This window comes from Methylobacterium sp. Leaf106 (genome assembly GCF_001422895.1).
GTDB classification, from domain to species: Bacteria; Pseudomonadota; Alphaproteobacteria; order Rhizobiales; family Beijerinckiaceae; genus Methylobacterium; species Methylobacterium bullatum.
In genome coordinates, this window is record NZ_LMNB01000001.1 from 610407 (window position 1) to 665852 (window position 55446).

At 67.2% G+C, this 55446-nt stretch carries 55 protein-coding genes and 1 pseudogene; 34 read left to right on the plus strand and 22 right to left on the minus strand.

The annotated features are described in order from the left end of the window. Positions 1 to 41: 41 nt before the first annotated feature. On the minus strand, positions 42 to 497 hold the full coding sequence (locus ASF34_RS03050; RefSeq protein WP_018042501.1) for a (2Fe-2S)-binding protein: 456 nt from the start codon (positions 495 to 497) through the stop codon (positions 42 to 44). A 260-nt stretch (positions 498 to 757) separates the two neighbouring features. Between ASF34_RS03050 and ASF34_RS03055 the strand changes: the two genes are divergently transcribed. After that, positions 758 to 2305, plus strand: coding sequence for a sensor histidine kinase (locus ASF34_RS03055; RefSeq protein ID WP_018042500.1), 1548 nt, complete (start codon positions 758 to 760; stop codon positions 2303 to 2305). Positions 2306 to 2385: 80 nt separating this feature from the next. Here ASF34_RS03055 and cobT read toward each other — a convergent pair whose 3' ends face one another. Continuing rightward, entirely contained in the window at positions 2386 to 3435 is a 1050-nt protein-coding gene (gene cobT, locus ASF34_RS03060; protein ID WP_056158471.1) for a nicotinate-nucleotide--dimethylbenzimidazole phosphoribosyltransferase, read from the minus strand. A 101-nt stretch (positions 3436 to 3536) separates the two neighbouring features. Here cobT and cobS point away from each other — a divergent pair, with 101 nt between their 5' ends. The 4 genes and pseudogenes from cobS to ASF34_RS23295 form a co-directional block, all read left to right on the plus strand. Then, positions 3537 to 4367 (plus strand): adenosylcobinamide-GDP ribazoletransferase, encoded by an 831-nt coding sequence (cobS, locus tag ASF34_RS03065; protein ID WP_056158473.1) that lies wholly within the window; start codon positions 3537 to 3539, stop codon positions 4365 to 4367. A 53-nt stretch (positions 4368 to 4420) separates the two neighbouring features. After that, positions 4421 to 4639, plus strand: coding sequence for a DUF1289 domain-containing protein (locus ASF34_RS03070; RefSeq protein ID WP_056158475.1), 219 nt, complete (start codon positions 4421 to 4423; stop codon positions 4637 to 4639). Then, complete coding sequence (locus tag ASF34_RS03075) at positions 4636 to 5328, plus strand: retropepsin-like aspartic protease family protein (protein WP_018042496.1); 693 nt, start codon at positions 4636 to 4638, stop codon at positions 5326 to 5328. The genes ASF34_RS03070 and ASF34_RS03075 overlap by 4 nt, the downstream gene beginning before the upstream one ends. A 373-nt stretch (positions 5329 to 5701) precedes the next feature. Next, positions 5702 to 6235 (plus strand): annotated as a pseudogene (locus ASF34_RS23295) (alpha/beta fold hydrolase); the annotation flags it as partial. 52 nt (positions 6236 to 6287) lie between these two features. Here the strand turns inward: ASF34_RS23295 and ASF34_RS03080 are convergent. The 3 genes from ASF34_RS03080 to pdxY are packed head-to-tail and all read right to left on the minus strand — an operon-like array spanning position 6288 to position 8825. Then, positions 6288 to 7064, minus strand: coding sequence for a hypothetical protein (locus tag ASF34_RS03080; RefSeq protein WP_056158477.1), 777 nt, complete (start codon positions 7062 to 7064; stop codon positions 6288 to 6290). Continuing rightward, positions 7057 to 7953 (minus strand): PhzF family phenazine biosynthesis protein, encoded by an 897-nt coding sequence (locus tag ASF34_RS03085; RefSeq protein WP_056158946.1) that lies wholly within the window; start codon positions 7951 to 7953, stop codon positions 7057 to 7059. The genes ASF34_RS03080 and ASF34_RS03085 overlap by 8 nt, the downstream gene beginning before the upstream one ends. A gap of 23 nt (positions 7954 to 7976) precedes the next feature. After that, positions 7977 to 8825 carry a pyridoxal kinase PdxY gene (gene pdxY, locus ASF34_RS03090; RefSeq protein ID WP_056158480.1) on the minus strand — a complete coding sequence of 283 codons (849 nt, stop codon included), beginning with the start codon at positions 8823 to 8825 and terminating at the stop codon, positions 7977 to 7979. A 167-nt stretch (positions 8826 to 8992) separates the two neighbouring features. On the opposite strand from pdxY, the gene ASF34_RS03095 reads away from it, so the two are divergent. From ASF34_RS03095 to ASF34_RS03110, 4 genes are all read left to right on the plus strand, one after another. After that, positions 8993 to 9514 carry a DedA family protein gene (locus tag ASF34_RS03095; RefSeq protein ID WP_018042492.1) on the plus strand — a complete coding sequence of 174 codons (522 nt, stop codon included), beginning with the start codon at positions 8993 to 8995 and terminating at the stop codon, positions 9512 to 9514. Between the two features lie 6 nt (positions 9515 to 9520). Then, positions 9521 to 10336 carry a cobalamin-binding protein gene (locus tag ASF34_RS03100; RefSeq protein WP_056158483.1) on the plus strand — a complete coding sequence of 272 codons (816 nt, stop codon included), beginning with the start codon at positions 9521 to 9523 and terminating at the stop codon, positions 10334 to 10336. 66 nt (positions 10337 to 10402) lie between these two features. Continuing rightward, the gene (locus tag ASF34_RS03105) at positions 10403 to 10888 is read left to right on the plus strand and encodes an MmcB family DNA repair protein (RefSeq protein WP_018042490.1); all 486 of its coding nucleotides are present in this window, start codon (positions 10403 to 10405) and stop codon (positions 10886 to 10888) included. 121 nt (positions 10889 to 11009) lie between these two features. Continuing rightward, positions 11010 to 13298, plus strand: a complete 2289-nt coding sequence (locus ASF34_RS03110) for a calcium-binding protein (protein WP_056158486.1) — start codon at positions 11010 to 11012, stop codon at positions 13296 to 13298. A gap of 24 nt (positions 13299 to 13322) precedes the next feature. On the opposite strand, the gene ASF34_RS03115 is transcribed toward ASF34_RS03110, so the two are convergent. Then, entirely contained in the window at positions 13323 to 14189 is an 867-nt protein-coding gene (locus ASF34_RS03115) for an NAD(P)-dependent oxidoreductase (protein ID WP_056158489.1), read from the minus strand. Positions 14190 to 14216: 27 nt separating this feature from the next. After that, positions 14217 to 15218: an alpha/beta fold hydrolase gene (locus ASF34_RS03120; RefSeq protein ID WP_056158491.1), complete on the minus strand. Its 1002-nt coding sequence runs from the start codon at positions 15216 to 15218 to the stop codon at positions 14217 to 14219. A gap of 158 nt (positions 15219 to 15376) precedes the next feature. Between ASF34_RS03120 and ASF34_RS03125 the strand changes: the two genes are divergently transcribed. Both ASF34_RS03125 and ASF34_RS03130 read left to right on the plus strand, forming a co-directional pair. Further along, the gene (locus ASF34_RS03125; protein WP_056158494.1) at positions 15377 to 16732 is read left to right on the plus strand and encodes an MFS transporter; all 1356 of its coding nucleotides are present in this window, start codon (positions 15377 to 15379) and stop codon (positions 16730 to 16732) included. Positions 16733 to 16798: 66 nt separating this feature from the next. Beyond that, positions 16799 to 17596 (plus strand): SDR family NAD(P)-dependent oxidoreductase, encoded by a 798-nt coding sequence (locus ASF34_RS03130; RefSeq protein WP_018042486.1) that lies wholly within the window; start codon positions 16799 to 16801, stop codon positions 17594 to 17596. 85 nt (positions 17597 to 17681) lie between these two features. Here the strand turns inward: ASF34_RS03130 and ASF34_RS03135 are convergent, their stop codons facing one another. Beyond that, on the minus strand, positions 17682 to 18014 hold the full coding sequence (locus tag ASF34_RS03135) for an SWIB/MDM2 domain-containing protein (protein WP_018042485.1): 333 nt from the start codon (positions 18012 to 18014) through the stop codon (positions 17682 to 17684). Positions 18015 to 18556: 542 nt separating this feature from the next. On the opposite strand from ASF34_RS03135, the gene ASF34_RS23585 reads away from it, so the two are divergent. Further along, positions 18557 to 18679 (plus strand): hypothetical protein, encoded by a 123-nt coding sequence (locus ASF34_RS23585; protein WP_018042484.1) that lies wholly within the window; start codon positions 18557 to 18559, stop codon positions 18677 to 18679. Positions 18680 to 18816: 137 nt separating this feature from the next. On the opposite strand, the gene ASF34_RS03140 is transcribed toward ASF34_RS23585, so the two are convergent. After that, complete coding sequence (locus ASF34_RS03140) at positions 18817 to 19194, minus strand: hypothetical protein (protein ID WP_018042483.1); 378 nt, start codon at positions 19192 to 19194, stop codon at positions 18817 to 18819. Positions 19195 to 19579: 385 nt separating this feature from the next. Between ASF34_RS03140 and ASF34_RS03145 the strand changes: the two genes are divergently transcribed. From ASF34_RS03145 to ASF34_RS03155, 3 genes are all read left to right on the plus strand, one after another. Continuing rightward, on the plus strand, positions 19580 to 20272 hold the full coding sequence (locus ASF34_RS03145) for a PRC-barrel domain-containing protein (protein ID WP_443136515.1): 693 nt from the start codon (positions 19580 to 19582) through the stop codon (positions 20270 to 20272). Continuing rightward, a complete protein-coding gene (locus ASF34_RS03150) occupies positions 20269 to 21600 on the plus strand; it encodes an MFS transporter (RefSeq protein WP_018042481.1) in 1332 nt (443 codons plus the stop codon). The genes ASF34_RS03145 and ASF34_RS03150 overlap by 4 nt, the downstream gene beginning before the upstream one ends. Before the next feature lie 200 nt (positions 21601 to 21800). Beyond that, the gene (locus ASF34_RS03155; protein WP_056158949.1) at positions 21801 to 23567 is read left to right on the plus strand and encodes an ABC transporter ATP-binding protein; all 1767 of its coding nucleotides are present in this window, start codon (positions 21801 to 21803) and stop codon (positions 23565 to 23567) included. A 178-nt stretch (positions 23568 to 23745) separates the two neighbouring features. Here ASF34_RS03155 and ASF34_RS03160 read toward each other — a convergent pair whose 3' ends face one another. Then, positions 23746 to 25221: a M48 family metalloprotease gene (locus ASF34_RS03160; RefSeq protein WP_026175699.1), complete on the minus strand. Its 1476-nt coding sequence runs from the start codon at positions 25219 to 25221 to the stop codon at positions 23746 to 23748. Positions 25222 to 25226: 5 nt separating this feature from the next. Continuing rightward, positions 25227 to 26036 (minus strand): hypothetical protein, encoded by an 810-nt coding sequence (locus ASF34_RS03165; protein ID WP_056158499.1) that lies wholly within the window; start codon positions 26034 to 26036, stop codon positions 25227 to 25229. Positions 26037 to 26363: 327 nt separating this feature from the next. Here ASF34_RS03165 and ASF34_RS03170 point away from each other — a divergent pair, with 327 nt between their 5' ends. Next, positions 26364 to 27377, plus strand: coding sequence for a TerC family protein (locus ASF34_RS03170; protein WP_056158501.1), 1014 nt, complete (start codon positions 26364 to 26366; stop codon positions 27375 to 27377). Between the two features lie 184 nt (positions 27378 to 27561). Here the strand turns inward: ASF34_RS03170 and ASF34_RS03175 are convergent, their stop codons facing one another. The 3 genes from ASF34_RS03175 to ASF34_RS03185 form a co-directional block, all read right to left on the minus strand. Beyond that, positions 27562 to 28332: an N-acetylmuramoyl-L-alanine amidase gene (locus ASF34_RS03175; protein WP_056143928.1), complete on the minus strand. Its 771-nt coding sequence runs from the start codon at positions 28330 to 28332 to the stop codon at positions 27562 to 27564. Between the two features lie 22 nt (positions 28333 to 28354). Next, positions 28355 to 29080: a TerB family tellurite resistance protein gene (locus tag ASF34_RS03180; protein WP_056158504.1), complete on the minus strand. Its 726-nt coding sequence runs from the start codon at positions 29078 to 29080 to the stop codon at positions 28355 to 28357. Between the two features lie 214 nt (positions 29081 to 29294). Continuing rightward, complete coding sequence (locus tag ASF34_RS03185) at positions 29295 to 29564, minus strand: hypothetical protein (RefSeq protein ID WP_018042474.1); 270 nt, start codon at positions 29562 to 29564, stop codon at positions 29295 to 29297. 220 nt (positions 29565 to 29784) lie between these two features. Between ASF34_RS03185 and ASF34_RS21985 the strand changes: the two genes are divergently transcribed. After that, entirely contained in the window at positions 29785 to 30381 is a 597-nt protein-coding gene (locus ASF34_RS21985; protein WP_082494055.1) for an urease accessory protein UreE, read from the plus strand. Positions 30382 to 30678: 297 nt separating this feature from the next. Here ASF34_RS21985 and ASF34_RS23300 read toward each other — a convergent pair whose 3' ends face one another. The 3 genes from ASF34_RS23300 to ASF34_RS03210 form a co-directional block, all read right to left on the minus strand. Next, positions 30679 to 31290: a phosphatase PAP2 family protein gene (locus ASF34_RS23300; RefSeq protein WP_056158513.1), complete on the minus strand. Its 612-nt coding sequence runs from the start codon at positions 31288 to 31290 to the stop codon at positions 30679 to 30681. A 246-nt stretch (positions 31291 to 31536) separates the two neighbouring features. Continuing rightward, on the minus strand, positions 31537 to 31755 hold the full coding sequence (locus ASF34_RS03205) for a hypothetical protein (protein ID WP_018042472.1): 219 nt from the start codon (positions 31753 to 31755) through the stop codon (positions 31537 to 31539). Between the two features lie 442 nt (positions 31756 to 32197). Then, the gene (locus tag ASF34_RS03210) at positions 32198 to 32719 is read right to left on the minus strand and encodes a MarR family winged helix-turn-helix transcriptional regulator (RefSeq protein WP_018042471.1); all 522 of its coding nucleotides are present in this window, start codon (positions 32717 to 32719) and stop codon (positions 32198 to 32200) included. Between the two features lie 151 nt (positions 32720 to 32870). Here ASF34_RS03210 and ASF34_RS03215 point away from each other — a divergent pair, with 151 nt between their 5' ends. The 13 genes from ASF34_RS03215 (at position 32871) to ASF34_RS03275 (ending at position 46283) form a co-directional block, all read left to right on the plus strand. Then, complete coding sequence (locus ASF34_RS03215; RefSeq protein ID WP_056158516.1) at positions 32871 to 34145, plus strand: amidohydrolase/deacetylase family metallohydrolase; 1275 nt, start codon at positions 32871 to 32873, stop codon at positions 34143 to 34145. A gap of 26 nt (positions 34146 to 34171) precedes the next feature. Next, positions 34172 to 35038 carry an alpha/beta hydrolase gene (locus ASF34_RS03220; protein WP_056158518.1) on the plus strand — a complete coding sequence of 289 codons (867 nt, stop codon included), beginning with the start codon at positions 34172 to 34174 and terminating at the stop codon, positions 35036 to 35038. Then, entirely contained in the window at positions 35035 to 37407 is a 2373-nt protein-coding gene (locus ASF34_RS03225) for a xanthine dehydrogenase family protein molybdopterin-binding subunit (protein WP_056158522.1), read from the plus strand. The genes ASF34_RS03220 and ASF34_RS03225 overlap by 4 nt, the downstream gene beginning before the upstream one ends. After that, complete coding sequence (locus tag ASF34_RS03230) at positions 37404 to 38279, plus strand: FAD binding domain-containing protein (RefSeq protein ID WP_056158524.1); 876 nt, start codon at positions 37404 to 37406, stop codon at positions 38277 to 38279. The genes ASF34_RS03225 and ASF34_RS03230 overlap by 4 nt, the downstream gene beginning before the upstream one ends. After that, positions 38276 to 39499: a xanthine dehydrogenase family Fe-S subunit gene (locus ASF34_RS03235; RefSeq protein ID WP_056158527.1), complete on the plus strand. Its 1224-nt coding sequence runs from the start codon at positions 38276 to 38278 to the stop codon at positions 39497 to 39499. The genes ASF34_RS03230 and ASF34_RS03235 overlap by 4 nt, the downstream gene beginning before the upstream one ends. Positions 39500 to 39555: 56 nt before the next feature. Continuing rightward, entirely contained in the window at positions 39556 to 40707 is a 1152-nt protein-coding gene (locus tag ASF34_RS03240) for an ABC transporter substrate-binding protein (RefSeq protein WP_056158530.1), read from the plus strand. 179 nt (positions 40708 to 40886) lie between these two features. Then, a complete protein-coding gene (locus tag ASF34_RS03245; RefSeq protein WP_018042464.1) occupies positions 40887 to 41759 on the plus strand; it encodes a branched-chain amino acid ABC transporter permease in 873 nt (290 codons plus the stop codon). Further along, entirely contained in the window at positions 41756 to 42793 is a 1038-nt protein-coding gene (locus tag ASF34_RS03250; protein ID WP_056158532.1) for a branched-chain amino acid ABC transporter permease, read from the plus strand. The genes ASF34_RS03245 and ASF34_RS03250 overlap by 4 nt, the downstream gene beginning before the upstream one ends. Next, the gene (locus ASF34_RS03255) at positions 42790 to 43605 is read left to right on the plus strand and encodes an ABC transporter ATP-binding protein (protein ID WP_200913191.1); all 816 of its coding nucleotides are present in this window, start codon (positions 42790 to 42792) and stop codon (positions 43603 to 43605) included. The genes ASF34_RS03250 and ASF34_RS03255 overlap by 4 nt, the downstream gene beginning before the upstream one ends. Next, positions 43598 to 44302, plus strand: coding sequence for an ABC transporter ATP-binding protein (locus ASF34_RS03260; RefSeq protein WP_018042461.1), 705 nt, complete (start codon positions 43598 to 43600; stop codon positions 44300 to 44302). The genes ASF34_RS03255 and ASF34_RS03260 overlap by 8 nt, the downstream gene beginning before the upstream one ends. Next, positions 44274 to 44624, plus strand: coding sequence for a Rieske (2Fe-2S) protein (locus ASF34_RS03265; protein WP_056158534.1), 351 nt, complete (start codon positions 44274 to 44276; stop codon positions 44622 to 44624). Before ASF34_RS03260 ends, ASF34_RS03265 begins: the two co-directional genes overlap by 29 nt. A 381-nt stretch (positions 44625 to 45005) precedes the next feature. Beyond that, on the plus strand, positions 45006 to 46001 hold the full coding sequence (locus tag ASF34_RS03270; RefSeq protein ID WP_244478872.1) for an alpha/beta hydrolase: 996 nt from the start codon (positions 45006 to 45008) through the stop codon (positions 45999 to 46001). Positions 46002 to 46085: 84 nt separating this feature from the next. Further along, positions 46086 to 46283: a hypothetical protein gene (locus ASF34_RS03275; protein WP_018042458.1), complete on the plus strand. Its 198-nt coding sequence runs from the start codon at positions 46086 to 46088 to the stop codon at positions 46281 to 46283. Between the two features lie 29 nt (positions 46284 to 46312). Here ASF34_RS03275 and ASF34_RS03280 read toward each other — a convergent pair whose 3' ends face one another. After that, complete coding sequence (locus ASF34_RS03280) at positions 46313 to 47104, minus strand: bestrophin-like domain (RefSeq protein WP_056158540.1); 792 nt, start codon at positions 47102 to 47104, stop codon at positions 46313 to 46315. 317 nt (positions 47105 to 47421) lie between these two features. On the opposite strand from ASF34_RS03280, the gene ASF34_RS03285 reads away from it, so the two are divergent. Both ASF34_RS03285 and ASF34_RS03290 read left to right on the plus strand, forming a co-directional pair. Continuing rightward, positions 47422 to 47841 carry a hypothetical protein gene (locus ASF34_RS03285; protein ID WP_056158542.1) on the plus strand — a complete coding sequence of 140 codons (420 nt, stop codon included), beginning with the start codon at positions 47422 to 47424 and terminating at the stop codon, positions 47839 to 47841. Positions 47842 to 47904: 63 nt separating this feature from the next. Next, positions 47905 to 49116 carry an extracellular catalytic domain type 1 short-chain-length polyhydroxyalkanoate depolymerase gene (locus tag ASF34_RS03290; protein ID WP_056158547.1) on the plus strand — a complete coding sequence of 404 codons (1212 nt, stop codon included), beginning with the start codon at positions 47905 to 47907 and terminating at the stop codon, positions 49114 to 49116. A gap of 124 nt (positions 49117 to 49240) precedes the next feature. On the opposite strand, the gene ASF34_RS21990 is transcribed toward ASF34_RS03290, so the two are convergent. The 4 genes from ASF34_RS21990 to ASF34_RS03305 all read right to left on the minus strand — a co-directional run bounded on the left by ASF34_RS21990 (position 49241) and on the right by ASF34_RS03305 (position 52324). Further along, complete coding sequence (locus ASF34_RS21990) at positions 49241 to 49378, minus strand: DUF2474 domain-containing protein (protein WP_082494056.1); 138 nt, start codon at positions 49376 to 49378, stop codon at positions 49241 to 49243. Then, positions 49378 to 50385, minus strand: coding sequence for a cytochrome d ubiquinol oxidase subunit II (gene cydB / locus ASF34_RS03295; RefSeq protein WP_056158550.1), 1008 nt, complete (start codon positions 50383 to 50385; stop codon positions 49378 to 49380). Before cydB ends, ASF34_RS21990 begins: the two co-directional genes overlap by 1 nt. Positions 50386 to 50395: 10 nt before the next feature. Continuing rightward, on the minus strand, positions 50396 to 51814 hold the full coding sequence (locus ASF34_RS03300; protein WP_056158955.1) for a cytochrome ubiquinol oxidase subunit I: 1419 nt from the start codon (positions 51812 to 51814) through the stop codon (positions 50396 to 50398). Between the two features lie 93 nt (positions 51815 to 51907). Further along, positions 51908 to 52324 carry a DUF983 domain-containing protein gene (locus ASF34_RS03305; RefSeq protein WP_056158553.1) on the minus strand — a complete coding sequence of 139 codons (417 nt, stop codon included), beginning with the start codon at positions 52322 to 52324 and terminating at the stop codon, positions 51908 to 51910. 191 nt (positions 52325 to 52515) lie between these two features. On the opposite strand from ASF34_RS03305, the gene ASF34_RS03310 reads away from it, so the two are divergent. Further along, positions 52516 to 53907 carry an aminotransferase-like domain-containing protein gene (locus ASF34_RS03310; RefSeq protein ID WP_056158556.1) on the plus strand — a complete coding sequence of 464 codons (1392 nt, stop codon included), beginning with the start codon at positions 52516 to 52518 and terminating at the stop codon, positions 53905 to 53907. A 344-nt stretch (positions 53908 to 54251) separates the two neighbouring features. Continuing rightward, entirely contained in the window at positions 54252 to 54938 is a 687-nt protein-coding gene (locus ASF34_RS03315) for a sigma-70 family RNA polymerase sigma factor (RefSeq protein ID WP_018042449.1), read from the plus strand. Positions 54939 to 55446 lie beyond the last annotated feature (508 nt).

Consider the following 55446-nt stretch of genomic DNA (forward strand, 5'->3'; position numbering starts at 1 on the left):
GGCAGGACGATGCCGGCCCCGGGGCCGACGTCGCGTTTGGATCAGGCGAGGGAGCGGGCGGCTTCGTGAATGGCGGCGCGAACGCGCTGGTAGGTACCGCAGCGGCAGATGTTACCGTCCATCGCGCCGTCGATCTCGGCGTCGCTGGGCTTCGGGGTAGTCGAGAGCAGGCCGATGGCCGACATGATCTGGCCGGACTGGCAGTAACCGCACTGGACAACGTCGAGGCCGCGCCACGCGGTCTGAACCGCCTCCGCCACCCGTCCGGACACGCCCTGGATCGTGGTGACCTTCGCCTCCCCCACATCGCCGATGCGAGTCTGGCAGGAGCGGACGGGCTGGCCGTCGAGATGGACGGTACAGGCGCCGCACTGGGCGATGCCGCAGCCGTATTTCGTCCCGGTCTTGTCGAGATGATCGCGCAGCGCCCACAGGAGCGGCATGTCGGGATCGGCATCGACATCATGCGACACGCCGTCGACATTCAGTTTCAGCATGACGTCTCTCCGACTTCAGTATCGACTTGTTCTAAATATTACACACTTCCGAAAAATGTGCGCCTGCACACATCGATTTGAGATCGGTGTCGATGCAGCGTCGGGTCGCGCGCCGTGGATGGGCGCGATTTGGAGACAAGTGTCATGACCGGGTCAGGTCGTTCTTAACCTATCGGGCGCAGATTCGCCGGGTCGCAGCGTCGACGGGTCACGGTCCTTCCGACCGCAGGTTTTCCTCTCAAAAGATCCTCAAAACGGTGATGTCCGACCTGACAGCGGAGATGGTTCAGCGCGGACGCGGTCCTTCGGCACCGGAATCCGCTCGCCGCCGCAAGGTGGCCCGAGACATCCGATCGGCGCGCGAGCGGTTGACCTCGGCGAACGGTCTGGAACGCGCGTTCGATTACGAATTGATCCGGATCTATGCCGAGTACCGCTCCGGTGCCGGTCTGACCCATGCCATGCTCGGGCTTCTCATCGCAGGGGCGTCGTCGCTCTGGGTGCCCGTTCCCATCGCCCTGTCCTGGGTCGTCTGCCTGCTCTGCGGCGTCGGCCTGTCGATGGGGCTGACCAAGCATTTCCTTCGTCAGTCAGCGGATTCCGTGTCGGTCAGGCGCTGGCGCAGCGCCTTCATGCTGAGCGAGATCGTGCAGAGCGCGTCCTGGGCGCTGATGGTTCTCGTGGCCGCGCCCAGTGCCCGCATCTTCGTCCTGTTCGGCCTCGTCATCGTCGCTGCGGTCGCCGCGATGCTGGCAGCGACCCTGCCCGCCGCCGCCGCCGCCGCGCTCCTTCCGTTGATCCTCGCGGCGCTCTCTCTCCTGGCGTTCTCGCAGGACATGGACACAATCATGCTGGTGACCATGGTGGTCGGCTCGCAGATCTTCTTCATGGGCCTCGCCCGCCGCGTCTACGCCTCGGCGGTGGGCGCGCTGAAATCCCAGGCGGAGAAGGACGCCATCTTCATCGAGCTCGAACAGGCCAAGGCCAATTCCGATGAGGCGCGGCGGCGGGCAGAAGAGGCCAATCTCGCCAAGTCACGTTTCCTCGCGACCATGAGCCACGAGTTGCGCACGCCGCTGAACGCCATCCTCGGCTTCTCGGAGGTGATGAAGAACGAGGTCTTCGGCGCTCACATCGCTCCGTCGTACAAGGAATACGCGGGCGATATCCACGATAGCGGGATGCACCTCCTCAACCTCATCAACGAGATCCTCGACCTGTCGCGCATCGAGGCCGGGCGCTACGAATTGAACGAGGAGGCGATCCAGCTCGCCCATGCGGTGGACGAGTGCCGGCACATGGTCGCCCTGCGCGCGCGCGGCAAAGGCCAGGCCTTCCACGAGTTCATCGATCCCGACATGCCCCGTATCTGGGCGGACGAGCGGGCTTTGCGCCAGATCGTACTCAATCTCCTCTCGAACGCCGTGAAATTCACGCCGCCGGGCGGCGACATCACGATCAAGGTCGGCTGGACGGCCTCGGGCGGCCAGTATGTCAGTGTCAAGGATAGCGGGCCGGGTATTCCCGAGGACGAGCTCGGCACGGTCATGTCGTCGTTCGGCCGGGGCTCGCTGGCGATCAAGACCGCCGAACAGGGCTCGGGCCTCGGCCTGCCCATCGTCAAGGGGCTGGTGGACCTGCACAACGGCAACTTCCACCTGAAGTCGAAGCCTCGCGAGGGAACGGAAGTCGTCGTGATCTTCCCCGCGAGCCGTGTCATGGACACGCTACCCGCCCTGAACCTGTCCACCGAAGCGACGTCGAGTGCAGACATGGACGGCAGGCGGAGCGCGGCGCGCGCGGCCTGATCGGCGCATTCGCATGCCCCGCTTTCGTCATCATCGGGACGCCGGGCCGTCACGGGCCCGGTGTCCCCGATGGGATGCCTTCAGCTTTCGCTGCGTCCGGACACCCCCGCCTGAGCGAACGTCGCCATGTCGCGATGGCAGGCGAGCGCGCCTTTGAGCAGGCCGATGGCGAGGGCGGCGCCGGACGCTTCGCCGAGACGCATGCCGAGAGCCAGCAGCGGCACCAATCCGAGGCGTTCCAGCACCTCCGCATGGGCCCCTTCGGCCGAGACGTGGCCGGCGAGGCAATGGTCGAGCATCGACGGATCGATGGCATGGAGGATCGCCGCGGCCGACGTCGCCACGTAGCCGTCGATGACCACGGGGATGCGCTGCATCCGCGCCGCCAGGACGGCGCCGGCCATGGCGGCGATCTCGCGGCCTCCGAGGCGCGACAGGACATGGAGCGGGTCGTCGAGGTGGCCGGAATGGAAGGCCAAGGCGGCCTCCACGGCCGCGACCTTGCGCTCGATCCCGGCCGCATCGACGCCGGTGCCACGCCCGACCCAATGCGCCGCCCCACCGCCATAGAGCGCCGCGTAGATCGCCGCCGCGATGGTGGTGTTACCGATCCCCATCTCGCCGAGGCCGAGACAATCGGTTCCGGCGGCGATGGCTTCCATGCCGAAGGCCATGGTGGCCACGCATTCCTTCTCCGTGAAGGCCGGGCCTTCGCAGATGTCGCCGGTGGGAAGATCGATGGCCAGGTCGAAGACCTTGAAGCCGAGGCCGTAGGCGGCGCAAAGTTGGTTGATCGCGCCGCCGCCGGCGGCGAAATTGTCGAGCATCTGGCGATTCACCTCCGCCGGAAATGCCGACACACCGCGCTTGGTGACGCCGTGGCTGGCCGCGAAGACGCAGACGAGGGGCCGGTCGAGGCTCGGTTGACCCTTGCCCTGCCAGGCTGCGAGCCACTCCACGAGGTTCTCGAGGCGGCCCAGCGCGCCGGCTGGCTTCGTCAGCATCGCGTCCCGCTCGCGCACCATGGCGACGGCGTCACGGTCCGCGCCCGGCACGGAGGCGATCAGTCGGCGGATATCCGAGAACGGCGTCTGATCGGGATTGTCCTGGTTCGGGATCGTCTGAGTCATCGCGCGAAACTCGGCCTTCCGTCTCGGCGCGTCCGGTATGGCGGCCTGCCTGTGGGGCGAGCTATAACCAACCGGGCGCGAGCGGTGAAGGCAGGTCCTCGATGACGCAAGGCCGGGATCTGGAACCGGACGATGCCTTTCCCGGCGCGTCCATGGCTTACGATCTCGCGGCGTGCCTGAGATTCTATTCGCGGCTGCCGGTGCCGCGCCTGCCCGACGAGGGTGATCCGCATCGTCTGCCGGACTTCCGCACCCTGCCGCGCATGCTGCCACTGGCCGGCCTCATCCTCGCCCTGCCCTCCGCCCTCATCCTGCTCGTCGCCTGGGCCCTGGATCTCGGACCGTTCCTGGCAGCCACCCTCGCCCTGGCGGTCGGGACGCTGGTGACGGGGGCGCTGCACGAGGACGGTCTCGCGGATGTGGCGGACGGGTTCGGTGGCGGCACGACGCGCGAGCGCCGCATCGAGATCATGCGCGACAGCCGCATCGGCGCCTATGGGGGCGTCGCCCTCGTGTTGACGCTGGCCCTGAGGATCGGAGCCCTCGCGACGCTGCTCGATCGCACCGGGTCGCTGGCCGCCTTGGCCCTGGTACTGGCCGCCTCTCTCTCGCGCTGCGCAGCCCTGGCGCCGATGGTGCTGCTCGGCCCCGCGCGGCCCGGCGGGGCGGGGGCATCGGTGGGAACACCCGATCGCCGGACCATCGGAATCGTAGCCCTCTTCGCCCTCGCCTTCGTCGTCATTGGCTGGATCGCCGGCTTGCCCTTTCTCGGCATGGTGCTGATGCCCGCCCTGGCGCTGGGAGCCTCCCTCTGCCTCACCGCCCTGGCCCGAGCCAAGATCGGCGGCCAGACCGGCGACGTGATCGGAGCCTGCCAGCAGGTGGCCGAGATCGCGGCGCTTCTCGCCCTCGTGGCGACGGTCCCGCGCTGACCATGGCACTTTGGCGCTTGATCGCGACCCGCCCCTGAGGGCATGGAACGGCCATGATCCAGCCTGTCGCCCCGAGGGCTTCGAGCCCCTGCACGAAGCTCTGCATTCTCGACGCCATGACCGGGCTTTGCGAAGGCTGCGGACGCACGCGCGAAGAGATCGGGCTGTGGGGATCGCTGTCGGAGGCGAAGCGGCAGGCCATCATGGCGACCCTCGGACATCGCCTCCGCGCCGCCTATCCCCTGCGGGACAAGGCCCTGGCCGAGCCATGATCTACGCCGCCCTTGCCGTTCTCCTCGGCATCGTCGCCTTCCTCGCCCTCTCGGACGAATCGAGCACCGTCGCGGGGCTGGAGAAGGACCAACTCGCGCGGCTCGCCTTCAGCGGAACCCTGCTGACGATCTTCCTCGCCGGGTTCTGGCATCGGTTCCGCGAACAGATCGGCACCAACCTGAAGGCGCTGCTGTTCTGGGCCGCCCTCACCGTCGCCCTGGTGGCGGGCTATGCCTACAAGGAGGAAGCCGGGGATGTCGGCAACCGCCTCGTGGGGACGCTGCGGCCCGGCAGTGCCGTCACGGCGGGCGACGGAAGCGTGACGATCAACCGCCGCGCGGACGGGGACTTCTCCGTGCGCGCGGAGGTGAACGGCCGCGCCCAGGTCTTCCAGTTCGACACGGGCGCGAGTTCCGTGGTTCTCACGGCGGAGAACGCAGCCGCCATCGGGATTTCCCCCGCGGAATCCGACTTCTCGATCAGGGTCTCCACCGCCAACGGCGTCGCCATGGCCGCCCCGGTCTATCTCGACAGCCTCAGCATCGGCACAATCACCGAACGGCGTGTCTCGGCCCTGGTGAGCCGGCGCGGTGCCTTGTCGGGAAACCTGCTCGGCATGACGTTCCTCGACAGGCTCGGCTCCTACGAAGTGCGCGGCGACCGGCTGGTGTTGCGCCCTGTGCGCTGATGATCGAAGTCTGCCTCCTCGAACCGTCCGCTTGGACACAAACCAGGCGCACGAGATGATGTCTCTGCCGCTGGAGAGCGGACGTCGGCATCCCTTGCCGCGAAGGGCGGAAGCGACCTGAAACGGGAAGGCGCCTGTGTCCCTGCGGTGGATTCTTTGGCCGGCAAGCGGAATTCTGGCCGGCTTGGCGCTCGTCAAATCCTTGTCTCGGCGGCACGCCAGCCGGTATCGGCGCGCGTATTCGGGCCGGCTCGAAACGAGGTGGATCCAAGTCGACGGCAAGACGATGCATGCCCGCGTCTCGCTCGATGCTGTGCCGGATGACCGCATACCCGTCATCCTCGTCCATGGGCTCGGGATGTCGAGCCGGTACATGATCCCGCTGGCAAATCATCTCGCCCCTCATGTCGAGGTCTATGCTCCCGACCTGCCCGGCTTCGGATTGAGCGAAAAGCCTCGCCGCGCGCTCACGGTTCGCGAGCTCGCGGATGCATTGGCGGCCTTCATGACAGCGATCGGGGTGAGGCGCGCAGCCTTTGTCGGGAATTCGCTCGGCTGCGAAGTGCTGGTCGAACTGGCGCTGGTTAACCCTCACCTCGTGGACCGCCTCGTGTTGCAGGGGCCCACGCCGGACCCGGAGGCGCGCAACCTGGTCCGGCAGGTGGTCGGCTTCCTCGCCATCGCGCCGTTCGAGCGCTGGTCGCTCGCCTGGGTGGCGCTCATGGATTATGCCCGTGCGGGCATCGGACGCTACATCCTGACCTTGCGAAGCATGGTCGACAACCGCATCGGAGAGAAGGCGCTGCGGGTCGAGCAGCCGACGCTCGTGGTTTGGGGCACGCGTGACTACATCGTCCCCCATGCCTTCGTCGTGAGCCTCGCAGACTCCCTGCCCCGGGGCCGCCTTGCCGTCATTCCGGGAGCGGCCCATGGGATCAACTACTCGCATCCCGAGGCGTTCACCGCCGTCCTTCTGCCGTTCCTCCTCGATGAGGGGGAGATGCCTGTCGCATGGAGCCGGACCCCGGAGACTCCGCGAATGCGTGGCGCAGGTATGCCTGGACGAAGTCGGGCATCGAACGGGGGCCGATCTCGCCGCTGGAACCGACCGTGACGAAACCGGCGAGTTCCGGCTCACTCTCTGCCCGGCGATGGCGCTCCATCCTCTCGCGCAGTGCGTCCGCCCGTTCGGGGAACATCACGGGCCGCAGAAATGCCGCCTGGGTCCTTCCGCGCAGCAGAAGCCAGTTTTCCGGAGCGTCGGCGGGGAGCGCCATGCCGGTCTCCTCCACGAACTCGCGCCCGGCGCTGCCGGCGAGATCGACCGTATCGCCATCCCGCACGTCGTCGAGGTCCGGCGTGCCGCAGGGGAAGTAGGCCTGTCCGGCATTGGCGGTGTGAGCGCCCATGACACCGAGCAGCACGGCGCCGTCCGACCCGTGCGGGACGATGGCGGCGAAGGCGTTGAGGACAACTCGGTCGGGCGAGCCGAGATCCTTGTGGGTGATGAAGCTCGCGTAGGACGTCTCGAACAGCTCGACGGCACAGGATGTCCCCTCGATACGGCACGACTTGGCGAGCAGCACGCGTCCGTCGAACAGCCCCGACCGCTCGGCGCAGCGGCGCGCCCAGTTCTCGGCGATGGAGGCCGCATTGGCCTTCGCCCATTCCCATTCGAACGGCACCAGCCGGGCCGTCACCCTCTCGATCCGCGTGAGGGTGAAACCGTCAGGCAAGCAGCGTCCCCTCGCTCATCACCACGGCCGAACCGCCGATCTCGACGGATTGGAGGGCTCCGGATTCGATGACGAGTTGAAGCGCGATCTCGCTCGGACGACCCATGGCGATTCCCTGGCGGATCAGCACATCGTGCTCGCCGTCGCCGAGGGGCTCGAACTCCATCATCACGCCGGCGAAGGCCGCGGCGGCCGACCCCGTCGCCGGGTCTTCCACCACGCCGAGATGCGGCGCGAACATCCGGGTCTGGAAGCGGAGGCCGAGGCCTTCCGGGTCCACGGCGTAGAGATAGAGCGCCGTCCGAGGCTCCAGGGTGGAGAAGGCGGCGAGCTCCACGCGGGCCGCGTCGAGCTTCGCCCGCGTGTTGACCGGCACGAACAGGAAAGCCGGCCCGGCCGTGTGCCGGCTCGGCACGTGACGCCCGAAGCCGATATCCTGCGTCTCCAACCCGACCATCTGGGCGAGGAGCGTCGCGTCCGGTCCCTCGCCATCGTAGTGCGGCAGGATCGGAAGCTTGAAGCGCCCACGGCCGCGCCCCTCGCCCGCTTCGACGACGCAGGCCACGGTGCCAATCGTCTCTTCGAGGCCGAAGGCGATTGCGTCGGTGAGACCGGATTTCACATCGTGCAACGCCAGCAGGATCGCCGCCCCGAGCGTCGGGTGGCCGGCGAAAGGCAGCTCACGGGCGGGCGTGAAGATGCGCAGGCGGGCCTTGTGGCGCGTCTCCGTCGGCGGCAGCACGAACACCGTCTCGGATAGGTTGAACTCGCCCGCGATCCGCTGCATCGCCGCGTCGTCGAGCCCCTCCGAATCCAGCACCACGGCCAGCGGATTCCCGGCGAAGGGCGTGTCGGTGAAGACGTCGAGGGTGACGAAGCGGCGGCTCATCGGCTTTTCCTTCTCGCTGACCATCAGACCGGTTCTACCGGGAACGTCTCGCTGGGTGCCACGAACTCGTCCTGCGCATCGACGGTGAGGATCTCGCGCGAACCCGCCTCCGCCGTTCGGCGCAGGAGGCCGTAGACCGAAGCACCGGCCATGCCCAAAGCCAAAGCCGCCGAGCCGGTGCGGGCGTAATGGACCAGGAACAGCGCCGCGATGGCGTCGCCCGCGCCGTTCACGTCGAGAGCGAGGCGTGGCGTGCGCAGGCGCCAGAACAGGCCACCCTCCCCCGCCATCAAGTCGATGGAATCGGACGGGGTGTCCTCGGTGACCAGGGACGTCACCAACACGACGCGCGGCCCTAGGGCCTGGATCGCCGTCAGGGCGGCTTTGGCCTCGCCGAGTATGCCGGTGGGCAGGCCCGACAGGAAGTTCAATTCGAACTGGTTCGGGGTGACGATGTCGGCGGCGGGCAAGGCCTGATCGCGCAGGAATTCAGGGATGCCGGGGCGGACATAGATGCCCCGGTCGGTATCGCCCATGACCGGGTCGCAACAATACAGCGCCTTGGGGTTGGCGCTCCGCACCGCCGCCACGGCCCGCACGATGGCGGTGCCGATATCGGCCGAGCCCATATAGCCGGACAGGACGCCGTCGCATTGCCCCAGCACGCCGCGCTCCGCGATGCCGAGCACGAGGTCCTCGATCATCGGCCCGTCGAACACCCGGCCGCGCCAGGCGCCGTAGCCGGTATGGTTGGAGAACTGCACGGTATGGATCGGCCAGACCTCGACGCCGAGCCGCTGCATGGGAAACACCGCCGAGGCGTTGCCCACATGGCCGAAGGCGACGTGCGATTGGATCGAAAGAATTCTCATCGGCGTATCAGGCTTTGCTTCGACGGGTGCGAGCGCGACGATCAGCGTCGTAGCCGGTTTCGCCCTGCGGTGCATTCACAACCGACGCGAGGCTCGTCCGTGACGAGATCGACGCTTGCCGGAAGGGCGACCTTCCCGCACATCGGGCGCGACAGGCAGGGGCATCCATGGATTTCGAAGCGCTGAAGACCACGACCCTGACCTTCGTGGAGACGCACAAGGAATGGGCACCCCTCATCATCGCCGTGCTCGCCTTCTGCGAATCCCTGGCCTTCCTGTCGATCCTGGTCCCCGCCACGGTGCTGCTGGTGGCCATCGGCGCGTTGATCGGTGCGAGCGGCATCCCGTTCTGGCCGATGGTGATCGCCGGGGGGATCGGCGCCGGGCTCGGGGATTGGGTGTCCTACGAGATCGGCCGCTACTTCCAGCACGGCGCCAAGTCGATCTGGCCGATGAGCCGCTATCCGCAGATGGTCGCCAAGGGCGAGGATTTCTGCCGGCGCTACGGCGCCTGGGGCATCGTCATCGGCCGGTTCATCGGCCCGGCCCGCGCGGTGGTGCCGCTCATCGCCGGGATGTTCGAGGTGGCGCGCCTGCCGTTTCAGCTGGCCAATTGGAGTTCGGCCTTCGTCTGGGCCTTCGTCTGGCTCGCGCCGGGCGCGGGCGTCATCAGCTTCTTCAAGTCCTGACGCCGCATGCGCCGGTTCCCGCCCGAACGCATCGTCTGCCTCACCGAGGAAACCGTCGAGACCCTCTATCTGCTGGGTGAGGAGGACAGGATCGTCGGTGTGTCCGGCTACGCCGTGCGCCCCGCTCGCGTGCGCAAGGAGAAGCCGCGCGTCTCGGCCTTCACGAGCGCCGACCTGCCAAAAATCCTCGCCCTGCAGCCGGACCTCGTCCTCGCCTTTTCCGACATGCAGGCCGAGATCGTCGCCGACCTCGCCCGCGCCGGAATCTCGGTCCATCTCTTCAACCAGCGCGACGTCGCCGGCTGCCTTGCCATGATCCGTACCGTGGGCGCCCTGGTCGGGGCCAGCGAGAAGGCCGACGCGCTGGCCCAGGGTTACGCCCACCGCCTCGGCGCCGCCGCCCTCGACAATGCCGGCCCGCCCCGGCTGACCGTCTATTTCGAGGAATGGGACGAGCCGATGATCTCCGGCATCGGCTGGGTCTCCGAACTCATCGGCTATGCCGGCGGCGACGACGTCTTTCCCGACCTCGCCCGCCAGCCGGCGGCCAAGGACAGGATCGTCACGTCGGATCAGGTGATCGCCGCGCGGCCGGACGTCATCCTCGCCTCGTGGTGCGGCAAGCGGGTGAACGTGGCGCGGATCCGCGAGCGGCCGGGCTGGGATTCGATCCCCGCCGTGGCGGCGGGGCGTATCCACGAAATCAAGTCGCCCTTGATCCTGCAGCCGGGACCGGCGGCGCTGACAGATGGGTTCGACGCGATCCGCGCCGCACTGGCGGGCGGGCAGGCTGCCGCAGGTGACAAGGGCGGGCCGACCTGATTCCCTGGCGGGACAGTCGATTCGAGACCGCACTCTTCCCAAGTGAAGCCATCCCCAAGCGAAGCCATGTCAGCAGCCCTCGCCCATCTCGTCCTGCCGCCGGACCGCCGGCAATCGGCGACCGCGCTCCAGGTCCAGCGCGGGGTCCGCCGGCTGTTCGCCGACCTCGGCCATGTGACGATTCCGGAATTCTCCCTCGCCAATGGCAGGCGGGCGGACATCATCGCCCTGTGCCCGGCGGGCCGGCTGACCATCGTGGAGATCAAGTCCAGCGTCGCCGACTTCCGCGCCGACAAGAAGTGGCCGGATTATCGGGACTATTGCGACCGCTTCTATTTCGCCGTACCCGATTCCCTCCCCGAAGGACTGACGCCCGACGAGGCCGGGCTGATCATCGCCGATGGCTACAGCGCAGCGATTCTGCGCGACCCGGTCGACCATGTGCTGAGCGGCGCCCGCCGCAAGGCGGTGACGCTCCGCTTCGCCCATTCCGCCGCGCGGCTGCTGCACGTGCTCGCCGATCCTGGCGCGGTGCGGGAGGGAGCGCTCTAGGCGAAGCGACAGGTTGCAGAAACAGCACGCCTCCGCGCTGACGGAATCGAGGTTCAATTCGCGATTGAGATTGTATGAGCCCCGCCCTACCACCTGTCGCATTCTTCTTTGAGGAGCAGACATGTCGGCGGTGCTGGTAGCGAATGGTGAGCCGATCGACCTTGGGCCGGTCGTCGGCACCGACAGTCTCGACCTCATCGTGCCGAAGGCAAAATCCGGGTTCGCCCTGCTCACCAGCGGTTATGTTCCGGGCCCGAGCGGCGAACCTGGCACGCACCCCGTCACCCTGACCAGCTTCGGGGCGACCGGCGTTCCTTCGAAAGGACCGCTTTCCCTTGGCGACCTCCAAGTAGAGGCCTTGTCCGTCCGAGACGACGGATCTGTCGTCATCGGCGTCTATGACAGCACTTACGTCGACGGCACGTTCGGCGGCTTTTCGACGCAATATCAGAAGGCAAAGTACAGCCTCGGTACCGTGGACGCGAAAGGGACCTTCACGCCCTTCTACACCACGAAGATCACCTCCCTGTCCGATACGGGCGTGCCATTCCTGAGCGCTTACGACAACAGCGTCGCCTTCGCTCAGAACGGTGCGATGGCCCTCGCCCATATCGCCCAGGGATCGACCAGCAAGATCCGGACTGTCGATATCATCGACGAGAACCACCGCTTCGTCGCGACCGCCGTCGTCGACCGCTCGGTGAACGACGACCAGACCCACTCGACCAAAGTCACTGCCCTGTCGGACGGTCGCTATCTCGCGACCTGGGTCGACATGGGCCGTGTCAGCTCGACCCTCATGGCTCGGGTGGTGACCGCAGACGGCAAGGTGCCGGGCGAAGCGTTCAAACTCGGCCAGGTGGCCGAGTTTGCGGGCGGATACGAAACGAAGGTGATTTACTCGGTCACCGCCGATCATATTGGCGGATTTGCCGTCGCCTATGAGGGGCGGGACATCAAGAAGGCCGCTAATGGCGTCCAGACAGATGTCCTCACCGATATCGCAGCATCGACTTACAAGGCTGGTCTCGACGGAAGCATCACCAAAGCCGTCACGCTCGCCCAGACCTACACGTTCGACAACGCTTACATCGTATCCGTGACGACTCTCTCGAACGGGCAATTGCTCGAACTGGTCCTCGGATCTTCCGATGTGGCGGATGGAAAGATCCTGACGACCGCGCGTGGGTTGCTTTACAACGCGGACGGGTCTGCCACGGGGCAGGTTTTCGACTTCTATTCGGAAGCGATCGGAAGCGGGCATCGGTCCGAACTGCCTCAGATCGTGGCCTTGCAGAACGGCACGTTCGGTCTCCTCAAGTCGGGTCACGAGACGGGACTCGAACGGACGGACAGCGACACCGATTTCCAGATCTATTCCGTTTCGACGGCCGACCCGTTCCAGGTGAAGGGCGCGACGTCGGGCGCGGACCTGCTCAAAGGGGCCATGGCCTCCGCCAGGAACGACCGGATCGACGGTCTCGGCGGCAACGACACGCTCTTTGGCTATACCGGAAGCGACCATCTCATCGGCGGAGCGGGCAACGACACCCTCGATGGCGGCAAAGGTATCGACCGGATGGAGGGTGGGATCGGCAACGACACGTTCGTCATCGACCATTTCGGCGACGTGGTGATCGAGAAGCGCGGCGCGGGCACGGACCTCGTTCTGTCATCGATCAATCATACGCTCTCGGCCAATGTCGAAAACCTGACGCTGACGGGCAAGGGCGATATCGGCGGCGTCGGCAATGCGCTCGCGAACACGGTCACGGGCAATGCGGGCAACAACCGTCTCGATGGTGGAGCCGGTATCGATGTCCTGAAGGGCCTTGCCGGCAACGACGATTACTATGTCAGCAGTAAGCGGGATCAGGTCATTGAGGCAAAGGACCGGGGCACCGATACGGTCTATGCCAGTTCGGATTTCACGCTCGCGAAGGACCAGTCCATCGAGTTCCTGATCGGCAACCAGGAAGACCCCTATCTCGCCATCGATCTCACCGGCAACAATCTCGCGAACGCGATCGCCGGCACGTACGGCGACAACGTCATCAATGGCGGGTTGGGGACGGACGTGCTGGCCGGTTCCGGCGGGAAGGACGCGTTCGTCTTCGATACGAAGCTCGGGAAAGACAACATCGACAGCATCACCGATTTCTTTCACGGCACCGATACGATCAGGCTGGAGAACGCGATCTTCAAAGGCTTGGTGGAGGGCGATCTGTCCGGCGCTGCGTTCAAGAACATTCGCACGGGTACGGTCGATGCGAGCGACCGTATCCTCTACGATTACTACACGGGCGCCCTCTCCTACGATGCCGACGGCAGCGGCGCCGAGCAGGCCGTCCAATTCGCGACGGTCAGGAGTGTCGGATTTCTGACGGCCTCCGACTTCCTCGTCTCATAGCACCGCACCGGAGCGGGTCTGCCTTCAACGCCCGCTTCGCCGCGCCGAGACCAGCGCCAGGGCGGCGAGATCCTTGTCGCCGTCGCCGTGGCTGACGGCGTCGATGAGGGTGTCGCGCAGCACGCTGGCGAAAGGCATCGGTACGCCGGCCTGGCCCGATGCCGCGAGGGCGAGGCCGATATCCTTCAGGCCAAGCCGCAGACCGAAGCCCGGTGGCTCGTAGCGCCCGGCGGCGATTGAGGCGCCGTAGCCCTTGTAGACCGGCGAGGCGAAGAGCGTGTTGGTGAGAAGGTCGAGGAGATCGGCACCGGCGACGCCATGCCCCTCGGCGAAAGCGGCGGCTTCGCCCATGGCCTCGATGGCCGCGATCAGCATGAAGTTGCCCGCGAGCTTCACCGCATTGGCCCGGTACGGCTCGGTTCCGAAGGGCCATGTCTTCGTGCCGAGGGCGTCGAGCAGCGGTTGCGCCGTCGCGATGATGGAAGGGTCTCCCGCGACGACGATGTTCAGGGCACCGTTCTGCGCCACGTCCGGCCTGCCGAAGACGGGGGCGGCGATATAGGGCACGCCCGCCCGCTCGTGGATCGCGGTGAGTTCCTGCGCGAGCCCCACCGAGATCGTGCTCATGCTGAGATGCAGGCCGGGCCGGGTGCCGGAATCGAGAAGCCCGCCCTCCACGATCACCGAACGCAGGGCCGCGTCGTCGGCGAGCATGGTGATCGCAGCATCCCCGGTGAAGGCGTCCGCCGCGCTATGCACGACCGTCACCCCGTCGAGACCGTCGGCGGCCGATGCGGTCCGGTTCCAGACCCTCACCCGATGACCGCCCCGGATGAGGCTCTGAACCATGCCCCGGCCCATCCGGCCCAACCCGATCACGCCGACATCCATCTGAGTGTTCCCTTAGTTTGTCTCGGCTCAATGGCCGTTGAGGAATTCGAGCATCGTGGCGTTGAAGCGATCGGTCGCTTCAATATGGACGAGGTGGCCGATGCCGTCGAAGACGACGGCGCGCCCATCGGGCATCCGTGCCGCCAGGGCTCTGGCATGGCCGGCATTGTCGCCCATGGCGGCGCGCAGGTTCTCGGGGGCGAAGGGCTTGCCAGGCGCGTTGCGGTCGTTCGCGCCCATGATGAACAGGGTCGGCGCGGCGATCAGCGGGATCTCGTGCACCACCGGCTGTCCCCAGATGATCTGGTAGGAATTGACGAAGGATTGGAGCCAGCGCGGATACTCGCCTGAGCCTTTGACGCGCTCGCGGATCGACACGAAGGGCTCGATCGCCGAGGAGGGAAGCGACAGCGCGTAGTTCGTCGTCAGCTGGCGCCGGTAGACGTCCCCGGTGACACCGCCCTCGATCCGCAGAAGCGTGTCGTTGGAAACCGGCGGGACGGTGAAGCGATAATCCTCGAGACCGATCGGCGCTTCGAGGACGAGGCTGTTCACCCGGCTCGGCGCGTTTCGGGCGAGGCGGGCGGCCAGCATACCGCCCATGGAATGGGCGACCACGTCGACACGTGGAAGGTTCAAGGAATCGAGGAGTGCCAGCGTTTCCGCCGCCATCACGTCGAAGCTGAACGGTCCCACCGGCTTCGATGATTTGCCGAAGCCGAGTTGGTCGGGAACGACCACGCGGTAGCCCGCACCGGCCAGCGCGCCGATCACCGGCTCCCAGTAACTCGACGGGAAATTGCGGCCGTGCAGCAACAGCACTGTGCGTCCATTTGGCGTCCCGGTCGGCGTGACATCCATATAGGCGAGACGCTGGCGCTCGTTGTCCCGTGTCAGGTCGAGGAGCCAGACCGGATAGGGATAGGCGAACCCTTCGAGCCCGATCCCGAGAGGGCCTGTATCCTCGGCTCGCACGGCGGCGGGCGACAGCGCGAGCAGGCAGCCGAGCAGGAGTGTCGCCAGACGCATGTCAATTCTCCGAAGGGGGTAACGATGCCGCCCCCCTTGCCGAGGGGTGACATAGGGCACTTGCCGAAGCGAGCAGGGATCGTCCACGGCTTTGTGCGATGACGCACGAGGCAATTCCCCCTGGCGGCGGCACGACCGGGCCGGTCCCCGATAAACCGATGGACGGCCTGCCGGTGCGCGAACGCATGCTGGCGCTCCTCGCCATCGGACTCGCCATGACCATGGCGGTGCTGGACGGGGCCATCGTCAACGTGGCCCTTCCGGCCATGGCGAAGGATCTCGGGGTCAGCCCGGCCTCGGCGATCTTCGTGGTCAACGGCTTCCAGATCGCGGTGACAGCATCGCTGCTGCCGCTGGCCTCCCTCGGCGACATCCTCGGCTATCGGAAGGTCTATCTCGGCGGCCTCGTCCTGTTCGTCGCGGCATCCCTCGCCTGCGCTCTTTCCACATCCCTGCCCGGGCTCATCGTCGCGCGCATCACCCAGGGGTTCGGCGCCGCCGGGATCATGAGCGTGAACATCGCCCTGGTGCGGTTCATCTACCCGCACCGCATGATCGGCCGGGGCGTCGGCAACGTCGCTCTCATCGTCGCCATGGCTTCCGCTACCGGCCCCACCGTGGCCGCCGCGATCCTGTCCGTGGCGACTTGGCCCTGGCTGTTCCTGGTCAACCTGCCCGTCGGCCTCGTGGCCCTGGCGGTGGCGGCGCGGACCCTGCCGGTGACGCCGGTGAGCGGGGCGCGGTTCGACGTCCCGAGCGCGATCCTCAACGCCCTCACCTTCGGCCTTCTCATCATCGGGCTCGATGGAATCGGCGAGGCGAACGGGCGCTGGCTCGCCCTGGCGGAGATCGCAGCCGGGCTCGCGGTCGGCACCGTGTTCGTGCGGTATCAGGCGCGGCTCACGACGCCCCTGCTACCGGTGGATCTGCTGCGCATTCCCGCCTTCGCCCTGTCGATGGTGACCTCCATCGCCTCGTTCGGGGCGCAGATGATGGCCTATGTCGCCCTGCCCTTCTATTTCCAGGATGCGCTGCACCTCTCGGCTACCGAGACCGGCTTCCTGATGACGCCCTGGCCCATCGCCATCGCCATCACGGCGCCGATATCCGGCCGCCTCGCCGACCGGTACGCGCCGGGTGTTCTCGGCGGAATCGGGCTGGCGCTCATGTCCGGTGGCATCGCGGCGCTGGCGCTGCTCCCCGCCGCCCCGTCCCTCCTAGATATCGCCTGGCGGCTGACCGTCTGCGGCGTCGGCTTCGGGCTGTTCCAATCGCCCAACAACAAGGTGATCGTCACCAGCGCACCACGCTCGCGCAGCGGCGGAGCCAGCGGCATGCAATCGACGGCGCGGCTGACCGGGCAGTCGCTGGGCGCGGCCCTCGTCGCCGTCATTTTCGGGCTCACCCACGCCAGCGGCACGGCGGTCTCCATCGGAACCGCTCTGTGGTGCGCTTGCGCCATGGCAGCGGCGGGTGCCGTCTCCAGCATCATGCGGCGCCAGCCGACGGGCTGATCCACCGAACGCAGCCACCCATCGCCTCGGGCGTTGATCCACGAGGCTGCCAACGGAGGAACATTCATGGACATGAATCTGAAGGGGCGACGTGCGCTGGTGACCGGCTCGACCGGCGGCATCGGCTACGGCATCGCCAAGGCCCTTGCCGGAATGGGTGCAACCGTCGCCGTCAACGGGCGCACACCGGACCGGGTCCGGGCGGCGATCGCGCGCTTGACCGAGGAAACCGGCACGACCTGCTTCATCGCGGCGCCCGGCGACATCGCCACGGCGAGCGGTGCGGAGGCGGTGGTGAAGGGTTTGCCGGCCGTCGATATCCTGGTGAACAACACCGGCATCTTCGAGCCGAAGCCGTTCTTCGAGATACCCGACGAGGATTGGCTTCGCTTCTACGAGACCAACGTCATGAGCGGCATCCGCCTCTCCCGCGCCTACACGCCGGGCATGGTCGCGGCGGGATGGGGGCGGGTCGTCTTCATCTCCAGCGAGTCCGGCCTGAACATTCCGGTGGAGATGGTGCATTACGGCATGACGAAGACGGCGCAGCTCGCCGTATCACGCGGCCTCGCCGAGACCGTGGCCGGAAGCGGGGTAACGGTCAACAGCGTGCTTCCCGGTCCGACCCTCTCGGAGGGTGTCGCGGACTTCATGGCGAAAATGGCGAAGGATACCGGCGAGGTCGACCTCGACAAGCTGGGACGGGACTTCGTCGCCGAGCACCGCTCCACCTCGCTGATCGGTCGCCTCGCGACGGTGGAGGAGGTCGCCAGCATGGTGGCCTATATTTGCAGCCCGGCCGCGAGCGCCACCAGCGGCGCCGCCCTGCGTGTGGATGGCGGGGTCATCCGGCACATCGCCTGAGGCCGACCCACCCGAACCGGGAACGGCCGTATCGCCGTCTCGAAGAGCCTGCCCGGCGCTGTCGAAGCGCCGGGCCGCATCGGCGTCAGGCCGACTTGAGATGGGCCGCGAGGTGCTTGTTCATCTCGAACATGGTGCACTTGTCCTTGCCGAAGACCTTCTTCAGCTTGTCGTCGGCCAGGATCTCGCGCTTGTTCTCCGGGTTCTGGAGATTGTGCTTCTTGATGTATTCCCAGACCTTGCTGACGACCTCGCCACGCGGAAGCGCTGCGGCGCCGACCACGGCTGCGAGTTCCTCGGAGGGCTTCAGCGGCTGCTGCAGCGCGTTCGGCTTGGCGGCGCCTTCGGCCTTCGGAGCAGCGGCCTTCTTGGCGGCGGCCGGCTTTTCGGCTGCCTTGGTGGTGGTTTTGGTTGCCATGAGTTCCTCCGGAATTTGGCTTCGAGCGCCGTCACGCCCACGGCCAGGGGCCTCGGAGCGCATAGCTGCAACAACTAAGCGGTGCTGAGAGCGTTCCAAGAGGGAATCACGTAGACCCACCGCCCATCCACAGAAGGGACGGGGATAACGGGGACCCTGCAGCCCTTTCGATCATCGATCACACACAATCTCCGTGGCATGGGCGGTCGCCAGTGCAGCCACGCTTCGGAGCAAGCCGACGAGACGTCATTGCGGCCGTGGACCGGAGATTTTTCCGAAAAGCTTCACGCTAACAACGGCTTGTGTGGCTGCCGGCACGGCCGAGGGGGATTCGCGCCACCGACGCGTCATCCGGCTCAAAGCAATGCGGCCGGTGCGAAGCGCGTGGGCTGACGACGGCGTCCCGAAGCATCGAGGGCCTGTTCTGACCGCCAGGCGCGAGGATGGAATTTTTTTCGACCGACCGTCATCGAGGACGCAGGCGCATCGCCCGACCGGGACAATGCAACGATCCCTTAAACTCGATGAGGAACACTCCGCGCATGATCATCGCAGTCGTTGCCCTCACCATCGTCGCTTCCGGCGCGTTCCTCGCTGGTCTTGCCGGACTCGTCGCCGCCGAGAGTCGGGGCGAAGCCGACACACGTGGCGCCGACCTGATCTGACCGTCAAGATCACGCTTTCCTCATGCAGCGTTTCCGCCGTGCGGAAGAAGCCGTTGCAGTGCCTTTCACGAAACTCCCGCATCGCCGCCCGGCCGGAAACGGAAGGCGGCGATGACCGGGAGTTTCGCGAGCGTTCCTCAGAACTTGCCGCCGAGGCCGACGCTGCCGCCCGAGCCCATCTGCGGAGCGAGACCACCGGAGCTCGACCGGCTGGTCGTATCGCCTTCGATATCCTCGCGGCGGATACGCCGCTCCGACTCCGCCTGCGAGCGGGCTTGGCCACCGGCCGATTTCGGCAGGTCGAGCCGCCGCGTCGGCGCCGTCTGCAGAGGCACGCCATCGGGGTCCACTTCGGCCGCCCGCGGGCGCTGGGCTCCGGGAACCGAGCCACGCATGGACGGCGGAGGCCCCACTTCGCTCTCGGGCATGACGCCTGAATTGCCGGACAGCGCCTGACATCCGCCCAGGGCCGCCGCGATGAGCGCCACGGCGCAGACGTTCGACGGGATACGCATCGACTTGATCCTCAAAAGTATTCCACCCTGGTTCGCGCGGGTGGTCCGGCACGCTTGCGCGCATCTCTACGATGCACAAAAGGCGAAAACCAGACGATCGCAGGGCGTTTGTCACACCTCCCCCCTCGACCTGAGGGAAAATTCGGGGTGATCGTCCACCGGTTCGTCTGGACACCCCCCATACTCCACGCCACCATGGCCGCGACGGTCCGGTTCTTGCCAACTCGACATCGCGGCGAGCCGCATCGTCGCCGATCGACCCGCCCTCATCCACAACTTCGCCTTGGTCCGCCCTCATACGCCGTCCGTCCCATGGCAGGTGGGAACTCATCGGAATGGCTCAGGTTGAGCGGGAGCCGGCGAGATGCTTCTTCGGGGAACGCACGTGTTCAGAACTGTCCGGATGGTCGCCGCCGCGTCGATCACCCTTTGGGCCGCCGCCGCCGCAGCGGCGGAGGGCAACGCCCCGGTCAACGGCCCGGCGAGCGAAGCAGCACCGGCCGCGCCCGCCGCGCCTCCTGCCCCGCCGCCCGCACCGGCCCCGCAGCCTGCGGCGCCGCCGGCTGCGCCAACGGCCACCGCACCCGTACTGCCGACCGGCACGCCGGCCACGGTCCTGGACACCCAGGATTACGAGGGCGTGCTCGGCAAGGGCGTCCGCAGTTCCACCGGCGAGGATATGGGGCGGATCATCGACATCATCCTCGACAAGGACGGTCGCCCGCGCGCCGCCATCATCGATTTCGGCGGCTTCCTCGGTGTCGGCTCCCGCAAGATCGCCGTGGATTGGCGGTCCATGCGGTTCTCGCCCGATGGCAAGCCGAGCCGCCTCGTCCTTCAGTTGAGCCGCAACCAGGTGCGCGTCTCGCCGGAGTACAAGCCGGGAGATCCGATCGTTGTCCTCGGTCCGGCCAGCCCCAGCGTTCCGCCCGATGGCGAGCCGGCTCCTGCGACCGCGTCGAGCCAGGTTCCGGCGGCCCAGCCCGCGGCGCCGGTCCAGGCTCCGGTGGCGCCGCCGCCGAGCGCTGCACCCTCTCCCGCGCCCGACAAGCCGGGTGAGAAAACGCCGGACAAATGACGGCATCCCGCTCGCAGAATCGACGCGTCATCAAGCCCCGTGAATTGCCGCGATCGGAGTTCCGGCCGCGCGGGGCTCTTCGACGCGACGCCTATGCCGAGAAGCCCGGAGAGGGTTCCACCGACATGCAGGCTGGTTCGGTGAGGAGCAGCCGGGGGCTCGACGCCTTTGCGTTCTTTGTCGCGAACCTCCAGACCGGATTCGGTCCGTTTCTCGCCGTGTACTTCACGCAGGCGCAGTGGACGCAATCCGACATCGGTTTCGCCCTGACCGTCGGGAGCCTCGTGAGCCTGCTCGGCCAGGTGCCGGGCGGTGCCTTCGTCGACGCCGTCCGCTCGCGACGCTTCGCGGCGGGGCTCTCGGTGGTGGCGATCTCGCTCAGCGCCTTCGCTCTCGCCATGTGGCCGAGCTTCCTCATCGTCCTCCTCGCGATGGCGGCCCATTCCGCGGCGAGTTGTATTCTCACACCGGCCATCGCGGCCATCAGCATCGGCCTCGTCGGCCATAAGCGAGCCGGTGAGCGGCTCGGGCGCAATGCCAGCTTCTCGGCGCTCGGCAACGCCGTCGCTGCGGCGCTGATGGGGGCCTGCGGCTACTACCTGTCGAACGACGCGGTGTTCTACCTCACCGCTTTCCTCATGATCCCGACCCTGATCGCGCTCTCGTTCATTCGCCCTGGCGCGGTGCCGCTTCAGGCACGCCAGGGCGAGACGGTGGAATCCGGCCCCAAGGAAAGCGCGCTGAAGGCCATCGTCACCAACCGCGCCCTGCTGTGCTTTGCCGCCTGCATGACCCTGTTCTTCCTCGCCAACGCCGCCATGCTGCCGCTGGTGGGCAGCATGCTGACCTTGCGGGCCAGCGAGACCGCCACGGCGCTCATCGCCGCCTGCATCGTGGTGCCCCAGGTCGTCCTGGCGATCTCCGGACCTGCCGTCGGACGGGCCGCAGAGAAGTGGGGGCGACGCCCCCTCCTTCTCATCGGCTTCGCCGCCCTGCCGATCCGCGGGCTGCTGTTCGCCTATACCGACAGCCCGGAACTCCTCGTCGCGATCCAGGTCTTCGACGGCGTCTCGGCGGCCGTGTTCGGGGTCATGGTGCCCCTCGTGGTCTCCGACGTCACGCGCGGCACCGGACGGTTCAATCTCGCCCTCGGTGCGGTCGGAACCGCCATGGGCATCGGCGCCGCCCTGTCGACGTCACTGGCCGGAATCATGGCCGATCATCTCGGTAGTCACAGCGCCTTCCTCGGCCTCGCGATCGTCGGTCTCGCCGGCTTCGCGCTGCTTGCCCTGATCATGCCGGAAACCCGTCAGGCCGAGGTGGTCTGAAGGGTGGGACGGCACCGAATTCGCTTGCCGCTCAACACCCGTTCAGGTTTCCTCTCTACAAACGGGCAAGCTTGACGGTCGCCCGCAACGCTTGGACGAGATTAGCGTTGCGACCTATAAGTTCACGGTTCCGTGCGGCCTGCTTGCGGGATCGCGCGAGCATCCGTCAGTTAAAAACGAGCACTGGGATGGTCACCCATATGGAAGACCTCTGCGTCTACGCCGACAGGCCCTTCGCGTTCGTCGCCCGCTATCTCAAGCGGCGGGCACTGCCGCATCTGGTGATCCTCTGCGCCGTCCTCGGAGCCGTCGCGTTCTCGGTGAGTACCGATTACGCACTCAAGGGCGTCGTCGATGCCCTCAGCAAGGGACCCGACGCGGGCTTGATCTGGGGGGCGCTGGCGATCCTCATCGCCTTCATCGCCGCCGACAACATGCTCTGGCGCGTGGCGAGTCTCGTCGGGTCCTTCACCTTCGTGGGTGTGACGGGTGATATCCGCCGCGATCTGTTCCGGCACATGACCGGCCACTCGCCGTCCTTCTTCGCCGACCGGCAGCCGGGCACCCTGGCCTCGCGCATCACGGCGACCTCGAACGCGATCTTCACGGTCGAGAACATGTTCGTGTTCAACGTGATGCCGCCCTGCGTCGCGGCCTTCCTGTCGATCATCTATATCGGCACCGTGAATCTCACCATGGCGGGCGTCCTGGCCGGCATCTTCGCCGCCGTCGTCGTCCTGATGTTCAAGATGGCGGCTGCGGGAAAGCCGCTCCACCACGACTTCGCCGCCAAGGCAGCCAGCGTCGACGGCGAGATGGTGGACCTCGTCGGCAACATGCCGCTCGTCCGGGCCTTCTCGGCGTTCAAGCGGGAGTACAAGCGCTTCGACGGCACGATCGGCGTCGAGATGCGCTCGCGCCGGTCGTCGCTGCTCTACCTGGAGAAACTGCGGATCGTTCACGCGATCCTGACGGTCTTTGCCGTGCTCGGACTGCTCTATTGGGCCATCATCATGTGGGAAGCCGGCCAGGCGACGAATGGACAGGTGGTCCTCGTCTGCACCCTCGGCATCCGCATCCTCGCCGCCACCCGCGACCTGGCCGTGGCCCTGGTGGATGCGACCCAGCATACCGCCCGTCTATCGGAGGCCCTGCATACCCTGCTTCAGCCGCACGACCTGATCGACCATCCGGAGGCCATGCCGCTGTCGGGAACGGGCGCCGAGATCGATTTCGATCACGTGGCCTTCTCCTATCCCGATGGGCGCGCGGTGTTCACGGACTTCAACGTGAAGATCGAAGCCGGCCAGCGCATCGGCCTCGTGGGCAAGTCGGGCGGCGGCAAGTCGACCCTGTTCTCGCTGCTCCAGCGCTTCTACGAGGTTCAGGGCGGGAAGATCCTGCTCAACGGCCAGGACATCAACCGCGTGACCCAGGACTCGTTGCGCGAGGCCATCACCGTGGTGCCGCAGGACGTCTCGATGTTCCACCGGACCCTGCGCGAGAACATCCGCTACGGCCGGCCGGACGCATCGGACGATGATGTCTGGAAGGCCGCCGCGGCGGCGCATTGCACCGATTTCATCGAGGCACTGCCGGAAGGTTTCGACACCATAGTGGGCGACCGGGGCGTGAAGCTGTCCGGCGGTCAGCGCCAGCGTATCGCCATCGCCCGCGCGATCCTGAAGGATTCGCCGATTCTCCTGCTCGACGAGGCCACCTCGGCCCTCGACGCGGATTCCGAGGAGGCGATCCGGCACGCTTTGGCCAACCTGATGAAGGGCCGCACCGTCATCGCGATCGCACATCGTCTCTCGACGCTGAAGGATTTCGACCGGATCGTGGTGCTGGAAGGCGGGCGCATCATCCAGGACGGCTCACCGGACAAGCTCACCCATCTCGACGGGTTCTATCGCGAGTTGATGAAGAAGGAATCGATGTCGATGGCGGCTTTGGCCGCCGCCTGACCGATCAGGCGAATGGAGACACCTCAGACCCCCCGATCGCGCGGATGAGAGAAGCCGCGCGATCGGGCTCTTGAAAAATCACCGCACCCTCAACCATTCGGGGGGTATGGGAAATGCCGGTGGCGTCATTCAACGCTATTGTAAGGCGGGCCTCGCGCGCGGCTTCGCCCGTGTCTCGTTACTCGACCACGAGCTTGTAGCTTTGTCCCGCACGGATGACGGCGCCCCTCTCCAGCTCGTTGAGCACGAGGAACCGGTCCAGGGGACGATCCGGCACGACCATCCTGCGTGCCATCTCGTCGGCCGTATCGGCCGGTCCGGCGGTCACCACCTGGATGCGCAACGGGCGCAGGGATTTCACCTCGTCGGGGCCGACGCCGGACAGGCTTTCGGTCCAGCGCCGGAACGCACCGTCGGGATCCGTGCTGCCCTTGGCGGCCATGATCATGCGGAAGGTCGTCTCTCCGACCCGGACGGCAGCGAGGCGGAAGGTCCAGTCCTTGCCGCGCGACATCGCGGTCACCGCCGAGTTGCCGGCGACCATGCGGTTCTCCACCGAACTCGCCTCGATGCTGTCGCTCCACGTGGCGCGCAGCACCTCCTCCAGGCTCTGGCCCACATGGCTTTCGACCTGATCGAACAGGAGGCGGCGGCTCCCCTCCCCCGTGGCACCGAGGACGGCGTTCCGCGTGTTCTCGATGGTGAACCCCTCCGGCACCTCGAAGGCGATGCCGAGGCTCGGATGGAGAAAGCGGCGGCCCTTGACGATGCCGTCGCCCGGATTGTCGCCATAGGCGATCCCGTCGATGGCGGCGAGGTAACGGGCGCGTTCATCGACGCCGAGGCCGGGCGCGCCGATGAGACGCGCGGCTCGGGTGACGAGGTTGATCCGTTCGCTCGTGCCCGGATGAGTGGCGAGCATGTCGGGCTCGCCGGCCATGCCCGTCCCGGTCTTCATGTTGGTGGTGCGGTTGAGGGAGTTGAGGAACCGCCCCGCGCCGAACGGATCGTAGCCCGCACGGGCAAGCGTCCGCACGCCGATCCCATCGGCCTCGAGCTCCTGATCGCGGGAGAAGCGGGCCAGGGCGAATTTCGACTGGTTCTGGAGTTGCGCGCCGGTGGCCGGATCGTTGAGGACGTCGGCGACCACCCGGCTCACCAGTTGGGAGCGCAGGGCGAGCTCGGTACGGGCCGTGGCATGGCGCAGGGTGACGTGGGCGATCTCATGGGCGAGGACGGCGGCGATCTCCGACGTATCGCTGGCGAGCGCCAGCAAGCCTCTCGTCACGTAGAGACGGCCATTCGGCAGCGCGAAGGCGTTGATGACCGGCGAATCGAGCAGCGTGACCGCGTAGGTCTCCTCGGGACGATCGGTGGCCTTCACCAACCGGTCGGTCACCTCGGTCAGCAGGCGCAGAGCCGCCGGCGAGCGGTATTCCCCGCCGAACGACGCCACGAGCTTGGCGTGGTCGGCATCGGATGCGGTGCGCTCCCGGCCGGTGGTCCGAGGCGCCTCGACGGGCACCTTGATCGCCGCCGGCTGCAGGACCACGCCGCTCTGGTCGGAACTGCAACCGGTCAGAATGAGCGTCGAGACGAGCAGCCCGGTTCGGACCGCTCCATATCCGCGATGTCGTGTCTGCCCCCCGCTCATACCGTTCAGCGCCGAAGCGTCCGCTCCTCATCCAGAACTTCGATCATGTCTGCGCTCGCGATGTCGAGGGTGGGGCCGCGCCACGCTTCCACGATTCCCCGAACCCGGACGATGCGCCCCCGCAGGGTCGCCATATTCAGACCACGTTCGCGCAGCCGCCGCCAAGTGCGCTTCGACACGGTGACCGTCAAGCCATCCTCGCCTCGTTTGGCGAAGTCGAGATAGGTCCGCGCCGGACGCTCGCCGACATTCACGACCCGGCCCTGCGCCACGATGAAACGCCCCGTGGCCTCACGCAACGCGGCACCGTCCCGGCCCTCGCGGACACCAGCCCGCCACAGGCCGCGGGCCGCCGCCCGAGCCCCGGATTCCAGGGTCAGCAACGCCGGCCGGCAGAGCGTATCGCGTTCCCCAGCGTCGGCATAAGCGAGCCCCTCCTCGATCAAACCACCGGCCAGGTCGATGGCTTCGTCGGAGACGGCCGCATCCACATGCATACGGCCCCAGCGGTCGATCTCCCCGCGCGGTACGAGGGTCAGCGTACGGTACCGATGGTCGAGCATCCAGGCACGCGCGGCGCCGTCATCCTCCACCGGCCAACGGATCCCGTCGAGAACGGCGCGATCACCCGATGCCAGGATCATCTCGCCACGCTCCCCGAGCCCGGCGAGCGCCTCCTGTCGCGTCGGCCCACCCACGCATTCGGGCGCCACGGACCGCGCCGCTTCGGCACGCGCCGCCCCGGCGAGAACCAGCGCCATGCTCGCTGTCCTCAGGATGCGTTCGATCCGCCGCCCGATCATCACGCGCTGCATCCTCGCCCATCCGGATCCGAACCGGAGCAACCAGATACCATTCTGGGGCTTCGCATCGCGGCAAAACAAGGAAACGAGGGCAGGACCGGGTGGTTTGCCCCGTCATGCGGCCAGTAAGCCACACCGTAAGCCACGCAGGCGGACGCGGCCGAACTCCCTTGCGCGACAAGGGCCTTCGACGCTGCCGGGACATCCCTTGATTCCCGTCCCTGCGGATCCCAAGTGACGGCAATCGGCTGCGGGCCCCTCTGGCGGATGCGCGTCTACGCCTTCCGTGATGTCGGAGCCGATGCTTTCCTGCGTTTCGCAAAGCATCGACGGTCCCGAATGGTCGACTTTCTCTTCATCGAATGGCTCGGCAAGCCTGTCTGGATGTGGCTCGGCTTCCACGCCCTGGTCGCGGGCCTTCTCGCCTTCGATCTCGGCCTGTTGCACCGGGACAAGGACCACGAGATCGGCGTGAAGGAGAGCCTTCTCCTCACCGCGTTCTATTTCAGCCTTGGCTTGGCCTTCGGGGGCTGGATCTGGTGGTATTTCGGTGCTCAGCCCGCCCAGGAATATGTCGCCGGCCTCGTGGTCGAGAAGTCGTTGTCCATGGACAACGTTTTCGTCATCGCCGTCATTCTCACGTCCCTCGGCATTCCCCGCGCCGCCCAGCACCGGGTTCTCGTCTGGGGCATCCTCGCCGCGGTTCTCCTGCGCGGTCTGATGATCGGGCTCGGTGCCGCCCTCGTGCATCAGGCGGCCTGGGTGCTGTCGATCTTCGCCGCCTTCCTGATCTTCGCCGGTTTGAAGATGCTGTTCGGAAAGGAAGAGGAGGCCGGCGACATCCAGGACAACGCCATGGTGCGGATGCTGCGCAAGGTGATGCGCATCACGCCCGAAATGCATGGCCAACGCTTCGTCGTCCGTAAGCCGGATCCCGAGACCGGGAAGTCGGTGCTGTGGTTCACGCCTCTCGCCCTCGGCCTGATTCTCGTGAACGGTGCCGACGTGATCTTCGCCGTCGATAGTGTCCCGGCCATCTTCGCCATCACCACGGACACCTTCGTCGTCTACACCTCGAACATCTTTGCGATTCTCGGCCTGCGCGCTCTGTATTTCGCCCTTGCCGCGATGGTCGACCGTTTCGCCTACCTGAAGACGGCCCTCGCTTTCATTCTCATCTTCATCGGCACCAAGATCGTGGTCGCAGACACGTTCGACCTCTTCCACGTACCGCCGTGGGTATCCCTGGCGGTCACGCTCGTGCTGCTCGCCGGTGGCGTCGCCTACAGCCTGTGGCGCACGCGGGACGTGGCAAAGCACGAGGGTAGGGACAGGGTGTCGCAACGCGCCTGAGCAGATGGCCTTCGTCGTCCATCCACCTACTCCTGCGTCCTGTCGAGCGAGCCAAGCGACGGGGCCGCACAAGGGCACCGGGCATGGACCGATCGACGTCGTTTCATGGCGTCGCCGGTGCGAATGGCTGCCACACCACGTGCGTCGTACGATGCAAGCCGTATCCCGCGCGGCGGCGCGCCGCTCAGCGTGACGGCAATCCGGCCAGGAGATCCCGCAACGTCGTGATCGTGGATGCATCGGCGACGCCGTCCACGCGCTCCTGCCTGAATCTGCGCTGGAAGGCGGTGATCACGGCTTTCGTTCGCGGGTCGAAGATCCCGGTCACCGGAATGTCGTAGCCAAAGAGCGCGAACATCGCTTGAAGCGCCTCGATCGGTTGGCCTGCATCCCCCTCGGCGAAGAAGCGGCCGTCGCGAATGGGCGCCGCCGGCACGTGATGCCCCACCCCGGCTGCCGCCAGGCGATCCCAGGGGAAATGCTCGCCGGGATCCTCCTTGCGTTCCGGCGCCACGTCGGAATGCGCCAGCACGTGCCACGGTGCGATGCCCCAGCGGGCGATGATGTCCCGGGAAAGCGCGATCACCGCGTCGATCTGTTTGGACGGGTAAGGCGGCAAGCCGCCGACATGCCCGCCATTGACGATCTCGATTCCGATGGAGCGCGAATTGATGTCTCGCTCCAGCCCGGAGGCCGTGCGCCCCCATACACCGGCCCCCGCATGCCAGGCGCGGCGCGATTCCGGCACCATCTGGATCACTCGTCCGTCCTCCAGCACGACGTAATGCGCCGATACCTCGGAGATCGGGTTCGCGAGACGCTGCAGGGCAGCGGCCGCGCTCTCCATTCCGGTGTAGTGCAGGAGCAGCATGGTTGGCGGACCGCCCCTGCGCTCGCCGTGGTTGGGCGACGGCATCACGCTGGTCGCCACCGGACTTTCCGGAATAGGCTTCATGAGGCAGCTCTCCCGTTGCGTGTCAGCGCAGCCCTCGCTCGGCGGCGATCCGGTCATAGGCGGCATTGATCGCGGCGAGCCGCGCGGTGGCGATCTTCACCGCCTCGGGCGGAACGCCGCGGGCGATCGCCCGGTCCGGGTGGTTCTCCATGACGAGGGCACGATGCCGGGCTTTCGCCTCCGCGTCCGTCACCTCGTGGTCGAGGTCGAGCACGAGATAGGGGTCGTCGGCGAGGCGCACGTGCCGGGCGGCAATGCGCCGGAAGGCTACGTCGTCGAACCCGAAAGTTTCGGCGACGGCACGCAGGTAGCGTTCTTCCGCCTCATGGATCGCACCATCGGCCTTGGCGATATGGAACAGGCCGTCGAGCACGTCTTCCAGCAACGCCGGTTCATCCTGAAACGCCGTTGCCATCTGTCGCGCATAGGCCTCGAACCCTGCCGAGGTGCCTTTGGCGAGGTCGAACAGGCGCTGGACCCCGGCCTTCTCCCGTTCGCTCACCTGGACCACTTTGGCGAAGGCCTCGATTTCGGAAGGCGTCACCACCCCATCGGATTTCGCCATCTTGGCCGCGAGCGCCACGAGGCCGGTCGTGAAGACCACGTCCTTCGGCGTCGCGCCGAACAAGGCCCCTTCCCGATCCACCAGGAAGTGACCGGCGACTCCGCCCACCAGCCCGCCGATCGGTCCACCGATGGCGAGGCCGATCCCCGCGCCGCCGAGCTTGCCCCAGATGCCGACGCTCACGCCGCGCCACCATCGTCAGCGACAGCAGCGTTTGGGCGAAGGGGATAGAAAAGGTCTTGAGGCAGCATCGGCATCGCAGCGCATCGTCCACCGGCCATCCGCCGGGTCAGCCCCGCATACGGCAATTTCCGCCTGCTCGTCCTGTCTCCGAGACATGAAAAAGGGCCGAGGCATGCGCCCCGGCCCTCCGCTTCTCCCAAACGGGAGAACGATGTCAGCGGCAGTACACGTCGCCGTAAGCGTCGCGATACGTGCCGTATGGGCAGCGCGGAGCCGTGCCGGCACCGATGATCGCGCCGCTGGCTCCGCCGATGGCCGCACCGGCCAGAGCGCCGCCCGCACGACCGGTGGCAGCGCCGCCGATGGCCGCACCGGCCAGGGCGCCGAGACCGGCGCCGCCAAGAGCACGATCCTGCGGCGTATTGCAGGCGCCGAGGGAGAGGGCGAGAGCCCCGGCGAGGGTAGCGGCAATGAGCTTCTTCATGGTCCCGAGACTCCCTTGTGCGTTTTGTGGCCCGGCTTATCGCCGTGGTGACCTTGCGCAACGTAGCTTAGCCATTCCGTTCGTGGAATGCACCACGTGAGGAAACGGTTCCAGCCACGCTTTCCGTTCAGGCAGAAAACCCTCTACTGATGCACGCCAGACACCTCGGGCGCCCCTCGCCGGACGCCCGGACAAAACCCAGGACCGTTTCGAGGAAGCCATGCTGCGTGCCACCGCCATCGTCCGCAAAGCCGCCATTCGCCCGGATTCCGTGGCGGATACCGTGACTCTCGACCATGCGGAACGCCAGGGAGCAGCCGCGATCCTCACCGGCGCGGGCGGTGTGAGTTTCACTCTGGCGCTGGCGAAGGCTGCCTCCATCGAGGACGGTGACGCGTTTCGTCTCGAAGACGGGCGCCTGGTGACCGTTCGCGCTGCGGCGGAATCCTTGCTCGAAGTACGGGCGGAGAATCCGGCTCGCCTGCTGCGGTTGGCCTGGCAGCTCGGCGGCAACCACGTCCCGGCGGAGATCGGTGCAGACGTCCTCTATGTACCCGCGACCTCGGCCAATTCCGAACTGATCCGTGGGCAGGGTTGCGCCGCGACCCCGGTTTCGCGGGCTTTCAAGCCCGAACGCGAGGCTCACGACCACAGTCAGTGCGGTCACGACCATGCTCACGACCACGGGCACGATCATTCGCATGCGCACGATCACGGGCATGCACACGACCATGCGGATCACGGCCACGCAAATCACGGCCACGCAAATCACGGCCATGCCCATGTGCATGGCCCCGATTGCAAGCACGATCACTGAGGCGGGCAGGGGAAGCGGTCGCCGCACAATTGAAACCGAGTTGCGTCTCTTTCATACGGACACCATGACACCCAGCGATATCCGTTTCTCGGTCGCGCCGATGATGGATTGGACGAATTGATGCTTTCTGCAGAGGAGAAAGTGGGGGGCAACACGTCATGCTGTAAAAAATGCTGTAGCGTAGGCAGGCTAAGGCGCGCCTTGAGGACACGGTTAGCGTTTGTACCGAGTCGTTTCGGCGCGAGCTGAAAAGCGGGTGAGGAAGGGGGCGAGAGCCGCGTGTCCCCGGACTCTCGATCAGAAACGCGCCTTCCGGCGGTGGCCCGTGAGCCTGTTGACCGCAGACTCTGCAGCGACACCGATGAGGGCGCCCGTCAGCACGTCCGCGGGGAAATGCGCCCCGCGCAGAACTTGAGCTGCAACGACGCCCGACGCGGCGACATATGCAGCACTCTTCACATCTGGATAGGAGCGAACGGCGGCGCAGGCGACGGCAGCACTCAGGGCGGAGTGCCCGGAGGGGAAGGATTGCCACGGCCCATTGCTGGTTCCGGGCCACCCGCGCGCGTAGACCCCCTCGTCCATTAGGACGTTTGGACGTGTCCGATGCACCGTGCGCTTCATACTCGTTTTCACGACGCTTGCCAGAATACCGGCTTGGAGCATGTGTCGGCCTGCCTCAGCGAGGCGGCGGTCGCGCTTCACCATACCCAAAGCCAAAGTGCCAGCTGACAGAGCTAGCAGTGACTTCCAGCTTCCAATTTCGCTAGCTAGCCCCAATGCGCGAACGGCAGGATGATCCTTGGCGCCGGCGAGCCTCAGCCCCAACGTCACGTCTGCAGCCTCGAATCGACGGGCGGCAGTGGCAGGTTGTGAGTGCGGCATTCGAAACGGAGGTGGCGCAAGCATGGCCGTAAACGCACGCCCTTGAAAATCGTTCGCGTCTACGCTGATGGGCAAAAGCGCTTAGACTTTTACGGGGACGTGATCCCCTCTCCGAAGGCATTGCTGGACGGCCGAAGTACGGAAGAGAAAGGGGACGCGTGGCATGCGGTTTAGGGATGTCGGACCCGATCCTGGACTCGGTGTTGCAATCGTCATCGCGATGGCGGTGACCATCGCTCTCGGGTTCATATTTGGGCTTATCGGGTGATGTCATGAGAATGCCACAGGTGCTGACGTTGGACACCGATCAAAGTAACCATTGCGCTGGAACAAGCACTCGGCTCTCTCCTCGCCCTGGGCCGCCCCGTTCGGGCCGCCCGCCTCCAACTCCATCTGCCGCTCGGCCGAAAAGCCGATGATCGCGCTCAGCAAATCCGCGTCCGGGCTCTGCTCCATGAGACCGCTTAGGGGCATCGTCTCGTCGGTCATCAGGGGGCTCTCGGGCTCGCGGTTGGCAGTCGCAATCGGACCCCGCCCGGCAACCGCCAATGACCATCCCGCGCGCTACATCACCGCCCGGGACACGCCCTCAGCATCCTGCCGACGGTCCAGTGGATGGTTTTATCACCGCCCTACATAACTGCCTTCCGAGACAAGTAAAAAATAAAATTGCGCTGATCTGCAGGGCGACCAATCGGTAATAACCAGTGTTATGGTTTGATCTTCGTGAATAAATAGACAGAGGCGGATGATCAATATCTTTGGCGCGGCAAGACATCGATAGGCATCTGAAGCGCGACCGGACCGATTGGAGGCTCCACAATGGGTCGATCACTCGTGGGAACGGGATTGCCCGGCCCCGCGACGATGCCTGCGCGTTCACAGTCGCGAGCTTCATCGAGACACGGATGCGGCGGACGTTGTACGGCAATCACCCCAGCAACTCATCTTTGCCCCGACGCTGTTGGTTGGCTGCAGTGATCTTCTTCATCAGGCGGATCAGGGTCGCTTGCTCGTCTTCCGAGAGGGATTCGAGCGTCGCGTCGTGCGCCTGTCGTGCGGCCGCCTCCATCCGGCTCAGCAAGACGCGGCCGGCCTGAGTCAACCGGCAGCGTTGAGAGCGCCGGTCGGTCGGTGAAGCAGAGCGTTCGACGAATCCGCGTGCTTCCAGACGTTTGATGGCGCCGGTCGTCGTCGTACGGTCGAGAGCCACAGCATTGGCTAAGGTTGTCTGATCCGCTTCGCCGCATTCTGCCAGCAAAGAGAGCAGGCTGTACTGCAGCGGAGTGATACGGAAAGCGCCACAACGCTCTGAAAAGAGGCTGACGTGAATCTGATGAAGGCGCCGGATGAGAAATCCCGGCCGCTCCGGCAAAAGCCAATGCGTCCCGAGGGGCTGAAGAGCCTCTGGTGATGGCGCCGCATCCGCTTCAGCCAGCCCGCTTTCGTTCATCCGCGTCCCGTCTCCCCTTCTCGATCCGAAGCCCGGACGGTTCCTGGCACGTATCATGCCTTTGCAGATATACGAAGCATGCTTCGCATTTCCTTGGTCACGTCCGTGCGAGGCAAGGCGAAGGCCGACGCGCGACGATGGAGGAGACGAGATGGACGCTGGTCGCTACGACATGCTGCTGCGCGGCGGACGAGTCATCTGCCCGGTTTCCGGCATCGACGGCATCAAGGACGTCGCGATCCGTGACGGGCGGATCGCCGCCGTCGAGGACCACATCGTCCCCTCCTCGTCGACCGAGGTGGTGAACGTCCAGGGCAAGCTGGTGCTGCCGGGGATGATCGACACCCACGGCCACGTCTACCAATACGTCACCGGCCGGTTCGGCCTGCCGCCGGACATGGTCGGCGTGCGCTCGGGGGTAACGACGGTCATCGACCAGGGCGGCGCGTCCTGCATGACCCTGCCGGGCTTTCGCCACTTCGTCTCCGAGAAGGCCGAGACCCGGATCTACGCCTTCCTCTCCGCCTATCTGGTCGGCGGCCTCGAAGGTCACTTCTATCCGAACCTCTACAGCCCGGACGGAGTCGACATCGACGCCACGGTGAAGTCGGCGGTGGAGAACCGCGACCTCGTGCGCGGCATCAAGGGGCACGCCGAGATCGGGGGCTTCGCCCGCTGGGGCATCAAGGTGATGGAGATGGCGGCCGAGATCAGCCGCCGGGCCGACCTGCCGCTCTACGTGCATTTCGGCCAACTCTGGGGCCTGCCCGAGAGCGGCGCCAACGGCGAGGACGCCAACACCATCATGGAGCGGGTGATCCCGCTTCTGCGCCCCGGGGATTTCCTCGCCCACCCGTTCACCCGGCATCCGGGCGGCTTCATCAACGAGGAGGGGGTGGTTCACCCGATCATCCGGGCGGCGATGGACGCCGGCCTCCGGGTGGATGTCGGGCATGGCAGCCACTTCTCCTATCGGGTGGCCCGCGCCTCCCTGCCGGCGGGCGTCGTGCCCTACACGCTGGGCGCCGACATGCACGGCTACAACACCGAGGTGCCGCGGCCGGCGGGTACGCCCGACGAGCACCACGACGACGAGAACCACCCCTTCCTGGGCCAGGCCCGCTTCAGCCTGACCCAGGCCATGAGTTCGATGATGGCTTTGGGCCTCAGCCTCGAGGAGGTGGTGCCCATGGTGACGAATCATCCGGCCGAGATGCTGGGCCTGTCCGACCGGATCGGCGCCCTGACGCCGGGCTTCGCCGCCGACGTCTCGGTGCTGCACGACCATCGCGGTCGCTTCCTGTTGCGCGACAACGAGGACACCCAGGTCATCGCCCAGCGCCTGCTGCAGCCGGCCTTCTGCCTGCGCGCCGGCCGCCGCTTCGACGCCGACTCGCCGATCCTGCCCAGCGCCATCGCAGCCTGACCCCGGCACTCGAAGGAGACGACCGCATGAGGGCCGATCCGTCCCCGCTGCCGCCCGACCCCCGGCACGATTGGTCCCGCCTCGACCGGGCGGCGCGCGATGCTGCCTACGACAACAACGCGGCGGTGCCCGATGCCGCGGCCCAGGCGGCCGCGCGCAACGTGGCCTCCGCCGCCTACCGCGCCGCGCATCCGGGCGCTCTCGACATCCCCTATGCGTCGGCGCCGCGCACGGCCCTAGACCTCTATCCGGCGAAAAACCCGGCGGCGCCCTGTCTCATCTTCATCCATGGCGGCTACTGGCAGCGCAATTCCCGTGACCTGTTCGCCTGCTTCACCGAAGGCCCCGCCGCCGCCGGCTGGTCCGTGGCGATGCCGGGCCACACCCTCGCCCCCGAGGCGAGCCTGACCCGGATCGTCGAGGAGATCGGCTTGTGCCTCGACTGGCTGGCCGAGCACGGGCCGGCGCATGGCGTTGCCGGTCCCTTGGTGATCGCCGGCTGGTCGGCGGGGGCGCATCTCGCGGCGATGCAGCTCCATCATCCGGCCGTTGTGGCGGGGCTCGCGATTTCGGGCGTCTACGAACTCGGGCCCATCCGTGACACCAGCCTGAACGATGCCCTCTCACTCACGGACGCTGAGGTCGCGGCCTTGTCGCCCTTGCGCCTGCCGGTGGTGGGAAAGCCCTTGGCCATCGCCTACGGCACAGCCGAGCGCCCAGCCCTCGTCCACGATGCCCGCGACTTCCACGCCCTGCGTAGCGCCCACCACGCGCCGGGGCCACTCGTCTCTGTCGCGGGGGCCGAACACTTCTCGATCTTGAACGAACTGCGTCGTCCCGGCGGCGTGCTGGTGCGCGCCGCGATCGATCTCATCGAGGGGAGACACGCATGAGCGACGCGATCCTGCTCACCGAGGGCGTCGGCGCCCGCCTGCCCCGCAAGGAAGACGACCGCCTGATGCGCGGGCGCGGACACTATGTCGGCGACCTGCGCCTGCCCGGCCTGCAGGATGTCGCCTTCGTCCGCAGCCCCCTGGCGCATGCCCGCATCCGGGCGATCCACGTACCTGACGCGTTTCGCGGGCAAGTGTTCACGGCGGCCGACCTCGCGGGCGTGCAGCCGATCCGGGCCGTCTCGGGGCTCGCCGGCTTCAAGGTCTCCGAGCAGCCGGTCCTCGCCAAGGACAAGGTCCGGCAGGTCGGGGAATTGCTGGCGATCTGCCTCGCGCCGACGCGGGCGCAAGCCGAAGACATCGCCGCCGCCATCGTCCTCGACCTCGAGGAGCTTCCGGCCGTGCACGACATGCTCGCCGCCCGCGAGCCCGGCTCCCCCCTGGTCCACGAGCATTGGGGCGACAACGTCTTTCTTGAGACCCTGGTCGATGTGAATTTCACTTCGGCGCTCGACGCTCCGATCAAGGTCTCGCGCACCATCTCCACCGGACGCCAGTGCATGGCGCCCATCGAGGGGCGGGGCACGGTGGTGCATCTCGACCACCGCATGGACCAGCTCGTGGTCCACACGGCGAGCCAGATGCCGCACATCGTGCGCAACGGCCTCTCCGAATGTCTCGGCATCGAGCAGGGGCGCCTGCGCATTGTCTCTCCCGATGTGGGCGGCGGCTTCGGCTACAAGGCGATCTTGCTCGCCGAGGATGTCTGCCTCGCCTGGCTGGCGCTCCGCGTAGGCCACCCCGTGCGCTGGCTGGAGGATCGGCGCGAGCATCTCACGGCCAACGCCAATTGCCGCGAGCACCATTATCGCATCACGGCCTATGCGGAGCGGGACGGCACCCTCCGGGGAATCGATTGCGAGGCTACCGTCGATTCCGGTGCCTACTCGGCCTACCCGTTCTCCGCCTGCCTGGAGGCCGCGCAGGTGGCGAGCATCCTGCCCGGCCCCTACGGCTTCCCGGCCTATCGCTGTCGAACTTGGTCGGTTGCCACCAACAAGTGCCCGATCCTGCCCTATCGCGGGGTCGCCCGGACCGGCGTGTGCTTCGCCATGGAACTGATCCTCGACGCGGTCGCGGCCGAGGTGGGCATCGAGCCCTGGACGGTGCGCGAGAAAAACCTCGTGCGGGCGGAGCAGATGCCCTTCGACAACATCACCGCCAAGCATTTCGACAGCGGCGACTACCCGCAGGCGCTGAAACGCGCCCTAAAAGCCATCGACGTCGATGCCGTACGGGCGCGCCAGCGGATCCCCGAGGCCGACGGACGCCGCATCGGCCTCGGGCTCTCGATCTATTGCGAGCAGGCGGCGCACGGCACCTCGGTCTATTCCGGCTGGGGCATCCCCATGGTGCCGGGCCACGAGCAGGCGGGTGCGCGGCTCACCCCCGATGGCGGGCTCGAACTCCGGATCGGCGCGCATTCGCACGGGCAGGGATTGGAGACGACCCTGGCGCAGGTGGCGCACGAGATCCTCGGGGTGCCGGTGGCGCGGACGCGCCTCGTCCATGGCGACACCGCGATGACACCGTATTCCACCGGTTCCTGGGGATCGCGCGTCATGGTGATGGCCGGCGGCGCCGTGGCGGCGGCCTGCCGCGAACTCAGCTTGCGGGCGCTCCGCATTGGGGCACACCTGCTCCAGGCCGACCCGGCGGCCTGCCGCTTCGAGGCGGGGCGCGTCATCGGCCCCTCGGGCGATGTCGGCCTCGCGCAGATCGCCCACACCTGGTACCGGCGCCCGCAGGATCTCGCCCTCGACGTCGATCCGGGTGGTCTCGAAGTCACCGCCGGCTACAAGCCGCAACGCGATTCCGGCACCTTCTCCTACGCGGCCCACGCGGCCCTCGTCGCCGTGGACCCCGATTTAGGGGCGGTGGAAATCCTCGACTACGTCATCGTCGAGGATGGCGGCACCCTCGTGAACCCGCTGGTGGTGGACGGCCAGATCTATGGCGGCCTCGCGCAGGGGATCGGTACGGCCCTCTACGAGGAGATGCGCTTCGATTCCCGGGGCCAGCCGCTGGCCTCCACCTTCGCCGACTACCTCCTGCCGGGGCCGGCGGAGGTGCCCGAACCTCGCATCGACCACATGGAGACCCCCTCCCCCTACACGCAGTTCGGCGTGAAGGGGATCGGCGAGGGCGGGGCCATCGCGCCCCCGGCCGCGCTCGCCAACGCCATCAACGACGCCCTGCGCCCGCTGGGCGTGGCGATGCTGCATGCGCCGGTGAGCCAGCATCGGATCGTCGAGGCCGTGCTGGAGGCCCGCGACGCGGCCTCTGCCCGCAGCCGGGAGGCCGCATGAAGCCCGCCCGTTTCGCCTATGAGCGCCCCGGCGATCTGCCCGCCCTGCTCGCCCGGCTCGCCACCGCCGAGGGCAGCGTGAAGCTGATGGCCGGGGGGCAATCCCTCGGACCGATGCTGAACCTGCGCCTCGTCGAACCCGACCTCGTCCTCGACATCACGGGCATCCCCGAGCTGCGCCGGGCGTCCGTCGAGGGCGAGACCCTGGTGCTCGGCGCTTGCGTCACCCACGCGGATATCGAGGACGGGCGCGTCCCCGACGTCACCGGCGGCGCCATGGCGCGGGTGGCGATGGCCATCGCCTACCGGCCGGTGCGCAATCGCGGCACCATCGGCGGCTCCCTCGTCCATGCCGATCCGGCCGCCGACTGGGTCACGTCGCTGATCGCCCTCGGCGCCGAAGTCGAACTGGCCTCGGCCTCCGGCCGCCGCCGGCTGGCCCTGGAGGACTTCGTCACCGGCGCCCTCGACGTGGCCCTGGCGCCCGGCGAAATGCTGGTCGCCGTGCGGATTCCCGCCCTCCCTCCCGGTACCGCCTGGGGCTACGTCAAGCATTGCTCCAAGATCGGCGAGTTCGCCCACGCCATCGGGGCCGTGCGGATCGAGCCCCATGCCGGGCGCGGCCGCGTGGTGATCGGCGCCATCGAGCGTGCGCCCCTCGTGATCGCGGACGCATCCGAGCTGTTCGGCGGCCGGATCGGCCCCGACTTCGCCGAACGCTTCGATGCCCGGGCGGCCGATGCGCTCCTGCGCGGGGCCGGGATGGCCGACGCCGTCGACCGCCACGTCCACGTCACCGTTCTGGCGCGCGCCATCGCGCAGGCGGCCGCTGCGCCGCCGTCCCTCACACGCACAGTCGGCGAGGCCGCATGAGCACCGCATCGTTCGCCCTCCGCGACGAGAGCCCGCCCCTCACCCTTACCGTCAACGGCCGGGCGCGGAGCCTTCGGGCCGAGCCGCGCACCCATCTCGCCGACGTCCTGCGCGACACCCTCGACCTCACTGGAACCCATCTCGGCTGCGAGCACGGAATCTGCGGCGCCTGCACGGTGCTCCTCGACGGCGAGCCGGCGCGGGCCTGCCTGACCTTCTCCGGCGCCTGCGCGGGCGCCGAGGTGACCACCATCGAAGGGCTCGACGACGACCCCGTCACTGGAGAGTTGCGCGCCGCCTTCAACCGCGAGCACGCCCTTCAGTGCGGCTACTGCACGCCCGGCATGCTCATCGCCGCCCGCGACCTCGTCCTGCGCCTGCCGGACGCCGACGAGCGCCGCATCCGTGCCGGCCTCTCGGGCAATCTATGCCGCTGCACCGGTTATGTCGGCATCGTCCGGGCGGTGCGCGGCGTCATCGCCGAGCGTCGCGCCCGCGGCATCGGGCCGACGACCGGCGGACAGCGCGGCCTCGGCCCCGTCGGCGCGCGCCTCGGCACATCGTCCGGCCCGGCATCGGATGCGGCCCGCACGCCCCTACGGCCCGTCGCGCAGGCCGAGACCGCACCGTCGATTGCCGATCTCGACGGCGATTTCGTGCCCGCGCACCGGTTCGACCAGGCCTTCACCGTGGCGCACCCGCCCGACACCGTTTTCGCCTTGTTCGGCGACGTCGAGGCCGTGGCCGCCTGCCTGCCCGGCGCCATGCTGACGGGCCAGCCGACTCCGGACGCCGTCGAGGGCGCGCTTCAAGTGCGGATCGGGCCGATCGCCGCGCGCTTTCGGGGTCGCGCCCGGATCTTTCGCGATGAGGCGGCTCGCACGGGTCGCATCCTCGGCGCCGGCAGCGACGCGGGCGGACGCTCCGCCACGCAGGGCGAGATCCGCTACCGCGTCGGACCGGGCGAGATCCCCGGTACCGCCCGGATCGATCTCGCCGTCGGCTACACCCTCAAGGGACCGCTGGCGCAGTTCGGGCGGCCGGGGCTCGTGCGCGACCTCGCCGGACGCCTCGGGGCGGAGTTCGCCGCGAACCTCGAAGCCCGGCTCTCGGGTGCCCCGGCCCCGGCGGCCCCGGGCCTAAACCCCGTGCGCCTGCTCCTCACGATGCTGACGACCTCCCTGCGCCGGCGCCTCGCCGCATGGGGCCGCCGTCCCTGACCGTCGCCTCCTCCCCGCGATCCTGCCCGCGATACTGCCAAAGACCGGAGACCACCATGACGCGCAGCCACACGATCCCCGTTCTGACCCTCGCCTTCGTCCTGTCGGCGGGGGTGGCCCACGCGCAGGCCATCCGTATCGGCGTCAACGAGCCCCTGACCGGACCCTTCGCGGCGTCGGGCACCTACGTGGTCAATGGCGCCAGGATCGCCGCCGACGAGATCAACGCCAAGGGTGGTGTCTTGGGACGTAAGCTCGAACTCGTCGTCGAGGACAACAAGAGCAACCCCACAGAAGCGGCGGCGGTGGCCGAAAAACTCATCACCAGCGACAAGACCCCGGTGCTGATGGGCGCCTGGGGGTCCAGCCTGACCCTCGCGGTGATGCCCAAGCTCGCCGATTACGAGACCGCGATGCTGGTGGAGACCTCGTCGTCCGGCAAGATCACCACCTCGGGCAACCCCTATGTCTTCCGCATCTCGCCGCCCTCGGCCCTGGAAGCCGAGGCCTTCGCGCCGATGGTGGAGAAGCTCGGGCTGAAGAAGGTCGATTTCCTCGCCATCAACAACGACTGGGGCCGGGGGGCGGCGGCCGATTTCGGCAAGATGCTCAAGGGCAAGGGTGTCACGGTCGGCCTCGTGGAGACCATGGACCAGGGCGCGCAGGACATGAACGCCCAATTGTCCAAGCTGAAGGGCTCGGATGCCGACACGCTTCTGATCACGGCCGCCGTCGATCAACTGACGCTCCTGTTCAAGCAGATGGCGGCGCTCGGCCTCAAGAAGCGGATCATCACCACCGGCGGCTCCCAGAATCCGGACCAGATCATCGCCCAGGCGGGTGCTGCCGCCGAGGGGACGATGCATCTCACCACCTTCCTGCCCTGGTACCCGGAGAAGACCCCGAACCCGACGGCCACCGCCTACTTCATCGGCGAGTGGAAGAAGCGCGGCTTCGAGTTCGCCGGCGTCACCGAGAGCTTTCGCGGCTACGACGGCATCCGCGCCATCGCGGCGGCCATCGAGAAGGGTGGCGCCGCCGATGCGGCCTCGATCAAGAAGGGCTTCTGGTCGGTCGATTTTACCGGCCTCAACGGCCCGATCCGCTTCGCCAAGTCCGGCCCCGCCGGGTCCGAGAGCGGCCAGAGCAAGCCCGACGTCTACCTCGTCAAGATCGACGGCGGAAAAGTCGTGGTGCCGACGCTCTAGCCGCGCGCATGCCTCCCGGCGGCCGGGGCTCCGGGTTTCTCTGATCCGTGTGTTCGCCTCCGGTGTCACGAGCGGAACATGCTCCCTCTTCTTCTAGGAGAGGGAGCCGCGCCAAGCTTGCTGACTCTACACTGACGCTCAGCCGACGACCGTATCACCTGCTTACAGGCGAGGCCTCGATGACCGAATTCCTGCAGCACCTCCTCAATACCTTGGTCCTGGGGGGAACCTATGCCCTGCTCGGCATCGGGCTGACCCTGATCTTCGGGATCATGAACGTGGTGAACTTCACCCACGGGGCGCTCTACACGGTGGGCGCCTACGTCATGTACCTCGCCGTCACCGCCCTCGGGCTCGGCTTCTTCGCCGCCCTGCCGACCGCGATCCTCGGCGGCCTCGTGCTCGGCGCAATCCTCGACCTCGTGCTGCTGCGGCCGTTGCGCGGCGCGGACATGGACACGACCATGCTGGTGATGATCGGGGCCGGCATCGTCCTGCAATCGGGCACGCTCTGGCTGTTCGGCGGTGTCGCCAAATCGATCCCGACCCCTTTCCCGGATGCGCCCCTTCAACTCGGACCCGTCTCGGTGTCGTGGTTGCGGCTGTTCGTGCTGGGCGCGGCCCTCGCGCTGATCGGCCTGACCTACTGGCTCATCAACCGGACCCGCCTCGGGCTCGCCATGCGGGCCACCTTCCAGGACCACGACACCGCCTCGCTGATGGGGGTCAACGTGCGGCTCGTCTACACCGCGACTTTCGCTCTCGGCTCCAGCCTCGCGGCGGCGGCCGGTGCCCTCCTCGGGCCGGTCTACGTGGTGTTCCCGCAGATGGGCGGCATGGCCGAGCTGAAGGCTTTCGCCATCGTCATCCTGGGTGGGCTCGGCAACGTCACCGGGGCGGCCATCGGCGGCTTCATCCTGGCGCTCGCCGAGGAACTGGGCGCCGGCTACATCTCGTCGGGCTACCGGGACGCCATGGGCTTCCTGATCATCATCGCGGTGCTGATCTTCAAGCCGACGGGCCTCTTCGCAAAGGCGGAGCGCATCGGATGACCCGGCACCTCCCCGCTCTCGCCATCCTGGCGGCGCTGGCCGCCCTGCCCTTCGCGCTGGGCCACAACCCCTACCTGCTCAACGCGCTGATCACGACGGGCATCGTCACCATCGCGGCCATGAGCCTCAACCTGTTGCTCGGCTTCACCGGGCAGCTCAGCCTCGGGCACATCGCCTTCTTCGGCATCGGCGCCTATGTCAGCGCCCTCACGAGCCTCGGCTTCGACGTGGAACTGCTCTGGGGCCTTCGCATCGTACACGAGCCCTGGCCGCCCGTGGTGGGCTTCGGCCTCGCCGTGCTGGCGACGGCCSCCTGCGGCTACCTCGTCGGGCGCCTCTCCTTCCGGGTGCGGGGCGCCTATTTCGTCATCGTGACGATCTCCTTCGCCGAAGTTGTGCGGCTCGTCGCCCTCAACTGGGTGGAGCTGACGCAGGGTCCCCTGGCGCTGACGGGCATCCCGCCGTTCAGCTTCTGGGTACCCGGCCTTGGCACGACCACCCTGCGGACGAAGCTGCAGAACTACTACCTCGTCCTCGTGGTCGGCACGCTCTGCTACGCCCTCATCGCCCGCCTCGTGCGTTCGCGCTTCGGCCGGGCCATGCGGGGCCTGAAGGAGAACGAGTCCCTGGCCCTCTCGGTGGGCATCAACGCCACCCGCACCTTGACCCTCGCGGCAGTGATCTCGGCGGCGATGGCGGGGGCGGCCGGCAGCCTCTACGCCCATTACCTACGCATCATCGACCCCGACGTGTTCCTGTTCTCCACCACGGTGACCATGGTCATCATGGTGGTGGGCGGCGGAAAGGGCACGCTGCTCGGCCCCATCGTCGGTGGCCTGATCTTCGGCCTGCTCCCCGTCGCCCTGAGGCCGGTCATGGTGCCGGAGGCGCAGTGGATGGTGTTCGGCCTCGTGCTGATCGTGATCCAGTTCGTCATGCCCCGGGGCATCGTCCCGGGCCTCGCCCGCCTCGCCATGCGCCGTCACGCGCCCGGTGGCGCACCCGCCCGGATGCCCGTGGAGGCCAGGCCATGAGCGAGATCCGCGCTCCCATGCTCTCGGTGGACCATGTCGGCGTGCGCTTCGGCGGCCTCGTCGCCATCGCCGACCTGCATTTCGACGTCCATCCCGGCGAGATCGTCAGCCTGATCGGCCCGAACGGGGCCGGCAAGACGACGGCCTTCAACGTGATGACCGGCTTCCTGAAGCCCAGCCAGGGGCAGGTCCGGTTCCGCGGCACCAGCCTCCAGGGGTTGCAGCCACATGAGATCGTCCGTCTCGGCCTGAGTCGGACGTTCCAGCGCACGAGCGTGTTCCCCGACGACACCGTGTTCGACAACGTGATGATCGGCCTGCATCGGCGGGGCCGCGCGCGGCTGGTCGATACGCTGCTCGGGCGGGACCGCGCCGGTGAGGCGGCTCTCCGGGACCGGACCCGTGAACTCCTCGACTGGGTCGGGCTCTCCGGCCGGGCTCAGGACAAGGCCGGGTCCCTGGCCTATGGCGAGCAGCGCCTCGTCGGGGTCGCGCTGGCGCTGGCCACGGAGCCCGCCATGATGCTCCTCGACGAACCGGTTTCCGGTATGAACGCCTCCGAGACCCAGGTCTTCGTGCGTCTGATCCGCTCGATCCGCGAGCGCGGCGTCACCATCCTCCTCGTCGAGCACGACATGCCGATGGTCATGGAGGTCTCCGACCGGATCGTGGTGCTGAATTACGGCCGCCTCATCGCCGAGGGGCCGCCGGCGGCGATCCGATCCGATCCGACCGTGATCGAAGCCTATCTCGGCCAGGGCAGTGCCGCCCGCGAAGCCGCACAGGCCGCCAGGGAGACGATCGATGCTTGAGATCCGCGATCTCGTCTGCGGCTACGGCGCGGTGACAGCCCTGAAGGGGCTCTCGCTCAAGGTGGACGAAGGGCAGCTCGTGGCCCTGGTGGGGGCCAACGGCGCCGGCAAGTCGACGACGCTCCGGGCGGTGTCGGGGCTCATTCCGGCGCGCTCGGGCAGCATCCACTTCGCCGGCCGGGACATCACCGGCACCGACCCGCGCAAGGTGCTGGCCCAGGGCATCGCCCATTGCCCGGAGGGGCGGCGGGTGTTTCCGCAAATGAGCGTCGCGGAGAACCTCGCCATGGGCGCCTACCTGCGGCGCGATCCGGCCGGGGTGTCCGCCGATCTCGCGCGCATCTACGGCGAGTTCCCGCGCCTCGCCGAGCGCAAGCACCAAGCCGCCGGCACCCTTTCGGGGGGCGAGCAGCAGATGCTGGCCATCGGCCGCGCGCTGATGTCCCGCCCCCGGCTCGTCCTGTTCGACGAGCCTTCGCTGGGCCTCGCCCCCAACATCGTCGAGCGCATGTTCGCCGTCATCCGGGCGATTTGCGACACCGGCACCACGGTCCTCCTGGTGGAGCAGAACGCCTTCGCGGCCCTGGAACTCTGCGACTACGCCTACCTCTTGGAGACCGGCCGGATTGTGCTGGCGGGAACAGGCTCGACGTTGATCGCAGATCCTCATGTGCGCCAAGCCTATCTCGGCGGCTGACAGCGGGCGCTGGGTTCACGTCTGCCGTATCGACGCGCTCGCCGGCAATGCGATCATCCCGGTCTTCGTGGCGGGCCGTCATCTCGTCCTCGTGCAGGATGGCGACGGGATCTTCGCCGCGGAACGGGCCTGCCCGCATGAGGGGGCGGATCTCGCCCTGGGCCATTGCTCCGGAGGGCGCCTGTTCTGCCCGCGGCACCTGGCATGGTTCGCGCTCGCGAACGGTGCCGTCTCGGCGGGATGGTCCTTTCGTGCTCTTCGCACCTACCCGACCCGCAAGGAGGGGGAGGATATCCAGATCCTGATCGATGCCAGTCGATGAGAGGGCCGAACAGGGCGGGCGGGTGACGAAACACTGGGTTCTGACAGGTCTCCGGCCAAGGTGATGCCGTTGCGCTGGCCGGGATTGGCTGGGCGGGTTTCGCAAAAGTGGTCATCGGTTCTGCGTCCTAAGAAGCGCTTCGGTCGCGGGAGGATCTTCATGCTCGGCCCGCCGCTGTTGACATGTTCGCCGATGTCGCCGTCCGCGACGGTTGCGGTGCCGACCACCGGGCGGTGATCATGTTGCCCGGACGAACGGCCAGGGAGCCACGCCGTGCGGCTGACACATGACCTGACCGGTTCTTGGTGTAGGGTCATGTCATCTCGACCGACAAAGGGGCATCCTATGCGACTGATCCGGGCTCTCTGCTTGGGAGGCGTCATGGCTGTGAGTGGGCTTTCTCAGCAGGCATCGGCGAATGACGCGCAACTGCCCGGTTATTCCGAGGGGGCTCAGGTCGTTCGCGTCGAAGGAAGCCGAAGCCAGGTCGACCAGATCAGCGGTGTGATCTATTCCCAGATCCGATCGATGCGTGCGGTCAGACAATTGCGTATGTCGCTTCTCGTGCCACGCACCAACGACAAGAAGCCTGCGATCGTCTATTTTCCAGGTGGCGGATTTACCTCTGCCGACCATGAGAAATACTTCGAAATGCGCTCGGCGTTGGCCGAGGCCGGCTTCGTCGTCGCCGCCGCCGAGTATCGCGTCGTTCCCGACCGGTTCCCGGCTCTGGTGCAGGACGGCAAGGCGGCCGTGCGCTACCTGCGGGCTCATGCGGCCGAATACGGCATCGACCCGGCCCGTATCGGCGTGCTCGGCGATTCCGCCGGCGGCTATCTCTCGCAGATGGTCGGCGTCACCGGTGGAGAGAAAGCCTTCGACAAGGGCGATCATCTCGATCGGTCCTCCGATGTGCAGGCGGCGGTGACCCTTTACGGTATCTCGAACCTCCTCAATATCGGCGAGGGATTTTCTTCGGCGGTTCAACTCATGCACCAATCGCCTGCGGTGACCGAAGCGCTCTTGGTCAACGGACCGGCCTTTCGCGACTTCGCCGGTGCTTCGATCTCGGCCGATCCCGCAAAGGCGCTGGCGGCAAGTCCCATGGGTCATCTCGGCGCCGATGAACCGCCTTTCCTGATCATGCACGGCACCGCCGACACGCTCGTCTCGCCGGTGCAGAGCAAGCAGTTGTTCGAAGCCCTGCGGGCGAAGGGCAACAAGGCGGAGTATGTGCTGGTCGAGGGAGCGGGCCACGGCGACCTGCCCTGGTTTCAGCAGCCCGTGATCGATCGGGTTGTCGCCTGGTTTAAGGCGACGCTCGGTGGCCCCATTGGGGGAGCCGGCGGCAAGACCGATCCCAGATCCGATCTCTGACCGCCCCCGGCCGCATGGGAACCCGACCCCGCTCCCCGCGCTTGCCCTCACGAGCCGGCATTCCGCCCGGCCGAGGAGACCGCCATGTCGAGCGACACCGAGAAACATCAAGCTCTCCTGGCCGCCCTGAAAACCGCACAGGGCAAGGGTGACGGATCGTTCGAGCAGGCCGTCACACAAGCCTTCGCGCATGTCTTCGAGCATCTCGAACGCCTGAACGCCGTCAGCGGTCCCGATGAGGGACGCGCCCTTCATGCCGGCGAGTCCCCGACCCTGCGGTAGGTCCGCGCTCATCGCGGGGAGCGGGGTTCTCAGCTGCCCGGGTCGATGACCGTGCGGACCTGTTCCAGCAATGACGGACGAATCGCCAGCGGTCCGCCGAAGGGGCGTTCGTGCATCGCAACGACGCCCAGCGTGATCACCATCGCCAGACCGAAGACGGTCAATGTCATTGCCTGCGACGCGGGTCGTTCGGTGTGGATCGCGGCGATGACCAGCAGGGTCAGGGCCAGGAGCGCGAGCAGGGTCGCCCACTTGCTGTCGTCCCCCTCCACCTCGCTGAGGGCGAGCCGTTCGCTCCGGGCGGTTTGCAGGGCGAGGGTGGCGGCCAGGAGAGCGGAGTGATTGGCTCGTCCGACGACGATGTCGAAATTCGGCGCCACCACGGCCTGGAGCAGCCGGCCGAAGGCCAGATCCGCCTTCGATGATGCCTTTCCGCCATTGGCCATCGCCGGCCATTCCTCGACCACGATGGCCTCGATGTACTCCGCCAGCATCATGCGGATATCCGGTAGATCCTTCGACACGGACCGGCTCAGGTTGAACACGGCCCGCGCCTGAGCGCTCTCCGTCTGGACGACGCGGGAGGCTTGCCTCTGGCGCTCCCACGCATCGTTGGCGACGAATCCCATCAGGAGCGACAGCAGTACCGACAGGACACCCACGAAGGCGGGGGCGATCCCGGTCGCCACCGCCACCACGACGGGACGCGTCCGCTTCGAGTTGGTGAGCACCATCAGGATCAGGCACCAGGCCGAGACGAGAAGCGCAAGGGTCCCGAAAATCAGCCAGATCGGCTGGTCGAGCCAGAACGTGAGCATCATGGGTGAACCGGGCCGGTGGCGGCGGCCGTGATGAGAGCTGCGTGAGCGAGGACGCATAGGGTATTCCAGGCGGCGGGTGAGGACGCCCGCTGTCGCCCGCCGGAGGCGCACGAAGCGCCGCGCGCGTTTGGAATGCGACGTATCGCACCCGGTGCTCGCGATCCGAAGGGCCACCTCATTGTGAGTGACGGGCCCGCCGCGTGGCGCTCGCCCCAATTCCCTCATTCGCGTACCCCGATTCCACGCTGGCACTTGCGCTCGTGCTGCGGCGCACCATCTACAGACCATCCAACGAGATGGTATGGGGATGTTTTTCGATGTCGGGTACGGTTCGTGAGCTTCGTCCCAAAGCGCCCGACAGCGAGAAGCTGACCCTCAATCTCGGCTTCGTCGATCTCGGCCAGATCGACCTCCTGGTTCGGGACGGGTTCTATGCCAACCGTGCCGACTTCATCCGCACGGCCGTGCGCAATCAGCTCGACCGTCAGGGCGACGCGGTGAAGCAATCGGTCGCCCGCAAGCAACTCAGCCTCGGGCTGTCCCACTACAGCGTCCGCGATCTCGAAGCCGCCAGGGATGCGGGGACGCCGCTGCACATTCAGGTGCTCGGCCTCGCCAGCATCGCGTTCGATGTGACGCCGGAGCTGGCCCGACAGGCCATCGCCTCGGTGCAGGTTCTCGGGGCCTTCCAGGCCAGTCCCGAAGTCAAGGCGGCCTTGGCCGACCGCATCGCCTGACCCATTCGCCATGACCCGGGCGGAACGCCGTTCCGTGCCTTCACCCCATCCAGGATCGTGACCATGACCGCTTTTTCGACCATCGACATGGGTGAGGTGACCCGTCTCACCCGCGCGGGCCAGTTGAGCGAGGCGATGGCCCTGCTCCAGGGACGGCCCGTTCCGTCGACACCGACCGGCCCCCACGCTGCTGCCGGGACCATCGACATGGTGGCGCCCACGATGTCCGGCGGGGCCTGGAGCGCGCCCGGCACCGACCGCACGTCCGCCGATGGGGCGGCGAGCACGGCGAAAACCGCCTTCGCACGGCCGGGCCTCGCGGAGACGATCCAGGCCCTGCGCGAGCGTTTCCCCAAGATGGGCGCGATGCCCGACCTCGGACAGGGTATCGGATCGGCGCGGGGCGCCACACTCGCCGTCCCGGAAGGGGCGCGGTTCGAGGAGCGGAGCTTCGGCAACGAGGCGGGCAGCCGGGCCTACAAGGTCTATGTCCCCAGCGGCTACCGGGGCCAGGCCCTTCCCGTCGTCGTCATGCTGCATGGCTGCACCCAGAACCCGGACGATTTCGCCGCCGGAACCCGCATGAACGCACTCGCCGAGGAGCAGACGTTCCTCGTGGCCTATCCCGGCCAGCCGCAATCGGCCAACATGCAGAAGTGCTGGAACTGGTTCAACGCGGGTGATCAACAGCGGGGTCGCGGCGAACCGTCCCTGATCGCCGGCATCGCCCTGGAGGTGGTGAAGGAGTTCTCCGCCGATCCGAGCCGGGTCTATGCGGCGGGCCTGTCGGCCGGCGGGGCGGCGGCGGCGATCATGGCGGCGACTTATCCGGATGTCTTCGCGGCGGTCGGCGTCCATTCCGGGCTGCCGTGCGGGGCAGCCAGCGACATGCCCTCCGCCTTCGCCGCCATGAATGGGGGCGGTACTTCCAAGGCGCCGCAGAACGGTCCGGGCGTGCCGACCATCGTCTTCCACGGGGATGCCGACAAGACGGTGAAGCCGGTCAACGGCGAACAGGTCATCGCCCTCGCGATGCCGGGCGCCTCGCTTGCGCGCACGGCGACCCAAGGGACGTCCGAGAGCGGGATGGGCTTCACCCGTACGGTCCGGACGGATGCGTCCGGGCGCGCCATGCTCGAACATTGGGCGCTTCACGGCGCCGGCCATGCCTGGTCAGGCGGAAGCAGCGACGGAACCTACACCGATCCGCGCGGCCCCGATGCCAGCCGGGAGATGGTGCGGTTCTTCATGACGCACGCTAACCGTTCGTCGTGACCGCTTCGACCTGCGGGGCTCTTCGGATTTCGTCGAAGGGCTCCGCACCACCTCTCGTTCGGGAGCACGTTCCGTAGGACGGGACGAAGGAGAAACCCGGCGGGACGCTCTCGGCCGCCCGGTACTAACCGGTCTTCAACCAGGCGCGCAGACCGAAGGAGACGATCCCGAGGGCGACGATGCTGGCCGCCCAGATCGCCGCGAACCAGAGCAGACGCCGCCACAGCGGCGACGGGTTTCGGCGAAACGCGGCGGGCTCCATTAATGGTACCCCGCCTCATCGACCTTTCCGCGAAAGACCCAGTACGAGTAGGCGGTATAGGCCAGGATGATGGGGATCAGCACGGACGCGCCGGCCAGGAGGAAGACCTGGCTCGCATGCGGCGAGGCGGCTTCCCAGATGGTGATGCGGCCGGGCACGATATCCGGGAAGATGCTGATGCCGAGCCCGGCGAAGGAGAGCAGGAACAGACCGAGGGCCAGGAGAAACGGCGCGGTCTCGGCCCCCTTCCGTAGCAGGCGGAAGAACAGGAACGAGGCGACGGCGACCAGGATCGGCACCTGCGCCGTGAGCAGCACGTTCGGCATCGAGAACCAGCGCTCCCAGTATTGTCCCTTCAGGAACGGCGTCGCCGCGCTCACCGCAGCCACGGCCGCGATCGTCGCCGCGCCGAGCCACAGGGACAGCGAGCGGGCGCGTTCCTGCAGCGATCCTTCCGTGCGCATGACGAGCCAGGTCGCCCCCAGGAGCGCATAGCCGCAGACCAGGCCGATTCCGACGAGCACGCTGAAGGGAGACAGCCAGTCCCACCAGCCGCCGGCATAGGCGCGGCCCTCGACCTTGATGCCCTGCAGCAGGGCACCGAGGGCGACACCCTGCGCGAAGGTGGCCACCACCGATCCGCCGGTGAAGGCGATGTCCCACAGGGCCCGGTGGCCGAGGTCGCGCCACCGGAACTCGAACGCGACGCCCCGGAAGATCAGGCCCAGCAGCATGGCGATGATCGGCGCATAGAGGGCCGGCATGATCACCGCGTAGGCGAGCGGAAAGGCGGCGAACAGGCCTCCCCCGCCCAGGACCAGCCAGGTCTCGTTGCCATCCCAGACCGGGGCCACGGAGTTCATGGCGGTGTCCCGCTCCTGCCCCGGCCGGAATGCCGGGAACAGGATCCCGAGGCCGAGATCGAACCCGTCCATCACGATGTAGGCGAAGACCGCGAAGGCGATGATGAAGGCCCAGACGACGGTCAGGTCGATGCTCGCGAGCATGGTGGAATCCTCACTCGGCCGGATGGAGGGAGCGGCCGGGATCGACCGAATGCGCGGGCGTGATGCCCGCGGTGCGGATCGGAACGCCGGGCTCGATCCCGTGCTCGCCGAGATGCGGGGATTTCGCCATCAGACGCAGGATGTAGAAGATCCCCATGCCGAACACCGCGAAATAGATCAGCACGAAGGCGACGAGGGATGAGCCGACGGCCGGCGCTGACAGGGGCGACGCCGATTCCGCCGTGCGCAGCAGGCCGTAGACCGTGAAGGGCTGCCGCCCCACCTCCGTAGTGATCCAGCCCGCCACCACCGCGACGAAACCGGCCGGACCCATGGCGATGGCGAAGCGGTGCAGGAGCGTCCAGTCGTAGAGCGCCTTCCTGTAGCGCGCATACAGGCTGGAGACGCCGAGCAGCAGCATCAGCATGCCGAGGCCGATCATCACGCGGAAGGACCAGAACACCACCGGAACCGGCGGCCAGTTCTTCCGGTCCACCGTATCGAGCCCCTTCAGCGGCTCGTTCCACCCGTGTTTGAGGATCAGCGAGGACAGTTTCGGGATGGAGACCTGGTAATCGACCCGGCCTTCCGCCTGGTTCGGCAGGCCGAACAGGATCAGCGGCGCCCCGTCCGGATGGCTCTCGTAATGCCCCTCCATCGCCATGACCTTGGCGGGCTGGTGCTCGAGGGTGTTCAACCCATGGGCGTCGCCGGCCAGGATCTGCAGCGGCGCGACGATGGCGGCCATCCACATGGCCATCGAGAACATCGTCCGCGCCCCGAGATTGTAGCGGTCGCGCAGCAGGTGCCAGGCGCCCACCGCCCCGACCACGAGGGATGTCGTGAGGTAGGCGGCCAGCACCATGTGGACGAGACGGTATGGGAAGGAGGGATTGAAGACGATCGCCCACCAATCCTCCGGGATGAACTGGCCGGCTTCATTGATGCCGTAGCCCTGCGGCGTCTGCATCCAGGAATTCACCGACAGGATCCAGAAGGCCGAGAAGAAGGTGCCGATCGCCACCATGAGGGTGGCGAAGAAATGCAGCTTCGGCCCGACCCTGGACATGCCGAACAGCATCACGCCGAGGAAGCCGGCTTCGAGGAAGAAGGCCGAAAGCACCTCGTAGGCCATCAGCGGGCCGAGCACCGGCCCGGTCTTGTCGGAGAAGACCGACCAGTTCGTACCGAACTGGTAGGACATGACCAGCCCGGACACGACGCCCATGGCGAAGGCAATGGCGAAAATCTTGATCCAGTATTTGAACAGATCGAGGAAGACCTGACGGCCCGTCGCCAGCCAGAGCCCCTCCAGCACTGCGAGAAAGCTGGCGAGCCCGATGGAAAACGCCGGGAACACGATGTGAAAGGCCACCGTGAAACCGAACTGGATTCTCGCGAGCAGGAGGGCGTCAACGTCCGACAGCATGTCGATCAACCTGAATGGTCGTTGGGAACGGGCAGGAAAACGACTCGGCAGCGCAGTCTCGTCGACGAACCCTGCCCCATTGCGTCGTTGGGCTCAACGCCCGGCTTCCGGCCCGGCTTCCGGCCCGGCCTTCGGCACGGCCCGGACCGCGAAGCGGCCTTCCTCGGCCTTGTTGATGTACTGGCTCGCGATGAAGAGCCCCTTGAGCGGGCGGATGATCGGCACGCAGGCCAGGAGAAGCAGAGGGAGCGTGAGCACCGCATGGATCCAGAGTGGCGGATCGTAAGTCAGTTCCAGCCAGATCCCGAAGGCGGTGACGGGAAATGCCATCGACATCATGATGAAGAAGGCGGGGCCGTCCGCCGGATCGGCGAAGCCGTAATCGAGGCCGCAGGCCTCGCATGCCGGCTTCAAGGTGATGAAGCCATCGAACAGCCGCCCCTCGCCGCAGCGCGGGCATCGGCAGCGCAGGCCCACCGACAACAGGGATCGATCCGTCGTTCCGTCCATGGTCGAGGTTCCTTGATGTTGGCTCACGTCCCGCACTCGATCGGCAGCGGCTCAGGTTTGCGGGCTACAGATTGTATGGTACAAAAATCCATACATTGCCTTGCAGCTTATGGTGCTGCTGGCGGCTTATGGGCTGGGAAGCCTGCGCCTCTGTTCGATGTATGCATACAACTTTGCGTGATGTAGGGTCAATGATGGAATCGTGGAGCCCTACAATCCTGGACGAGGCCGGGCCGAAATATCTGGCCATCGTCCGGGTCCTGGCGGACGACATTCGCACCGGGCGCCTCGCCCCCGGCATGCGGCTGCCGCCGCAGCGCAGCTTGGCCAAGCATCTCGACGTCGATCTCACCACCGTCACGCGGGCGTTCAACGAAGCGCGGAGGGCCGGGCTGATCGATGCCTCGGCCGGGCGAGGCAGCTTCGTTCGCGCCGCCGCGCCGCCGCTGGCGAAGGTCAGGGCGCCGGACCCATCGGCGAGCGTCGATTTCAGCATGAACATGCCGCCCCAGCCGGCGGAGGCGCGGCTCGCCGAGCGCATGGAGGCGGGTCTGGCGCGGCTTTCCGCCTCGGCGGGCTTCCTCGACCGCATGCAGTATCAGGACAGCGCCGGCAATCTAGCGGATCGCGCGGCTGCGTCGACTTGGCTCGCTCGCCGGCTGGGTCCCGTGCCGGTCCAGCGGGTCATCGTGGCCGGCGGGGCGCAGGCCGCCCTCTCGGCCGTTCTCGCCGTGCTGCTCAGGCCCGGCGACGCGCTCTGCGTTCCCGCCCTGACCTATCCGGGCCTGCGTATGGCGGCCGAGCGGCGCGGAGCCCGGTTGCTTCCCCTCGCGACCGATGGCGACGGCATCGACCCCGAATCCTTCCTCGAGCGCTGCCGGGCCGAGAGGCCGCGCGCCCTCTACCTGGTGCCGACCCTCGACAACCCGACGACGGCGACGCTCCCGCTGGCCCGTCGCGAGCGGATCGCCGAGATCGCCCGCTCCCACGGGGTCGCGATCATCGAGGACGATGCCTACGGCGCCCTGCCGCCGGACGCTCCGGCCCCGTTCGCGGCTTTGGCCGGCGACATCACCTGGCATGTGGCGACCCTGTCCAAATGCGTCACTCCGGGCTTGCGCATCGCCTATGTCGTCGTGCCGGGCACGAACGAAGCGGTCCGTGTCGCGGCCGAGCTGCGCGCCATCAGCATGATGGCCTCACCGCTGGCCGCCGCCCTCGCCTCCCACTGGATCACCCACGGAGACCTCGACGCGATCGTCGGGTCCATCAGGCGCGAGAATGGCCGCCGTCAGGTCGTGGCGCGGGAGGCGCTCGTCGGCCTCGAAGTCCACGCTCATCCCTGCGGGCACCATCTCTGGCTCCCGCTCCCGGCGCCGTGGCGGCGGGGCGAGTTCGGGGCGCATGCGCGCCAGCTCGGGGTGTCGGTGATCCAGAGCGATGCCTTCGCCGTCGGTCCGGCCCCCGACGCGATCCGCGTCTCTCTCGGCGCCGCGCCCGACAGCGAGGCCCTGCGATACGGCCTCGGCCTTCTGGCGACCCTGCTGGCACACCCGCCCGGTGCCATTTCGAGCGTCGTGTGAGGGAAGAGCGGGACCCGGCCGCCTCGATCCCCAGTGAGCGTGTCTGGTCACCCTGCATCCGGGATGAATACAGCAAAGCTTGGCATTCAGCCTCGGTAGGGTCTCCCTCGACATCGGGCGATACGATTTCACCCTCAGTTTAGAATTCCTTTAGCCTGCGTTCAGCTTTCATTTGCCAAAAGCTCCCGTTGGCATTGCCCAATGAGCCCGGCGCGCACGGCGTGCCGACTGCCGAGGGGGGATGGATGGACGTTCGCAAACCGGGAATGGCGCAATCACCGCAACCGGCCGAGGCTGATGGTCAGTCCTTGGAGCGCCCCGCCAAGGGAGGGATACCGGAGGCGGTGCGCGTGCATCTGGGGGCCGAACTGAGGGCGGTATACGCTTGCATCGTCGCGGAAGATCAGCCGCCGGCTTTGTTGGATCTGATTGCCCGGCTCACACACGCATCCGCCGGGCGCGGCGACGCCGCCTATGCCGCCTTCAGCGCCGATCTGCTCACGGCTCTGCCGGGTTTGAGGGCCTTCGCCCTGTCGCTCGCCATCAACCCGGCGATGGCGGACGATCTCGTGCAGGAGACGCTTCTGAGAGCCTGGCAGAACCGGCATCGGTTCGAGCCTGGCAGCAATCTGATGGCCTGGCTCTGCACCATCCTGCGAAACCACTTCTATACGGAGTGTCGCAAGCGGAAACGGGAGGTCGAGGACGCGGATGGCGCCATGGCGGCGCAGGTGGCCGCGCCGGCATCCCAGGAGGCGAGCAGCGACCTCAAGCGGGTCTGGCAGCATCTCGGCAAGCTGCCGCCGTCTCAGCGGGAGGCCCTGATTCTCGTCGCGGCGCAGGGGATGACCTACGAGGCCGCCGCGGAACTCATCGGCTGTCAGGTCGGCACGATGAAGAGCCGTGTGAGCCGCGCGCGCTCGTCACTGGTCGGATTCCTCGGGATGGAGGTGCGCCCGAAGGCGCCTTTGGGCCAGATCGCCGCCGACAGTCTCGAACCCGCCGCCATGCAGGTCGGCCTCGGCGCCTGACATCGATAGGGCTGGACGTCGAATCGATGAGCCGCCGTCGACCGGCACTTCACCCTGAACATCATCGCTGATGTCGATGGATACCTTTTGGCAAGGCCTTGCTCGTACCGGCGGATCAGCATGTCCCCCCATGCCCGCCGCCGGGTTTCCCTCGGGCCGAACCTGATGGCCCCTGCCCCCTCCCGTCATGCGAATGATTGCGCCGGCCCACCAACGAGTCCTACCATCTCCGTGCCAGCCGCGAGGTCATGCGGTCTCGGCCCGGATGAGGTCGCCTCATGTTCGTGGACGAAGGTTGGAAGCCGCCGAGAGAACCATCGTGGGAGCCGCCAGCCCGCAAGCCTCCGCTAACCAGAGGCCAGGAAAGAGCGGTGGTCTGGATCATCGGGGTAAACGTATTGCTCCTCTTTGTAGCACCCGTAGGCGGAGCGACCGTGATCCATGCTATCGCCGCGCTATTCGTGAGGGGCTGAGCGATGGATAGTAAGACGCAGATTTTAATACTTGC

Coding starts and splice junctions, on each gene's coding strand:
- ASF34_RS03270 (WP_244478872.1), top strand. CDS start 45,006: ATGGCTGTGAGTGGGCTTTCTCAGCAGGCATCGGCGAATGACGCGCAA.
- ASF34_RS03085 (WP_056158946.1), bottom strand. CDS start 7,953: ATGAGCCGCCGCTTCGTCACCCTCGACGTCTTCACCGACACGCCCTTC.
- ASF34_RS21985 (WP_082494055.1), top strand. CDS start 29,785: ATGCTGCGTGCCACCGCCATCGTCCGCAAAGCCGCCATTCGCCCGGAT.
- ASF34_RS03165 (WP_056158499.1), bottom strand. CDS start 26,036: ATGCAGCGCGTGATGATCGGGCGGCGGATCGAACGCATCCTGAGGACA.
- ASF34_RS03280 (WP_056158540.1), bottom strand. CDS start 47,104: ATGATGCTCACGTTCTGGCTCGACCAGCCGATCTGGCTGATTTTCGGG.
- cobT (WP_056158471.1), bottom strand. CDS start 3,435: ATGACTCAGACGATCCCGAACCAGGACAATCCCGATCAGACGCCGTTC.
- ASF34_RS03235 (WP_056158527.1), top strand. CDS start 38,276: ATGAGCACCGCATCGTTCGCCCTCCGCGACGAGAGCCCGCCCCTCACC.
- ASF34_RS03225 (WP_056158522.1), top strand. CDS start 35,035: ATGAGCGACGCGATCCTGCTCACCGAGGGCGTCGGCGCCCGCCTGCCC.
- ASF34_RS03150 (WP_018042481.1), top strand. CDS start 20,269: ATGACGGCATCCCGCTCGCAGAATCGACGCGTCATCAAGCCCCGTGAA.
- ASF34_RS03105 (WP_018042490.1), top strand. CDS start 10,403: ATGTCAGCAGCCCTCGCCCATCTCGTCCTGCCGCCGGACCGCCGGCAA.
- ASF34_RS03260 (WP_018042461.1), top strand. CDS start 43,598: ATGCTTGAGATCCGCGATCTCGTCTGCGGCTACGGCGCGGTGACAGCC.
- ASF34_RS03160 (WP_026175699.1), bottom strand. CDS start 25,221: ATGAGCGGGGGGCAGACACGACATCGCGGATATGGAGCGGTCCGAACC.
- ASF34_RS03185 (WP_018042474.1), bottom strand. CDS start 29,564: ATGAAGAAGCTCATTGCCGCTACCCTCGCCGGGGCTCTCGCCCTCTCC.
- ASF34_RS03300 (WP_056158955.1), bottom strand. CDS start 51,814: ATGCTGTCGGACGTTGACGCCCTCCTGCTCGCGAGAATCCAGTTCGGT.
- ASF34_RS03055 (WP_018042500.1), top strand. CDS start 758: ATGTCCGACCTGACAGCGGAGATGGTTCAGCGCGGACGCGGTCCTTCG.
- ASF34_RS03255 (WP_200913191.1), top strand. CDS start 42,790: ATGAGCGAGATCCGCGCTCCCATGCTCTCGGTGGACCATGTCGGCGTG.
- ASF34_RS03140 (WP_018042483.1), bottom strand. CDS start 19,194: ATGCGTATCCCGTCGAACGTCTGCGCCGTGGCGCTCATCGCGGCGGCC.
- pdxY (WP_056158480.1), bottom strand. CDS start 8,825: ATGAGAATTCTTTCGATCCAATCGCACGTCGCCTTCGGCCATGTGGGC.
- ASF34_RS03275 (WP_018042458.1), top strand. CDS start 46,086: ATGTCGAGCGACACCGAGAAACATCAAGCTCTCCTGGCCGCCCTGAAA.
- ASF34_RS03240 (WP_056158530.1), top strand. CDS start 39,556: ATGACGCGCAGCCACACGATCCCCGTTCTGACCCTCGCCTTCGTCCTG.
- ASF34_RS03310 (WP_056158556.1), top strand. CDS start 52,516: ATGATGGAATCGTGGAGCCCTACAATCCTGGACGAGGCCGGGCCGAAA.
- ASF34_RS23300 (WP_056158513.1), bottom strand. CDS start 31,290: ATGCTTGCGCCACCTCCGTTTCGAATGCCGCACTCACAACCTGCCACT.
- ASF34_RS03245 (WP_018042464.1), top strand. CDS start 40,887: ATGACCGAATTCCTGCAGCACCTCCTCAATACCTTGGTCCTGGGGGGA.
- ASF34_RS03175 (WP_056143928.1), bottom strand. CDS start 28,332: ATGAAGCCTATTCCGGAAAGTCCGGTGGCGACCAGCGTGATGCCGTCG.
- ASF34_RS03070 (WP_056158475.1), top strand. CDS start 4,421: ATGATCCAGCCTGTCGCCCCGAGGGCTTCGAGCCCCTGCACGAAGCTC.
- ASF34_RS03220 (WP_056158518.1), top strand. CDS start 34,172: ATGAGGGCCGATCCGTCCCCGCTGCCGCCCGACCCCCGGCACGATTGG.
- ASF34_RS03265 (WP_056158534.1), top strand. CDS start 44,274: ATGTGCGCCAAGCCTATCTCGGCGGCTGACAGCGGGCGCTGGGTTCAC.
- ASF34_RS03130 (WP_018042486.1), top strand. CDS start 16,799: ATGGACATGAATCTGAAGGGGCGACGTGCGCTGGTGACCGGCTCGACC.
- ASF34_RS21990 (WP_082494056.1), bottom strand. CDS start 49,378: ATGGAGCCCGCCGCGTTTCGCCGAAACCCGTCGCCGCTGTGGCGGCGT.
- ASF34_RS03075 (WP_018042496.1), top strand. CDS start 4,636: ATGATCTACGCCGCCCTTGCCGTTCTCCTCGGCATCGTCGCCTTCCTC.
- ASF34_RS03230 (WP_056158524.1), top strand. CDS start 37,404: ATGAAGCCCGCCCGTTTCGCCTATGAGCGCCCCGGCGATCTGCCCGCC.
- cobS (WP_056158473.1), top strand. CDS start 3,537: ATGACGCAAGGCCGGGATCTGGAACCGGACGATGCCTTTCCCGGCGCG.
- ASF34_RS03305 (WP_056158553.1), bottom strand. CDS start 52,324: ATGGACGGAACGACGGATCGATCCCTGTTGTCGGTGGGCCTGCGCTGC.
- ASF34_RS03050 (WP_018042501.1), bottom strand. CDS start 497: ATGCTGAAACTGAATGTCGACGGCGTGTCGCATGATGTCGATGCCGAT.
- ASF34_RS03125 (WP_056158494.1), top strand. CDS start 15,377: ATGGACGGCCTGCCGGTGCGCGAACGCATGCTGGCGCTCCTCGCCATC.
- ASF34_RS03290 (WP_056158547.1), top strand. CDS start 47,905: ATGACCGCTTTTTCGACCATCGACATGGGTGAGGTGACCCGTCTCACC.
- ASF34_RS03100 (WP_056158483.1), top strand. CDS start 9,521: ATGCGCCGGTTCCCGCCCGAACGCATCGTCTGCCTCACCGAGGAAACC.
- ASF34_RS23585 (WP_018042484.1), top strand. CDS start 18,557: ATGATCATCGCAGTCGTTGCCCTCACCATCGTCGCTTCCGGCGCGTTC.
- ASF34_RS03285 (WP_056158542.1), top strand. CDS start 47,422: ATGTCGGGTACGGTTCGTGAGCTTCGTCCCAAAGCGCCCGACAGCGAG.
- ASF34_RS03110 (WP_056158486.1), top strand. CDS start 11,010: ATGTCGGCGGTGCTGGTAGCGAATGGTGAGCCGATCGACCTTGGGCCG.
- cydB (WP_056158550.1), bottom strand. CDS start 50,385: ATGCTCGCGAGCATCGACCTGACCGTCGTCTGGGCCTTCATCATCGCC.
- ASF34_RS03115 (WP_056158489.1), bottom strand. CDS start 14,189: ATGGATGTCGGCGTGATCGGGTTGGGCCGGATGGGCCGGGGCATGGTT.
- ASF34_RS03120 (WP_056158491.1), bottom strand. CDS start 15,218: ATGCGTCTGGCGACACTCCTGCTCGGCTGCCTGCTCGCGCTGTCGCCC.
- ASF34_RS03215 (WP_056158516.1), top strand. CDS start 32,871: ATGGACGCTGGTCGCTACGACATGCTGCTGCGCGGCGGACGAGTCATC.
- ASF34_RS03155 (WP_056158949.1), top strand. CDS start 21,801: ATGGAAGACCTCTGCGTCTACGCCGACAGGCCCTTCGCGTTCGTCGCC.
- ASF34_RS03135 (WP_018042485.1), bottom strand. CDS start 18,014: ATGGCAACCAAAACCACCACCAAGGCAGCCGAAAAGCCGGCCGCCGCC.
- ASF34_RS03210 (WP_018042471.1), bottom strand. CDS start 32,719: ATGAACGAAAGCGGGCTGGCTGAAGCGGATGCGGCGCCATCACCAGAG.
- ASF34_RS03095 (WP_018042492.1), top strand. CDS start 8,993: ATGGATTTCGAAGCGCTGAAGACCACGACCCTGACCTTCGTGGAGACG.
- ASF34_RS03205 (WP_018042472.1), bottom strand. CDS start 31,755: ATGACCGACGAGACGATGCCCCTAAGCGGTCTCATGGAGCAGAGCCCG.
- ASF34_RS03170 (WP_056158501.1), top strand. CDS start 26,364: ATGGTCGACTTTCTCTTCATCGAATGGCTCGGCAAGCCTGTCTGGATG.